We start from the raw sequence: 44,364 nt of genomic DNA, 5'->3' as shown, positions 1-44,364 counted from the left end.
GCCATTACTTGCCATTGATCCACTTGTTGCTGCTGTCTCTGGTAACGCTGTCGCTTCACTAATTTCTACAAAATCTAAATCCTCTATATCTGAAAATAATTCTTCTACTAACTTGTCTTTTTCATTTCCCATCGGTTTCTCTCTCCCTCTTTTTTCTATTCCTTATGATGAACAACATGAACTTGAACCGCACGTTGAGCAGCCATTACTTGCCATTGATCCACTTGTTGCTGCTGTCTCTGGTAACGCTGTCGCTTCACTAATTTCTACAAAATCTAAATCCTCTATATCTGAAAATAATTCTTCTACTAATTTGTCTTTTTCATTTCCCATCAGTTTCTTTCTCCCATTAATTTATTTTTTTAACTTTTTTTGAATAGCCATACCAAGAGTAATTAAAACAATTGAAACTCCAACTAAAATCATAATTTCTTTTGGATAATCTAACACTGAGTCATTTGTTGACCATACCCCTCTCATCATGGTTAAGCCATAAATAATTGGATTAAAAAGGTAAACCAAATTCTTTAAAAAAGTTGGAAACATCTCTGGTGGGAATGTTAATCCACCTAAGAAAATTTGAAAATAGAATATTAATAATGAAACTGATTGATAGGTTACACTTTTATTTATAAAAGCAGTTAAAAAATACGTAATCGCAAATTGATACATATTAATGATTAAAAACACTATGATTACATTTGGTACATTTTCAAACGGAATCGAAATATTTTTTAACACTGAAGCAAATACAACTAATAATAACGATGCAACCAATTGAAAAATAAAAGTCGCGATGTAAAGACTGGCAGAAACTGTTAAACCCGATATCCCTAACAACTTAAATTTCAATAAATTCCCTTGTTCTTTATAAACAATGAAATTTTGTCCAAATATCACCATAACACCATTAACTATAATAATTGGGATGTATGCTGGTACAAGTAGGTTTGTAAGTGCCATCTGTCCATCAACTGTATAGCCAGATAATAAATTACTAAAAATGAAAAACATAGCTATCGGTAAGGTGAATCCTAAAATTACGCTTTTAACATTTCTTAATAGTAGCTTAATTTGATAGCCTGATAGAACTAATAAATTATCCATTTAAGATCTCCCCATTCTTTACTAACTTGTAACCTAATATTTTTAGAAAAGCATCTTCAAAAGTATGATTTTTGATGGCTATATCATATCCACCTAATTGTTTTACTTTTTTATACATTTCCTCCTCTTTATCTCCTCTGTAATCTAAAGACAAAACATTTCCTTCATTTATAATTTTCCCACCAAACGCTGCATAGAACTCTTCTCTATTATCTGCTCTAAATTCAATCTTTTTAGCTGAGTCAAATTCTTCATTTATAATATTAGAAACTGTTCCAATTTTTTCTATTTTCCCCTTATTTAAAATAACTACCTTATCCGCTAAATATTCAACTTCATCTAGAAAATGGCTAGTTAAAATAACAGTCATTCTCTTCTCTTGATTTAGCTTTTTAACATAGTTCCAAATTTGATGTCTTGACATTGCATCAAGACCTGTTGACAGTTCATCAAATATAACAAGTTCTGGATCTCCTATTAACGTTAAAATGATTGACAATTTTTGCCTTTGCCCACCAGATAAATCTTTAATATACATATTTTTAAAATTTGTAAATTCAAAATCCTGTAATAAACTTTCCAAATCAATAGAGCTTTTTAAAATTTTTTTGTATAACTTACACACTTCATATACTTTAGATTCTTGTTCATAACTTGACGATTGCATTTGATATCCTACTTTTTTGTATAAATCTTTCTTATCAAAACTAAACTCAATCCCCCCATCATAATCGATAATATTCATAATCGAATTGATTAAAGTTGTTTTCCCTGCACCATTATGTCCTAAAATTGCAACAATGCTTCCTTTCTCTACAAAAAAGCTAATATCTTTCAGAACTTGTTTTTTTCCATATTTCTTTGATAAATTTTTTAGTTTAACTACATTCATGTTAGCCCCTCCTCTCAAATTTAAAACACCGTTTTCGCAACTAGTTTCATATCTGGTAGCTTAAAATGAAAGAATCGATTAATTGGTAAAGCTGCATCTACATATAATTTTTGGTGTGTGTTATTTATTAAAAAGATTAGGTTATTTATTAATAGAGAATAAATTGTTAACATATTTGCATAAGATGGGATTACTTGCGAATCACTACTCTTACGTACATTAGTTCCAAGTTGCTCTTTAGAAAATTCAGCTAATGAAAAGATACAAGGCCCTAATGTCATTTCGGTTACCGAATAAGGAAGAATACAATCAAATCTATCTAGCATATCTGGATCAGAGTTTAAAAACTCCTTTTCTACAACCCCAATTATCCTTTTATTTACATTCTCAATAGTATCAACAACATGAAATCCATTATTTTCTAATATTGTGGAGAGTAGATTGTTTTTGTCACCTAAGATATAGATACATGTATTTTCAAGTGACTCCCTATAATTCAATAAATCTTCTATTGGTGTTCCTGTTTGTTCACATAATAAAAATACATTTCTAATATTCAATTCCTTACTTAACACCTTTATATCTTTACTTAATAAAAATTTTTCCGGAACTGATTTAAAAATACTAATCAGAACCTTTCCTTCTTCTGAATCCCAATCTTTTAATTTGTTAATTTCAATTCCTTCATACATCATTTTTTGTAGTCTGGCATCATCTATTGATTCATTAACTTTGATCTTCGTTACACTTTTATTAAAAATATTCTCCATATAAATTGTATTATCTATATTTAATAATTTATTTTCTGCTTTTAATATAAGATTCATCTATCCCACCACCATTACATATAATAAATCATACTCTTTTATATACTTTTTAAATTCTTCTTCATAAAATCCACCAATGCAAGTAGTATTCAAACCTAAGTATTCCGCATATAGTGAAATATTTTGAGCCATATGACCAATTTCTTGATTTAGCAACCGATAAGATAATTCACCATATTTATCTTCTAATAATTGGTAGTCACTTGTAAAAAATATTTTTAATGGGAATTTAGCTAATCGGTTATCAATAACCACCTCATCTAAATAATGCCCTGTATTCAAAGAATATTTTTCCAACATATGCTTATATGGGTTATATCTATATATATCATCTTTAAAATCAGGAAGATTAATTGTTAAAAATAAAGTACATGGATACAATGCTCCTGGCGAAGGATACGCAAAGTAATTATTTTCACTATCTGTAATTCCCACAGAAAATAACAACAATTTTGATAAAATTTCTTTAGTAATATTTACCTCCGAACGAACCCTTCTCGTTCTTCTACGCTTTAAAATTTCTTCAATCTGTACTTTTGATGAATACTTTTGTAATGCAATCCCTTCGTATTTATCCCACTTCTTCGAACCTTTAACCTTTTTTATTTGAACTGATGTATAATTTCTTTTCGAAATTGAATGTTTATGAAAGTACTTCCTCAGCGAAGATCTATCAAAATCTGTATCCCACCAAGTCACTTCTTTACTTAATTTCATATGTCAGTTCCCTCATTTCACTGAGACTCTTTGCAATTTCATACTCTAATTCAGGATGTACTCCCAAACGATTGTTTGACATATGAATATGCGATAAAATCACATGCAACGGAAACCCTTTTAATTTTTTTAATGCTTCTAAATACTCACTATATGCTTTTTGAGGAACATTTAATTTTTTTAAATGATCTACCCTTTTTTTAATTAAATAATCTTTTTTTTCTGAATCATCACTATAGTTTGGTTGTTTATACATTTTCCACATTTCTTTATATGTACTATATATGCTATTTGGAAGATCCAATTCTTTAATCGTCCAGAAAAGTAAATCAGTAGCAACTATTAATCTGTATCCAAAAGACAGTGTATTTAACTTTAATACTAGATTGCTACTCTGAGAAAAAATGTTTTCTGATATCTCCATTCCTTCCCTCCCACCATATCTATCGTATTCTGGTTCATAATTATCTTTTTCTACGATTCCATGCTGTTTCCAAAATACTGAACTTATATTTTCCCCTTTCAGCATTGTTTCATTATAAAAATTATCGTAATCGATTAATTTAATACTCTCTTTTGATATAAAATCTTCAATTGATTTTTGGAATTTCTCCCTAAAAAATTCATGATTGAAAGATTGCTTATTATTCACCCTTAATCTAATATGTGGACCACCTAGCCAATATCTTATAAAAAACCAATTATTTTTATCAGGTATATTCTCCTCAATAAATTTTGGAAACTTCTCACTCATATATTTGTCTAACGCGTTATAATCATGAATATAAGCATGATAGGAAAACCACATGTCCATACACCTCTCTCATTTTATAAATACTTCCTAATCTGAGTTACAGGACTATTACATAAAACACCGATATAATTTATTTCCCATGTATTATCTAGCTCTAATATCTCTTTTAAATATTCATCGTTATGATTTTTCATTGGTCGAAAAGCATAACCTTTTTCTGCACTATGAAGGCAAAATGCTTGCATTAATTCCCCTGCAGAAATAATTGTAGGGATTAAACCATCTTTTTTAATTAATTTCTCATTCGAATAACAAACTACAACTTTTGAATATGTTTGCAAATCAAAGAATTCATGATCATTATAAAGAATTTTACTAAAATCAACGTTAATATTTTGATTACTACCATTATCAAAAGTTATTTTCTCTTTCTCTACTATACAAAAATTGATCTCTGGATTTGTAATGCAGTTTTTAACTCTACCAATTGAGAGCACTGCTTCTCTTGTGTTCAATTTCTCAAATTGTTCAGATATATTAAAATTTCCTACCATCGTATGCGCCGAATTTCTTACCTTGTTATATGAAAATCCAATTTCATCATGCATCGGAATAAAGCTACCTATTTCTTTTAGTTTAAAATGCTCAAGCAGTTTACTCACATATGCAGTTGGCTTTAATTCATTAAATGTTTTCAATGTCGCGATTCTTTTTTGTTTAATATCCACTTCAATTTCCAACTCTCCATTAGGCCTATCCATTTCAACTAAGAAAGAAGCATACGAAGAATCTAGTGGTATATCCAATTGTTTTAATACTTCTGTAACATTAAATGAGTTGTAACAACCATATTTATTTCCTAATAAGTTTAATGTATTTTTTACGTTAAACAACACATGTCCAGCATCCAAAATACTGAGATATAAGGCGAACTCACTATAATACCGTGAAATATTCAATAAATCTGAAAAACCGATTATGTATATCTTGTCCATTGAAAAATTATTTCCTATTATGTGATCATTAACTAAGAACAGTTCATCTTCATATAAATCATAGAATAATACCTTACTATTAACCCAAAATAATAGTTGACAAGAATGCATATTCCTTGTTGAAGGAGAATGATTATGTTCCTGATATCTACTTAAAATATCAAATCGGTTTATCTTCAACGTATTTTTTATAATCTGTTTCAGAATTGTATTCAATTCCGTTTCTTTTTCAAGATTGACTCTTGCCCCTCCAGAAAAATATTGTTTTTTTATAAATGGAGTTAGGTGTGTTAAATGAGTCATATTGTATCTATCTTTTGAGTATCGTTTATAATATTGAAATTCTAATGAATTCACTATTTCACCTACTTTATGGAAATGGATGAGGAATATTGGTTAGTACTTTGAAATCTCCCTCTAATTTATTTATCTTCACTGCTTGTTCTAATCGATCCCTATTGATATTTTGGTATTGCATTCCAAATCCAATATTTTGTAATGTTGGTATATGAATTTTAGTACAACTCAACCCCATATCTCTTAAAAATGCATTGCTTAAATCCGAAATAAAAATTTCTTTGTGATTTTGAGTTATCCTATTTAATAATTCCTCTAATAATTCTCCTTGGGTAATTCTCCTCCCATTATCTGCTTGATAGCTTTGAATACTCAATACGATATCAGTATGTTTCGGAGTATTTAAAGCAAATTCGAGGTGTTTCCTCATCTCCTTGGACGAAAATAAATATAGATGATCTTCTAATTTATTAACATTTAAATAGTTTCTTTTTAAGTTTAAAAGTTCACTCTCTGTATACTTTTTATACATATATGCCTTAAACACTTTAATTGAAGTAGCAGCTTCAATTAATGCTGATTTTATTGCAGCTATTGGATTAATATTAGCTCCAGCAGCTGTATAAAAAGCTAAGTTTTCATCATTATCTCCTTTATATTCAAGTAAAACCCAGTAAGCAGGAATTCTTGATTCTAAAGTAATATCAAATAGATGAACTTTGTAATCAATCATTTCTAAATATGCTAGCATTAGCTGAATATCCGTATCTGGATAACTCTCGATGTTATCTAGTTTAATTGGTGGTGATTTTGTATACCAATGTACAAGAAATGAATCTCTTTCAATAACCTCCATCAAAGATACGATTGCCGCTTCTTCCCACGTACTACCTATCGCTGTTCCATTTGAAGTTTCAGCTATATATCTTTCTTCACTACCATCTTTATAAAATTGTTCATTAGAAAAATAGATAATTTGTTCTGGAATCCATACTTCCCTTTTCTTGTTATAATCAAATGTAGATCTCCATCTAATTTTCTTTTTTGAGGAATATTTACCAAATTCAAATGTTTTTAATTCATAATTTTCTTTTCCGTAATGATTAAATTTTTTCATCGGTAAATATTCCATATTTAATTTCTTCAATTCATCTTCACTCATAATAATTGTCTTTGAATCTTGTGGAGCTACTCCATGAAACCTCTCCAAAGCCTCTAAGATACCTGTATAATAAGATTCATTGTAACTAGAAGCTCTGCCATATGCATCATAACTTCGCCTTCCTAATTTTGCATCAACAGCAATTAATGGCATAGAATCAGCAATTCCTCGATAATGTCCTTTAAATATACCAAATATCGGATGAATTAAACTGGAGTGATATACTAAAATCTTTTTCATAATTTCTTCAAATTTTGTTTTCCTGAAATTTTGATAACTAATTTTACTAGAATCACAACTTAAATGTTCCCTAGTATTTACCAAGGAATAGTCTAAAACACGCCTTTCCTCAAATGTTTTTGTAATTAAGCTGAAAGTATAGTATTTTTCATTATTAACCAGACTTTTTAAAACTTTAATTATTTCATAATCAATAAGCGCCATTTTTTCTTCATCAAAATCTTCAATCTCATAATCAGTATTATCTTGAATACGTTCTTTAATATAATGATTCCAAGAATACAATGTTGCTATAACAATCAACTCTCTAACCTTTTTTATAATAATTTTACTATTCATTGTATTCACCTACATCAATTCTCCTAGCGACAAATCCAAATTTTAAAAGCTCGTACTCATAGGTCCATGCCCATTCTTCATACCTAATATTATTTTCTTTAAAAAGCCTTAAGGCTTTTTCAATGAAATGATTTTCATCTTCATTGAATTGAACGAATTCCTCTTGTAGATCTGTTAACTTAATTTTATGCTCTTTAAAATAATATGGTGTTTTTACATTAGCTTCAGCGTTTAATTTATTGAAAATATAATTAATGACAGTCTTTTCGATTTGCTCTTCTAATCTAATTGTCTTTTGATTGTCACCAAATAGCTGCTGATCTTCAGTACCAATATATATTTTATACGCTCCTGAATATTCGAAACGTTCTATATATAAATTCACATCCGTTAAAAAATATTTATATGCCGATAACACTTTTATATTTCTCAATTGACTACTACTCATTTTAAAAATTGAACTAGGCTCTTCTAAGTGTTCTAAAAGCAGACACGCTTTTTTATAATAATAATCTTTAGCTGTTGTTACCAACCACTGATTTCCAGTGTGTTTTGTTAAATATGATTGCAAAGTGAATGTTATTGTCTCAACGCTATTCTTTTCAAAATTCAATCCAGCAATTGAATATTCTTCATTATCTATAACATCTTTCATTCCATATGTTGAAAAACCAATTTGCTTTAATTCACCTAACTTTGTTAAATGATTCGATATTTGCAAATGAATTCTATTATTTAATAAATACTGTTCAAAATTATCGATTTGATTAATCGGTTCTATATCACTAACAATTAATGGGGTTTGTGACGTACTAATAACTACGATTTCACCTTGTCTTGTCTCATTTTCAATGAATTTTCCATTTTCATTTATATAAAAGGTATCTTTCCCAAAACCAATAATTTGTTTTAGAGTAAAAATGAAAATGTAGAATGCTCCCATGTTTTGTACCAAAGTATTGATTTCATTATCCAATAATTCATAATCTAGATAATCTACTACAGTTCCACAAATACCTGTATTAAATTTTTGAATAAATATATATCGTTGATCACCGCTTAAGATATCTTCCTTTTTATCTGTAATGACGAAATCATTATTTTTAATTTCTTTTTCATTTTCATATATAAATACATTTATATTATTTGATTGAAATACTTGCGCAATATTAGGGAGCTTCATTACAAGTGTTTTAGCAATCGCAATATTAGATTTTTCAACTTTGCTGGCTGCTTCTTGCGAATTATATTGACTAGGCAAATACTGCGATAAAATTGGAAACCACTTTTGATTTTTATTTCGATCAATAGGATCATTTTCATAATAACTAAATAGCATACCGTGGTTTATAAGTAATTTCACTATTTTCAAACCACTTTTTCTATTCTCCAACATAATGTTGGAGAACCATTCCCCATTTATTGTCTGAGTTAGTATCATGGTAAGTAATTTATGCTCTTGATCATCAAGCTCAAACTTTAACGTTTTATAGCTTGTCTTTAAAAGAGTAATATTCTTCCTTCTGTATATCATTACATTCTCTCTATTTAATAATTTTATTTCTTTACTCATTGTATCTCCCTCCCTTTTAAAAAATTTCACCTCTTTACTCACTGAACAACCTCTTTTTTAAAAATTTCAATGTCGTATTCTGTTGCAAATGTAGCATCATCGCTTAAACATTCTTCAATATATAAGTTTTCATATTTAGTACCTGCATGTTTTTTCAATATCTCCTTTTCGAAAACTTTCAGTGAAATAGGGTTTAGTACATCTACAAAAAATGGTTTAAAATCAATAAGCTTAAATTCTTTATCAGATAAATCCCGCTTAGCAACGACAAAAAATTGTTTTTGTAATCCGTGCTTTGTAAAATACAAATTCAACCGTTTATGATATTCCATTGAACTTTCTAATTCTTTTTTATTTAAAAACTCTGCAGCACAACTTAAAGTAACTCTTCTTCTACTTAAAATAATATTATTTGCAAAAATCCTTGGAATTTTCTCTCCTCTAATTAAATCTGGAAATTTAAATGTCATCCTTCCAGAAGAAAATAGTTGTAGTAAGGTTGATATATAACCAGGCATCGCGGTAGGAATTAAAGATCCTCTAAATAAAATTTTCACACGCTTTCCACTATTTCCAGTATGGAATCTTATCGCATCCGTTTCTTTTTCAGCATCAATTGATAAACTTTCTACTTCTAAGTAATCTTTTGCAGCTTTTGAGAATCTTTTTCTTCCTGTTCCAACGGTTGTAACTAAATTATTTAACGTATATTCTTTTATATTTCCATTAAAACCAAAGTTTTCTGTGTACTCACTGTAATCTTGTTTTTTATAATAATCTTCTTCGAATTTTTGATAATTCTCATCACTAATCAAATATTCCTTAAAATAATCCATGAATCTTGCTTTGTATTTTTCTTGTCCATCATAAATTGCATTAATAATTATTTTGTCTCCATTTAGTTGCACGAAGAAGCTCGAAGATAGATCCGCTATATTATATATTTGCTCTGGAATTTTTTTATTATATTTTTCAATTAGTGAAATTATATTAACATCTTCTTTTCCATTACAAATTTCATTTAATTCTTCTATAAATTCCAATTTTAATTCATCTAAAAGTTTGATCCATTTAGAACTTGCGTTAAGATATCGATATACTGGTCTTGACCAATATGGAAGAATTTCTTTAGATGTATCAAATAACAATGTAAAAAAATCATTGTTCATTTTTTTACATTATGTTCCTTCAGTTGTTTTCCAAGCTCTAACTGCATTCTAATATTTACATCAAATAGTAAAGACAATCTTTGAAGACTTTTAAGAACAGGTAAATTCTTTTCTAATCGAGAATAATCTAAATGAAACTCGTCTTTTACCACACCATCTTCATAAAACAATCTACTTGGATCCATATAGATATCCCTAGTTTCAGAGTAACTGTTAAGAAGATCCGCCGTATCCTTATATAATTTGTTTCTATGATGAATATTTATGGAACCTTGTAATTGATTCTTGATATTACTTAAAGATTGTAATATCTGTGAGAGCTCTTTATATTTTTCTGGGGATAAGTATTCATTTCCAACTTCTAGAATTTCCGAAATAAATTCAGTCTCATTTTTTTGAGAAAACCCAACAGTTGGTACTAATAACCCTATTTGTACATATTCTTTTATGAGATCTAACACCTGCTTTTCAGAGATTTTTTCTCCTTGAAAGACGTCTAATAAATCTTTCACACTAATAACACTATTTACACTATGTTTCTTAAAAAATTCAGCTAATCTCCTAGGCATTCTTAATTTCTTCACAATTTCACTTGTCTCAAAAATTTTTTCACTTTTCCTATCATCACTGGTAGCCACAAAGCTAATGTAATTTTTTTGATTTTCTTTCTCAATAGATAAGGGAGGAATTTTGTAAGTTACTTTCTTATAAAAATTATCCTCATTGAGCAAAAATTCAAAAATCACTCGATTTAAAAATGCATAGTTTATTTTTATAAATTTTTCATATTTAAAAACAGATCTATCATCCTCATAATCACTCTCAACTAAGTTAACTCTCCCTACCCTTGTTATTTCGGAGAATGGGCTAGTCTTCATAGCTGCTCTTGAAAGTACCTTATAAAGAGTATAATCGAGTTTTCTTTCTTTATTTTTATGTTCTTCTGGTGACAATGCTAAATACTTATTTAGTGTTTGATAAATTTTGGGTTGAATCATTAATAAGTTATTTTTTATTTCATTACTATTCTTTACTTCTTCATACATTTTTCTTCTGGCATTGTTATAGGTATTCTCATACAACATTTCATATTCAGTTTCATGATTCAGATAATTTATCCATAATTCATAAAATATTGTAAGTTCTCTCACTATATCTTCATTTAGCTTAGAAGTAACCTCAAATAATATTTTTTCAAACTTATTAAATCTTTCATTATATATGGCTCTTTTTATATTTAGTAATTTATTATCTTTAGAGACTTCAATGAGTCTTTCTAATAGGTTAATTAATTTTTCTTTCGATGTATCAAATTGTTCCTTTAACTCTAATATTTTCTTTATTTGTTCTTCAAATTCAATTTTATTACTTATATCTACTGACTTTTTCTCAATTGAATTCGTCCTAATCAAAACAAAAGGATTCAGTGTTTCCATTAGAAATACCTCATTTCTAAAACTTAAATTTCCATAAGGAGATTGCTATAATTTTCTTCTACATGTTTAATTGCACAGTATCCATAAAAATGTTTTTTTAACATTCCTTGTTCAAAAAATGGCAATGTAATATAGAATAGATTAATAATATTTCGATAAATTATCATCTCATCTGACATCATTAGTGCTTCCAAATCTCCTTTTTCAAGTAACAAATTGTGAAATGGATTGTCCATCTTTGAAATATGCTTTTTAAACATTTGATATTGAATGTTTAAATCAAGGTTTTTGTCATCAATAAATTTTTCTTTTTTGAAATCAGCCCTCATATCATCACTAATAGTTTTCCATACTTCTTTCCATTCACGTAAAGCTGATTTAGTTTCTGGAGTGTAATTTATAATTTCTTCTTTAAACAATTTGTTATATAAATCATCAAATCGTTCTTTAACATTTTCATCATGTCCTTCAAGTTTTAATCTTGAGAAAAAGCCCATAACATGAGATAGATAAGAAATGTATCCCTGAGTAATATTTCCGTTAAATAAAGTAGCAATATATAGAAACATTTCCGTAAATAATTTTGTACGTTCCTTCTCATTCATATCACTAATCTCTTTTAATAATTTATTATTAACAGGCTGGATCAAAAATCTAAATCTATTAAATAATTGTCTGTGATATTCAGAGTTATAAACACCACTTTTTCCCTCTCCTATTTCCACTACTCCATCATCTTGCATCTCAATATTTTCAGCTGTTCTTAACTCAAGATCAATTAATCTCTTTTGTTCTTTTTCATATTTTCTCTTTATCGTTTCGATAACAACTGGATCTACACTATTTTCATTTTTATAATGTTCAACATATTGTTTTACTTGATCAGCAAGTCTTTCCTCTGATTCCTTTTCTCTTAATGTAATTAAAATGCTCGGCCCTTTTAACCAATCTGTATCTAAAAAATAATTGCCTGATACTTCTTTCTCTAATACATTTTCGACTAAACCTAACATTAATGGGGTTTTACTATTTTGATAATCATATACTCTTACTGGCACAATTAAACACTCCTATTTTTATATTTTGAATTTAAATACTAATATTTTTTATTTCCCACTCGTTACCTTTCTTAGTTCTCCCTGTTTGTTTCCTCTAAATTCCCTAAGTTGTTCTTCAAATTTTTTTGTGTTTTCCTTTGTGACTACAGTATATCTCTAATGCTTCTTATTTTTTTATTTTTATCTCTATTCAATTGATTTCCATCAAAATCGTTTTTTCATAATATAAAAAAGACGATTTTGATATCAAAATCGTCTTTACCCATTTAAAATAGTCTTCATTATAAGATATGAAACAAGAAAAAAGCAACACTTTTAAGACTTCTGTTCCACCTTATGTTCTTCCCCTTTCCAATCCTAATTCTCCATTTACTTTTTTGCACTTTTCTTCTGAAAAAGTGTCCTTCATAAAACACGAGAATAGCTAAGCTACATAGTAAAATCATTGGCACACTTGCCTTATATAAATCTATGAAACTCTTCGCCATTTTCTTTTCTGCGTAATGCCTCACATCATTTGAAAATGGAAGGATTTCTTTTCTATTTCTTCTCTTCCTACTTCTCTATATTCTACTGGAACTTTATTTAATACTTCACTGACTTCACTTAAAATTAGTTTTTCTTTTTGCTCTTTTCTCAAATTTAGAACTTCTACATTTCTTTTTCAGACGATTTGTTTTTAATCCGATGCTGAAACGACAGAGTCGCGAGAAATACAGTTACTCCCCACAAGAACATTCCTCCGTAAGTGACTACATACACCCAAATGGCTAATCCTTCGGTGTATCCTTTTGGAAGCACTCCTAAAAATTGAAGAGCTGTTAAGAAGCTAACTAGAACTGTTAATCCCCCAACTGACCATCCTGATATGATTAATAACCATTTCGGTAGCTTCTCTCCCCAGGAAGTCACGAGCGCTAAAGCAAATAAAGATGCAAGTATTGCTAAGACAGCTGTGAAGTCTATTCCGATAGTATATAAAAAGGAAGATTCTTCCTTTAATGTATTACCAAACTCTGCTACACTTTGTATAGCTTGTTTTGTTGTAAGACCTACCGTTACTCCCCATGCCCAAAGCGATTTTAAAATTGCATACGGCAATAGCGCAAGAGCTGCAACATAGCCCCATCCTTTAGTCAAATAAGGTTTATCAGCTATTTCTGACCTCATACGTTTCTCATGTTTTAAGTTCAAAAGATATTCTCCCTTCTTATTTTCTTTTATTCCTATTCACCTCAAACATCGGTGTGCAAAATAATCAAAATATACATTTATTTTTTCCTTACTCTACAAGTAAGATCACATTCCCTCGGCCTACTCTTCCTCTTTAAATATATAGTATATTATGATAAAAATAGAAAATAATAACAAATAAAGTTATAAAAAGAATAGGGGCTTTGTAAAATGAAACGAAAAATAATTTTCTTACTTACTCTTCTTTGTATAGTATTTCCTATACAAGTAAGTGCCTTTACATTTCAAGAACTTCCTGTTGCCTCAAAGTCTAAACAATGGTATATCGAAATTGATAAATCTTACAACTCAAACAAACAAGCGATACAACCGAAGCAAGGTGTCTATGATACATATAGTTTATTCGTTAAAAATATCGGTAAAGATGTATCAAATGTATCTATAGAAATATTTGGTAATGATCCATCAGCTAAAACTACATTTAAACCTACCGCATCACATACAAATGTCTCAAAAAGTCATACAAGTTTTGATTATATGGTCTTCCCACTATATTTTACTAGCCATACATTTAAAGTTGTCATGACTTGGGAAGAAAAAGAATTTACTTACAACGGGCATCCAGAAAGTAAAAGTAAAAAGATGCAACAAACATTTATATTTACTGAAGAATAACAATCTTTTCAAACGAAAAAGGTGTTTTCTGTGGAGAAAACACCTTTTTCGTTTATTACATTTTTAAATTACTTTTCAATGTCCAATATTTTTCTTGCTTATCTTTCATTGAAAACTCTACCCATCCATTTGGATCTTCACGATGAACTGTTACTTTTAATCCATTCGCTAATGTTCCCATTTCATTTTGTGTAATATTTGGGATACTCTTAATTTTCAAATCGTATGGATATGGCACTTGATAATACTTTCCAGATGCCTGAACAGTAATTTCTTTGTTTCCTAAATCTTTATATGGAATTTCATTTCCTAACGCTTCAACATCTAATGTATGTGGGTTTTTCGGTAATCTGTTGGCATTTTTATAATCATTTCGATCAAACGGCTTAATACGCTCCATTAAACCAGCAATTTTTCCAGCCCATTCTGGATCGGATGCATATTTCACATTCATACCAACTAATGTTGGACCATTATTATAGATTGCACCTTCCTCTAAATAACGCTCTCTCACATAGTTAGCATTATACGAAATACTATCACGATATGTTGGTAAATATTTTGCATGATAGAATGGATCGCGATCATATGCACGTAGTCCAAATAAATTATGTTTACGATACGCAATTTCAGATCTTCCATATCCAGATTCTAAAATTGCATGTGCCGCTAAGTAAAGAGCATTTACACCATGTTCATTTTGCGCTGCAATAAAGTCTTGCCCATGGCCAATTAACGGGCTATCAGAACGCGATTTCTTAAGAAAATTATCAATTTCTTCTGCTGTTACATTAGAAGCTAATGTTAAATCTAAATTTAAATACGATTGTTCCGCATTGAATAAAAATTGTGCGTATTCCTCACGTGTTACAGTTTTTGATGGATAAAATGCACCCGTTCCATCTCCCTCTGCCAGTCCGTTAGACTGCAACGCACTAATTGCATCTTTCGCCCAAGAATTTGGATCCACATCATGAAATGTATGATTTGCCTTTACTTTTAAATGATAAGCTCTTTGTAAAATCATTGCCATTTCAGCGCGAGTTAATGAATCCTTTGGTCTAAAGTTTTTGTTCTCATCCCCTGTAAAGATTCCCATCTCCGTTAAAGCTAAAATTTCATTTGGAAACATTGTTGTACTTGCACTTACATCATGATATGGATTTTTATATTCTGTTTTCGCTTCTGGTTTCAATGTACGATAAATAAGTGCAGCCACTTGTTCACGCGTTACACTGTCTCCCACTCCAAATTTACCGTTGTCATAACCTGCAATTATGTTTCGATTTGCTAAATCATTGATTGCCTCATATGCCCAATGGCTCTTTGGTACATCTGGAAATCCTTTTTCTGCCGCAAATGAGGTTGTTGGAACCATTATAACTTGTAGTGCAGCTGTCATTGCTAGAACATTAGAAATTACTTTTTTCATCTTACTTTTAACACGTTATGTACTTACTCGTCCCGTGTTAACTAGCCTCCTTTTTTCATAAAATACTAGCATTTCATCTATCAAACTAATTCACACTTTCCTCTTCTTACAAGAGGGAGATAAAAAATACCCTGTGCTACGAGATAAATTAGCTAACGATAAAAGTATACGTTATTAAAAACAACTAATCTAGCCCTATATTTTTAAAATTAACATAAAACGATATATCTCTCTATTTTAATGAGAAATTATATTTTAAAAGAAGAATAGTTTATCTGAATGCTAAACTTTAAAATCAAATCGTTATTTGACTAATTGGTACTTGAGCACGTCATACATTTTCCATTTGTAATCCCCTCTTTTTTCACTGCTTGCAAACCTAAAAAATTTTAATTTTCCGAATTTAAATAAACAACTTGATTCCTCGAAAAATTTAAATTATTATAAAACAAATGTTACCAACAACTTCATAACTGAAACACTCTCGCCTAAAACGTGAGATAGAGGTTGCAGCACTTATGATTATTCTAAAGGAGACACAGAGATGTCAATGAGTTTAGAAGAAAGGAAGTGTTGCCGAAATCGATAAATTTCTCTGCATTTATCGATTGGGGCTGTTTTCGAATAGAAACAGAACTGTCATATATACAGACGTGTATATATGAAGAGCTATCTACAAAAAAGAAATATCATGTTTATAATGATATTCCTTTTTTGGCGATTTTTTTATTAGCTCCGTTTTCTGTTTCCCTTTTCCTGTAACAGCACCATCCTCATCTATTTGAGATGGTGTTTTTTCTTTTCTGTCCGGTAACTACAGGAATATTGGGGATTTTCACATTACTCTCCTACATTACATTTCCTGATTTATTGTCAAAAATAAGCTGAAAGAAGGAATGAACTATGGAAACAATTGTGCAAAAATTCGGCGGTACTTCGGTCGGAACTATTCAGCGCATTCAACATGTCGCTCATTTAATTATCGAGGAATACGAGAAAGGACATAACGTCGTCACTGTCGTCTCAGCAATGGGCAAAAGTACTGACGAACTCGTTGCACTTGCTACTTCTATTACAGAAAATCCAAGTAAGCGCGAATTAGACATGCTGCTGACAACTGGTGAACAAGTAACAATTTCTCTCTTAACAATGGCATTGCAAACAAAAGGATATCAAGCTATTTCACTAACAGGTTGGCAAGCTGGTATTACAACTGAACCTGTGCACGGAAAGGCCCGCATTACTGATATCCGCACAGAGCGAATTCAATCTTATTTACAAGAAGGGACAATTGTTATCGTAGCTGGTTTCCAAGGATTAAGTGAAGAAAAAGAAATTACAACCTTAGGTCGAGGTGGTTCTGATACAACTGCTGTTGCATTAGCAGCTGCTCTTAAAGCAAAAAAATGTGATATTTATACGGACGTAACTGGTGTTTACACAACTGATCCACGCGTTGTAAATAGTGCATATAAATTAGATGAAATCTCTTATGATGAAATGTTAGAACTTGCCAACTTAGGGGCTAGTGTCCTACATCCGCGTGCTGTTGAATTTGCGAAAAACCATAATGTCGTATTAGAAGTTCGTTCCAGTATGGAACAAGAAAACGGAACAATTGTAAGGGGAGAATGTAACATGGAACAACAATCAATCGTAAAAGGTATTGCATTTGAAGATAATATTACACGCGTTACAATGAAAGGATTAGAACATGGCTCATTATCAACGATTTTCTCTACATTAGCAGAGGCCCATATTAATGTTGATATTATTATTCAAAGTATTACAAATGAAGGAACTGTGCATCTATCCTTCTCTATTCACTCAAGTGACTTAAGAGAAACATTAGAAGTATTAGAACAAAATCAAGAAACACTTCACTATGAATCTGTAGAATATGAAAATCATCTTGCGAAAGTATCCATTGTAGGCTCTGGCATGGTGTCTAATCCAGGCGTCGCTGCCCATATGTTCTCTACATTAAAAAAAGAAAACATTCATATTAAAATGGTTAGCACCTCTGAAATGAAAATATCTGTTGTTATTGATCGTCTACATTTAGTAGATGGTGTAGAAGCAATTCACCAAGCATTTATGGCAAAAGTGGAACCATTGGTACAAATGAATAAATAGACTTGCTACATAACAGCAAAGAATGTTTCTTTGTTGTTATTTTTTCTCTAGCTCATTATGATTTTGTTACACTATGACACGTGAAATATTTTCCATATCATTTGAAAAGGCAAGAAAACTATGGAAAGGTAGAAAAGATTCATATTACACTTCCAAATCCATAACCTTTCTATAAAGTAGCAATTCTATAGAAAGAAAACAACATGAACATAATAAAAAACAATTTCCTCTTCTATATAGTGGAAATTGTTTTTTATTATTTGCAAATTAACTTCCAAAAAAGATACCTACAAGAGCGTAAATAATAACTGTGGAAAATAAAATCGTCATATGGAAAAGCGAGAAAATAAACAATGATTTTGCCCATTTCTCTGAATCCATTTTTTTATACCCATAAATACTTAAAGCCAACCATAAAATGCTTAACAGAAGCGATACTAGCATAAGGCCAATACTTAATGATCCTAAAAGAATACTTATGATAATTAAAATAACTAAATACACATTTGTTTGTATATATGTTCTTTTAATCCCCTTCACTACTGGAAGCATCGGAACGTTCGCAGCCTCATACTCTTTATGTTTACGAATCGCTATTGCATAGAAATGAGGCATTTGCCAAATAATCATAATAATAAAAAGACCAATAATAGCTGGATGTGTTACATCCGGATATATAGCAGCCCAACCGATAAGCGGCGGCATTGCCCCTGAAACACTTCCGATTTCTGTGTTGTAAATGGTTCTTCTTTTGCTCCACATTGTATATGGTACAACATATAAAAATAAACCTAAAAACCCTAGTATTGCTGCTAAATATGTCGTTAACGCAAGAAATACTAAACCAGAAATCGTCATCAATATTCCAAGCCACAGTACTGTCTTCGAACTTATATCCCCCGTCACAGTCGGCCTATTTTTTGTTCTCTCCATAATAGAGTCAATATCACGATCGTATAAATTATTAAATGCCCCCGCTGCTCCTATTATTAAAATAGAACCTATAAAAGCAAATAAAATCTCTGGTATTTTTTCAAACGGACTTATTTTATATTTATATAAAGCGAGTGTCAATCCAGCAAACATTGGAACTAAATTCGATTTAATAATTCCAGTTTTAATAGTTTGAGCCAAAATTTCCGATCGTTGTCTTTTGGCGTTTGTTACTTCTTTTTTCCTTCCCATAATATCTTTTCTCCCTTCTATTAGATTATCTTACTACAATAGAAAAAATTATTCCTACTTTTTAATCCACTATTTTAGGGCAGTGAAATTTCCATCTAAAAAAAGAAGATGAGAAATCACTGCCCGTTCATATGTGATAAAGAGTATGAAGCTTCTCGGTCACTTTATTTTTTCTTCTATGTATCGTTCGCAAATTATATACCAATTTGAGTTAATATACTACCCGGTATATTAATACCTTATGATATAATTGTCAAGAGAGGGGGGATATGATGAGCCGCCAAAGATTAACTCAAGAACAACGAAAACAGGAAACACGAAAGTTACTTTTAGAATCCGCTTTTGAAACATTTGCCAAATTAGGCTTCCACGGAGCCTCTGTTGATAAAATTGCGGAACATGCTGGATTTAGTAAAGGAGCCGTTTATGCTCATTTTCATACGAAAGAAGAACTATTTCTAGCAATTGTAGATAGACAAATGCACATATATGTACAAGATATTTGTAACATGATAGAAAAAGAGCAATCATTAGCAAGCTTTATCGAGACGATGGATCAATATTCCCATTCTATTAGACAGAAAACAAAAACATGGAATATGCTTACTATGGAATTTCTTCTATATGCCATGCGTGAAGAATCGGTGCGAGATAAATGGGCGAATATGATTGATGATGCGGTAGAACAAATTTCTAAGTCTATTGAAAACTTTATACAAAACGCAGACTATCAAGCTACTTTATCAGCGAAAGAAATAGCGTGGACTATACTGTCATTAGAAAACGGTATCTCTATATTTTATAACATAAGCCAACAGCATATGCCGATGAACCTCTATAAAAAGGCTCTACAAAACATGTTGCTATCCTTCGATGAGAGCTATATTAGAAAAACCCTCTAAATAGAACACAATTCTACTTAGAGGGTTTTCTGTTTTTTAAAACAAATGAATGTTTTCCTTCTTACAAGCTTCACGCATTTCATCAGGCCATACAGAAGATTGAACTTCACCGATATGTGCTTTACGTAAGAAGTACATGCACATTCTTGATTGGCCAATACCACCACCAATTGTTAATGGTAGTACATCTTCTAAAATTCCTTTATGGAAATCGTAATCGCGTTTGAAGTCTTCTCCAGCTTTCGTTAGCTGTTCGTCAAGTGATTGACTATCAACACGAATTCCCATTGAAGATAATTCAAATGAAGATTGAAGTACTGGATGCCAGAATAAAATATCACCGTTTAACTTCCAGTCATCGTAGTCAGCTGCACGTCCATCATGTTTTTCACCAGAGCGAAGTACATCACCAATTCCAACAATAAAGACCGCACCATATTCTTTCGCAATTGCATGTTCACGCTCTTTCGGTGTTAACTCTGGATATTTATCTTCTAATTCTTGCGAAGTAATAAATACAATATCTTCCGGTAAATATTTACCGAGGAATGGATACTTTTCAAATAAATGATCTTCTAAATCTTTAAATATTCCATAAATTGTCCGTACTGTCTTTTGTAAGTATTCCACTGTACGCCATTCTTTTTGAACAATTTTTTCCCAATCCCATTGGTCAACATAAATAGAATGTGTTGCATCAAGCTCTTCATCACGACGAATTGCGTTCATGTTTGTATATAAACCTTCACCAGCTTCATAGCCATATTCATGCAGTGCAAATCGTTTCCACTTCGCTAGTGAATGAACAATTTCTAATTCTTCTCCTGAATGTAACATATCAAATTCAATTGGGCGTTCTACACCGTTTAAGTGATCATTTAAACCTGATTTTTTCGTTACGAATAATGGAGCAGATACACGGAATAGTCCAAGTCGTTTTGCTAATTGATCTTCAAAAAATGTTTTAACTTCCTTAATTGCGATTTGTGTCTCTCTTACTGTCATTAATGATTGATACATGCCTATTTCCTCCTAAAATGTTTGGATGTAGTGGAAAGAAGCCAACAAAAAAAGCCCTTCTTCCCCAAAAACTGGGACGAAAGGCTTTGGTTCCGCGGTACCACCCAAATTAGCAACAGAGGTTGCTCACTTATACAGTACGGAGATTAAAAAATCTCGATACTGCTCTTCTTGTAACGGCGAAGTTTCCGGCTAAGCCTACTTTCCATGATTGGATTTCAGTTAGCGACTCCAGGAGGTTCTTCATAATAGGCTTCGTATCAGGCTTACACCATCCCTGACTCGCTTTGACTACATCCTACTACTACTCGTCCTTTCATAGTCTTTTTGTTGTCACATCTCTGAAACATTTTATTAATGATTATTTTATATAAAAAATAGAGAAAGTCAACAAAAAGTTTTAAAATATTTTTCAATTCTTTATTTTACAGCTTTATTGATTGTTGTTAATATAACATCTTTACTTCTTTTGCCTCGTCAACCCAAAAAACGTTTCACTAACTGAAACTAACATATATACAGCAATTAATATAATCGTTCGAAATATAGAATCCGCAGTATTTCTTATTATTTTCATTTTCTTTGTAATTCCTTTCAGTTTACTTGCAAATTCATGATATACTATAACATTCAAGCAGTTTTTTACTTAAAACAAACATAGTCATTGTTCAAAAGTATTTTCTAAATGATTGACTAGTATCAAATAAGGTTTTTATATAACGGAGTGATGATATGAGTAAAACGAAAGCAAAGCCGAAAAAAGGTGTAGGACAAGGTACAGGAAGCAAAGGATGGAACCGTTGGCAATCAAGTGCAAGGAAAAAGAAAGCTGCAAAACCATATAAAAGTAAAGACACTAACAAATAGATTTTGTTTTATTACTTTACTTTGTTCAAAACAACATATAATTATTACAGCAAAAAAGCTATACTTTCATCTACATGAAAGTATAGCTTTTTTCCGTTTAAATCATAAGTATGTCCCGAATTTCTTCCTCCGTAATAGAAAATAATTTCTCTTCCCCCGGTTCAATCACTTCCGCAATTAAATTTTTCTTACTCTCTTGAAGTTCATGCATCTTTTCTTCAATTGTTCCGTGAGCTACTAACTTGATTACTTGTACTGTATTTTTTTGCCCCATTCGGTACGCTCTATCCGCCGCTTGTTGCTCAACTGCTGGATTCCACCATAAATCGTATAATATTACCGTATCTGCACCAGTTAAATTGAGACCGGTACCACCAGCTTTTAAAGAAATAAGAAATAGATCTCCTTCCCCTTCGTTAAACCGATTGCATAGCTCTACACGTTCTTGTGAAGGCGTATTCCCGTCTAAATAAAAGTATGGAATGGCTTGACGATTTAACTCACGACCAATAATAGAAAGCATCTTCGTAAATTGAGAAAAAATTAAAATGCGCTTCCCTGTACTTCTACATTCCTCTAAAATCTCTAACAATTGTTCAAATTTAGCTGAACTGCCTTTGTAATCATCAACAAATAAAGCGGGATGACAACAAATTTGTCGCAATCTCGTTAAACCAGCTAAAATTCTAATTTTATTTTTACGTAACGTATCTTTATCTAAATGCTTTAATGTTTCTTCTCTTAACTTCGCTAAATACGCTGCATAAAGCCGCTTTTGATCTGGTAATAACTCAGATGATTGTAAGTGCTCTATTTTATCTGGTAGCTCATTTAATACATCTTCTTTTAGCCTTCTTAATACAAATGGTTTCACTCGCTTCGCTATATCTTCACGCCTTAAATCACCGAACTCTTTTCTTCCTGGTAGTAGTTCTGGAAAAACGACATAAAAAATCGACCATAGCTCTTCTAATGAATTTTCTACAGGTGTTCCCGTTAAGGCAAAACGGTGCTCAGCCTGAATTGTTTTCACCGCCCTTGCCGTTTGCGTCGTATGATTTTTAAACGCCTGCGCCTCATCTAAAAATAATGTATGAAATGGTTCTGAATACAGCCTCATATCTCGTCGTAATAAAGGATACGACGTAATAATCACATCGAAATTCATCATATTCCTTAACCTATTTCGGCGCTCTATTTGCTTTCCATCCACAATTATCGCTCGTATATGAGGGGCAAAATTTCGAATTTCATGAAGCCAGTTATACACTAACGAAGACGGTGCCACAACTAAGACAGGCAGCTTTTTTTCGCGAATTTCAGGCAAAACGGAGGCAATATACGCAATACTTTGAAGCGTTTTGCCAAGTCCCATATCATCTGCTAATATACCACCAAAACGATAATATGCTAACGTCTTCATCCATGCAAATCCATATTTTTGATACTCTCTAAGTACTGTCGTTATCCCCTCTGGTACAGGGAATTTGAGATTTCTAGGATTCTGAATATTTTCGACCAAATCTTGAACAGATTGGTCCATATTTAAAATGTTTCCTTCTTGAAGTGAGCTTAGCCATTTTATACTACGCACAAGCGGTACATTCACTTCTTTTCCTTGTAAAAAATCTTTGCGAATACCTGATTCTTTTACAAATTGGTTGACTTCGTTAAATTCTCTACTCTCAAGCGATAGCAAGGATCCATTCGCCAATCGGTAGTATTTCCGCTTCTCTTCCAGCGCTGCTAGCACCCCTTTAATTTCAGCTTCTGGAATTCCTTTTATATCAAACCGGAATGATAACCAATCTATTCGTTCTTTTCGCCTTACTTGTACAAGAGGGCCACTGCCTCCTTTTACAATCCGCAACTGAATAGCTGTCGTCGCATAAACAGTGAGCAACTTTTTTAACTTTGGAACAATATGATATAAAAAATGATATTCCGCTTCCTCATTGTGCATAAAATAGCCGCCCTCAGTTTTTGCAAAGGCACTTTCATCCATAATCTGCAATATTTCCCGCTCTTTCTTCTCATCTCGATTTAAAACAGTCGGTTGCCCCTCTTCTAGCGGATTGATTACAACGTTCCCATATTGAAATTCAAGCCCTGCTAATAAGCGATTTTTCACTCGATCTAAAAATAGTTTTGCTTTTAAAGAAGGCATTTCAAACCTTTCTGATACTACTTCATCCATCCGAACCGTCCCAATCTTCATTAACCCTGGTACAACCTTTTCAATAAACGGCTCTATTTTATCACTTGGAATATGAAATTGATTACTCATGGACTGGTTCATCATCTTTTTTAATGCAATAAGTCTATTACAATCCTCTATCGTTAAAGAATATAGCTTGCCTTCTAAAAGAGCATACCCATACGTACTCATCATGTCCACCTTTTGCAAACCAGCAATTTTCAACACATAACCGCTGTTCTCTCCCCTATGAAATGCAAATGTTAAAGGTAACAATCCCCCGGAAATATGAAGCCCATGGTATACTTGCTCACCTTGTATAAAACTTACAAAAGAAGCTTTAGAAAGCAAAGTAAGCATCTCCTCCCAAGAAGCTGGCGGAATAAAAATCATACTTTCATCTTGTTCAGAATGTATTTGCAACGACTCTACGTACATTTTCTCATTTTGATAAATTTGAATAAGTCGCTGAATAATAGCATCTGTTTCTTGCTCGAAACTATGTTCTTCTGGTATGTAAGTAAAATTATTTGTACATGTAAAAGATTCTCTTCGCTCCATCTTATGTAGAAATTCCCTAATCCTATGTATAAAGTATTGTTTCTTTAACCGTAATTGGATACCTAATATTGCTCCACCGCTTTTCAAAGGTACCGGCACACAAATGAATTCCACATCTAGTACTTCACGTGTATCGAAACGATGCTGCTTACTCTTTGGACGTAGCGGCTTTTGATCAAATAGGTGTAACATACCATTTGCCAATCGCTCATCTTCAGCATATATAGAACTTGATTTTTGATTCCTCTCAAGCAATTGCTCTTGTTGAAAATGATTAATGGCGAACAATACAGCTGCAATATGCTGACAGTATAATGAGATAGACGCAAGCGACGGGCATGTACACGTTCCAACAATATCACCATGATTCGCTTTTTCTATCACAACATAAAAATCTTCCGTTCCTTTCACAGTTGCCTCATAAACATTGCTCTCAACGTGATAATTTGTAATATGTACCCGATTTTCTCGATAATACATTTCACCTTTTTTATATGCAGCTGCTCCACATAACCGTTTAATCATTGTTTTATTTACCATACATGTATTCCTTTCTTTGAAATCAAAATCCTACATCTACTAAAATGATATTAAAAAATATTAAACCATATATCCATTCTTCTATTCCCATTTTATATAGAACATTTACTCTTATACAACATTTTACATGCATATATACGAAAAGGGATTGCAGCTTTCACACCGCATCCCCTTTTTTCTACATGAGTTTTTGAACTCCTTGAACAGCTTCATATCCAAAATACATGCCAAATCCAACTAATATGATTCCTGCTGCAAGAGAAATCCATTTCATAATACGATCATTAACAAATTTTCTGCCGAAATGAATCGTCGTTGCCATAAATAAGTCCCAAATCATAATCCCGACAAATATCATAATGCTGTATAGCAATGCTTTTTCCTTACCTACAGTACTAATCGCACTTGTTAAAACTGCACCGTAGATTCCAATCCAAAATACAATATTAAGCGGATTAGAAATTGCAATGAAAAAACCAGCAGCAAATGATTTCATCGGATGTTCTTTTTCATCGGTTTCTATACTGTCAACCTGCTTAGAAGCATCTCTTATACTTTCATAACCGAGATATAAGAGTGTAAAAAAACCGAATACCCAAATCATTAATTTTGCAATAGGTGTTGTTAAATACGTAGAGACACCAAAATAAATAAGAAACATCATCATAACATCAGCTAACATTGCACCTACCCCAACAAGCCATGCACTTAAAAATCCGTTTTTTATTCCCTTATTTATTTGCGCAATATTGATAGGACCAACTGGTGCTGATAAAGAAACCCCAAGCAATACGTAACTAAAAAGAACGCTAATCACGGTTTCCCTCATCCCCTTTATATGTACTCCTAAACGAAATGTATATTCCATTATACCCTTTTATCACCGAAAATAAATAATTTTCTGAATCTGAAAAGAAAAAGGATACTTATTTGTAAGCATCCTTTTTAATCCGTTGTCATTAACCTCTTCGCTTCAAAATACAATACTTGAATGAACTTCTTCGTATTAATTCTCGTATGTCCATGCGCTGTAAACTCTTCCTTTGTCATTTCTGTCATACGCTTGCGAACAATGGTAAAATCAAAAAACTTCGGTGCATAACTTTCAAACTTTGGATTTGAAAAATCTGTTAAGCCAAGGGAGGCCAAATGGTTTAAAGATTGATATATTGCGCGGCGCACCCTCTGTTCAGAAGCTTTTCTTTCTTTATCAATTTCCACTTCTGAAGCCGATTCTCCTAATTTTTTAACTGTGATATAGTGAAAAATATCTTTCAATGCTGGAAATCCATATTCAAATGTTTTTTCTTTTTCTAGACCTATTAAATACTCCAGCATACTGAGTAAATCTTTACTTCCATTCTCTCCAGCTATTCCAAGTTCTGATAATAAATAACGTCCTGAATCTGCTATTTTCTTCTCTTCTCGCATTGTTTCATTTTGAACTTGTGGTTTCTCCCATTGAAAGACATTATTTAATGATTTTTGAATATCTTGTATCGAGCGTTCTAATCGAATTCGCTCCATTACTTTTCGAACGATCGATATAACCTCAATTTTATTCAAAGGTTTTGTAATATAATATTCAACCCCTAATGAATAGGCTTCTCCAATCAATTGCTTCGATTCTACTTGAGAAATCATAATCACTTTCCCTGTAAAATCTGGTAAAATGTGACGTATCGTTTCAATCCCATCTCGAATTGGCATTAATAAATCAATAAATAAAATATCTATCTTTTTAAAATTCAGCTGATCAGCTTCTATAAATGCGCCATCTTCCGCTTCTCCGATAACTTCTCCAAGATCACTATCTTCAATAATTTGCGAAAGCATAGAGCGGAACACTTCGTCATCATCTACAATATAGTAAAGCACGCTACTCCCCCTTTCTTACTAAACGCTCCTCCGGCACATAAACAAGAAAAATACATCCAGTTCCTTTTTCTTTCTCTTGCAGTTCCACTTTTCCACCTAGCTCTGTAACCATTTCTTTTATATAAGAAAGACCGATCCCTGTCGACGGTGTTCCTGTTTGATCATATTTTGATGTAAATCCCGGTTTAAAGACTAACTCTTTATACTTTGGCGAAATCCCAGGACCATTATCTATCACTGCAAACATAATATTTGTGTCTTTTTTATATACATTTATATGAATGATACCTTCACTCTCAATTGCTTCCACAGCATTGGCAACTAAATTATTCAAAATCGATAATACTGTATAAACATGGTACTCATTCTGCTTGCCTTTTACATTTTTAGAAAAGTTGATTTCTTTCCCTAACAGCTGTGCATATTTTTCATTAATTCTTACAATCATTTCAATTAAATCATGACCTTCCATATACTCAGAAAGATTTTTATCCAGTAAAAGTTTCGATAATCCTGCAAATATTCTTTGATTATCTTTTTTGATTTCATGAACTTCTCCAGCGATTTTTAACGCTTTTTTACTATGTGCTTCCATATTCGCACCGTTATCTGCCTGTAAATTTCGATATAATTGATACGCTTCCTGCGTAATTAATTCCGCATTTTGCAGCGTTTTTTTTAAGTGAACAGACTCCACATATAAATTGGAAAGATGCATCAACATCTTTTCATTTTCTTTACGAATCTGTCGTTCTTTTAATTTTGTTTCATATAAATTCATCATGTTCCAAAATCCTAAAGCGAAGAAACTACGAAAAACTGCGATAATAATTAATTTATTGATTTCAGACAAAGTAATGATTGTACCCAATACGAAAATGTGATGAAAAGCAAGCTCTGCCATGCTTGCAATGATTTCAATTGTGATTCCAAGACACCCAATTACAATTGGCTTTTGATGAAATGTATTCACTCTACATAAAGAAAAAAGACTTCCATAAACAAAATAATAAAAGAAAGCTGGATAACGCAAATAAAAAGACTCCGTTATATGAAAAGAATCTTGCAGCATCCAATCAAAAACAATTCGAAACCCTACTACTGATAATCCAACTAATAGTCCTACTGCACTAGCTGGTATTTTCCGCAAAAATAATAATAAAAAGAAAAAAAGCGGGGTCCCAAAACTGACGCGAAATGTATCATTAAAGGGGTGAAAATTCAGCTCTCCAGCAATCGGGACCACTACCATTAACATGATGAAAAGAGATATATCTTTTTTCCATAATTGATTCCAGTTCAAAGATAACACTTCCTATTTCCGAAGTATATGTACGAAAAAAATCGAACAAGAAAGCCCGCTTATACATAAACGGGCTTTCGTTTTGTTTTATATTTTTACTTTCTCAACTGCTTTTATGTTGCGATATGTAGGCTCCCACATCGCTTTTTTAACAGCTTGCTTTATTTCATTTTCATTCAGTTGTTCACGCGCAACTCCTTCAGCAACAGCGACTTTTGCTACTTCAATTGCAACAATCTCAGAAATATAACGTAATTCTTCAACTTCTGGTAAAATCGGTGCTCCTTGTTTACTTGTATCCACCATACTTGCTACCGCTTCTGCAGCTGCCGCAAACATATCATCTGTCATTACACTTGCACGAACAACAATCGTTCCAAGACCAAGACCTGGGAAAATAAGTGCATTATTAGACTGTCCAATTACATATTTTATACCATTATAGGTAACAGGTTCAAATGGGCTTCCTGTTGCCACTAGCGCTCGCCCTTCTGTCCACTGAATCAAATCCTCTGGTTTTGCTTCAGCAAGTGACGTTGGATTGGACATTGGTAAAATAATTGGTCTTTCTACGTGAGAAGCCATTTCTTTCACGATTTCTTCTGTAAAGGCACCTGCAACCGTTGATGTCCCAATTAAAATTGTTGGTTTCACATGTTTTACAACTTCTGCAAGCTGTATTGTTTCACTTTGTTTCCATCCCTCTACTTCCGCGTATGGACGCGCGTATGGAATTTGGAAATCCAGCAGATTTTCCATTTGATCTGTAATAAGACCGCTATAATCAATGCACCAAAAACGTGAAGTTGCTTCTTTTTCTGATAACCCGGCACGTATCATTGCATCGCGTACTTGATCAGCGATTCCAATTCCAGCAGTACCAGCTCCAAAAACAACAACGCGATGTTCACAAAGTGGTACGCCAGATACCTTCACTGCCGATAATACTGCCGCGAGTGAAACAGCGCCTGTCCCTTGAATATCATCATTAAATGTACATACGTGATGACGATATTTATTTAAAATTTTACGCGCATTATGGGAACTGAAATCTTCCCAATGTAACAGCGCCTTCGGGAATTTGTTACATACTGTTTTTACAAACGTATCAATAAATGCATCATAAGCTTCACCTGTTATACGAGGGTGACGATTTCCAATATAAAATGGATTATTTAATAAATCCTCTCGATTCGTCCCTACGTCTAAAATTACCGGTAATACGCGACTAGGATCGATTCCAACTGCTGCCGTATAAACAGCTAATTTTCCAATTGCAATATTAATACCACCTACGCCCCAGTCACCGATTCCTAATATTCCTTCTCCATCTGTTACAACAATTAAATCAACATTTTCAGCTGTCGCTCCCATATTAGAAAAGGCTTCTTCAATACCAGAAGGATCATCAATTGATAAATATACGCCACGCGGTTTCCGATATTCATGGCTATATCTTTGAATTGCTACTCCAACCGTTGGCGTATAGACGATTGGAAGCATTTCTCGTAAATGGTCTGTTAATAAACGATAAAATAATACTTCATTTCGATCATGAAGCGCCGTTAAATATACATTTTTCAATAAATCATCTGGCTGAGAACAAAATTGTTCATACGCACGACGCGCTTGCTCATCTAATGTTAATACCGCTGGCGGTAATAATCCTTTTAACCCTAATGCTTCTCGTTCTTTTTCTGTAAACGCAACCCCTTTATTTAATAATGGTGTTGCTAATACTTCTACTCCTCTTAATGTTGTTTCTAATGTACCATCAGAGGAAACCGTAAATTTACTCATACCATCCCTACCCTTATTTATATATATCATTTCTATATTGTAAACAAAGAAGAGAGGAATGTCCCCCCTCTTCTTTTAGTTTTTCTTTAGAAGTGCTGCTCCTGCAATCCCCGGATGTGTCATTTCATAGGGATCTAAAATTAAGTCTAGTTCTTCTTGAGATAAAACACCATTTTTTATACATAGATCTCTAACAGACTGTCCAGTAGCAATTGCTTCTTTCGCAACGCGAGCTGCTGCTTCGTAACCAATATGAGGGTTTACCGCTGTAATAATTCCTACACTTTTTTCAACATATTCTTTTAAACGACCTTCGTTTGCTTCAATCCCTTTTAGACAATTATCCGTAAAGGCACGGAAACCATTTTTCATAATACTAATGGATTGAAGTAGGTTAAAGACAAGTACTGGTTCCATAACGTTCAACTCTAATTGACCAGCTTCAGAAGCTAGACAGATTGTATGATCATTACCAATGACTTGGAATGCAATTTGATTAATAACCTCTGGCATGACTGGATTCACTTTACCAGGCATAATAGATGAACCTGGTTGGCGAGCTGGCAACATAATTTCTGCAAGACCAACACGTGGTCCTGATGCCATAAGACGTAAATCATTAGCTATTTTAGACATATTCATCATACATACTTTCAGTGCAGCTGATACTTCTGTATAGGCATCTGTATTTTGCGTTGCATCCACTAAATCCTCTGCACCAACAAGAGGTAATCCGCTAATGGAAGATAAATGTTTTACAACTGCTTCAATGTATTCAGGGTCTGCATTTAGCCCTGTTCCAACTGCTGTTGCTCCCATATTTACTTCATATAAATGTTGACGGGATTGCTCAATTCGTTTTATGTCGCGTTCAATAACACGTGCATACGCTTTAAATTCTTGTCCAAGACGAATTGGCACAGCGTCTTGTAAGTGCGTACGACCCATTTTAATGACATGGTCGAATTGATCTGCTTTCAATTCAAAAATATCATGCATATATCCCATTGTTTGCAATAATTCTTCCAATGCATTTAATGTAGCAATATGAATAGCTGTTGGGAATGCATCATTTGTTGATTGCGCCATATTCACATGGCTATTTGGGCTAATATACTGATAGTCTCCCTTTTCTCTCTCTAATAATTCAAGTGCACGATTGGCAATGACTTCATTTGTATTCATATTCATAGACGTTCCAGCTCCGCCTTGAATCGGATCTACGATAAATTGATCATGCCACTTGCCTTCTAGAATTTCCTGCGCCGCTTCCGCAATAGCACCGCCCTTTTTCAAATCTAATCGTCCAACATCTGTATTGGCAAGTGCAGCTGCTTTTTTCACAATCGCAAACGCCTTAATTAAACCGTCATGAATTTTATAACCTGTAATAGGAAAATTCTCCACAGCACGCATTGTTTGAACGCCGTAATAAGCATGCAGTGGCACTTCTTTTTCACCTAAAAAGTCTTTTTCAATCCGTATATTTTTTGTAGTTTCAGTTAAAGTTGTCATTTTGACTCACTCCTTCTTTATTTCTTATGCTACTTCTGTTTGTTTGACTGTTTCTACATATTGTTTTGCTTTCTCTTGATCAAACTCACCTTCCCATTTTGACATAACAATGGCCGCTAATGCATTTCCTAATACATTGACAGCTGATCGAATCATATCTAAAATACGGTCAATACCAGCAATCAGCGCAATACCTTCAAGCGGTAATCCCATTGAACCTAACGTTGCAAGTACAACAACAAACGATGCCCCTGGTACTCCTGCCATCCCTTTTGATGTTAGCATGAGAACAAATAAGAGCGTAATTTGTTGCGTAAATGACATGTGTACACCGTACATTTGTGCAACGAATAATGCTGCCAACGCTTGATAAATTGCTGAACCGGTTAAATTAAATGTATAGCCTGTCGGAATAACAAAAGAGGCAACTGCCTTCGGACAACCGAATTCTTCCATTTTTCTCATTATATTAGGTAAAACAGCTTCTGAACTTGCTGTTGTAAATGAAAGGATTAACTCTTCTTTTAAAATTTTCATTAATGTAAAAATATTCACTCCAACCATTCGCGCGTTTATACCTAATACAACGATTACGAATAGTATCACAGTAATATATACAGCTAACACTAATTTCCCTAAAGGAAGCAACGTTGCCACTCCAAATTTCGCAACGGTAACTGCAATCAGTGCAAATACACCAAACGGTGCAAATTTCATGACTTGATTTGTCACCCAGAACATCGCTTCAAGTACACCTTCAAAAAAGTGAAATACGGGTCTTCCTTTTTCACCAATTGCTGCAACTCCTAAGCCAAATAAAACAGAAAAGAAAATAATCGGCAATAAATCACCTTGTGCAATCGATTCAAATACATTCTTTGGTACAATGTTAACAATTGTTTCTGCAAAACCTTGTTTTTGCGTTGCATCAGCCGTTTGCTTATATGAAGAAATATCACTTTGTTGCAAGTTGTTCATATCAACACCCGTACCTGGATGGAATACGTTGGCTGCGATTAGTCCCATCAAAATCGCAATTGTTGTGATAATTTCAAAGTAAAGGATTGTTTTACCACCTAATTTCCCTAGCTTCTTCATATCTCCTACTCCAGCGACTGCAACAATTAGCGCTGAAATGACAATCGGCACTACAATCATTTTGATTAAATGAATAAATATATCACCGATTGGTGTAATATACGAAATCGCTGTTTTATTGCCAGAAAAGATTGCCCCTACTACAATCCCTAAAACAAGCGCAACAAATATTTGTGTCGCTAGTCCGAATTTTTTCATATACTTCCTCCCCTTCATGCGAACGCTTTCAATTTGTATTTATAAAAGCTTATTCACATGATATAGGCGAACCTACAAAATCAGACAAAAACCTACAATATCGTCACAAAAAATTCGAATTTTTTCTTTTTCTATTCATTGACAAGTTCTAAAAGAAGCAATATGTTCTTTAAAAAATAAAGTTTCACTTTATATGAAAGCTTTGATCCCTTCTATCACAAGCCCAATTAAAAAGCCACATACAGCGCCATTGACACGAATCCATTGCAAGTCTTTCCCTACATTTTTCTCAATCATTGTAATAAGCGTTTGATCATCTAATTTATCTAAATTTTCTTTTACAAGTTGTCCAATTTTTGAATGATTGTTTTCCACAAGTTTCACAATTTGCTTTTGCAACCAATTCTCCATTTTTTGCACTACTTCTATATCTTCTTTTATTTTATTGAGTTGCTTCATCATAAACGGCAACAAATACTGATCTGTAAATTCTTCTTTTTTAATAAAAGTTAGTGCTCTTTCTTGTACTTGGTCTAATAATTCTTTTATTTTTTCAGCTGCATTCCAGTTCGCAATCCACGTTTCTTGCCATTTTTGTAATTCCTGCAACACTGCTTCATTTTCTTTTACTTGAACGAACTCCTCACGCATTTTCATTATGATTAGCTGTCTTGTACGATTATGAGGATTTTGCAAACTATGAATGTTACTCATGACAAACTTCTGCAAAATATTTCCGATTTTTTCTTCATCGATAATATTCATAAATGATTTTAATGTAAATTGCAAAAAGCCATCTACTTTTATATTTTCCATCGCTTTCATCCCTAAGCTTCCAAGCTGATATCGCGCCTCATCTTGCACAGTCCATTCTTTCGCTTTCGCTAACATATAATCAAGCGCTTTCTCATCATATTCTTGCCTTACGAGTTGATCCATTAAAATTTGCAGTATATTTCCTGTATCCATTGTATGCAAGTATGTTTTCAGTTCTTTTTCTACGATTACAGCAAGTTTTTCTGTATTCATTTGCAGAATCGCTTTTTCAATAATCGTAACAAATCCTTTTTTGACGGCTTCTGATTGCAGTTCTCTTTCTGCAATTTGCAGTACCATTTGTGCGAACTGCAACTCTTTCACTTTGCTTGTAATACTTTCCTTTGTGAGCCAATCATTTTCTAATGTTGTAACAAGTCCTTTTGTAATGCGCTTGCGATTTTTCGGTAAAAGTGCCGTATGCGGAATAGGAATTCCCATCGGATGACGAAATAAAGCGGTAACCGCAAACCAGTCAGCAAGTCCACCCACTAGCCCTGCTTCAAAACCACCTTGCATAATTTCTCCTGCTACTGCATGTTGAAACGGAATAGTAGCAGCAAATCCAATCCCCATCACACCAAGAGAAATTCCTGCTATATATTTTGATTGTAGTGACATTGTACACACATCCTCTTTATGTAAACTGAAAAATTTGTTCCATCGTGATCTGTAAAAGCTCATATATATACTATAAAGAACCTCTTTGAAAATAACAAAGAAAAATCCGTCTCATTTTATATTTATCTCGCTATTTTAGGAGAGGAACAGCCCGGTTGGTGAGGGCTCATAATCAGCAGGGAGATGAAGAAAACCACTACGTATTAAAGTTTCACTTTATTTACAGCAGGATTGCTCCCGTTATATATCGAAGCTTTTACACAACAAAATCATGAGGAGGCTTCATAAATGAGGTTAACAGTAATTGGTGGCGGTGATTTACAAAATGCAAATCATCTTCCTATTAACGAAAGGCTTGTAGAACTAACGTATAAACAGTCTCCAAACGTATTATTCGTTCCAACAGCGAGTCATGACGATGAAAGTTATATTGAATCATTTTTCAATGTCTTTGGAAAACAATTAAACTGTGAGGTTCATGTTTTACGCACATTAAATAGGAAACCTAACAAAGAGGAACAGACCGCTCTCATTCATTCCGCAGATCTCATTTATCTTGGCGGCGGAAATTACATGCGTATGATGGAATATTGGAAAACATATGAAATAGATAAAAGTTTGCAGCATGCATTACAAAAGGAAACGTTGATTGCGGGAATTAGCGCTGGTGCTATGTGTTGGTTTACTTCTAGCATTCGTTCAAATGAGGAACAAAATGATTATGCGGAAGCGCTTGGATGGGGAACCATCAACAAAAGATTTTGTCCGCATTATCATCAACCAGACCGTGCCATCGCCTTTCACTCACTTTTACAAAGTTATGAAGGAAATATAGAAGGCATTGCTTTAGAAGATGATTGTGCAATTTACATTACTGAAAATTCGTTTGAGATTATTGGAAAGCCAGAAAAAGCTTGGGAATTTTATATGAGTAATGGCGAACTGAGTAGACAGCATCTTGACGTTACGTTAAAAAGTTATTTATAAAAATAGCAATACCCCTCCATACAGGGTATTGCTATTTTCTAACTCACAAGTCGTGTAATTCGTTTTTTCTTCCATACAAATTGGTAATAGCCATATTGTAAAAGCAAACTCACAATAAAGGCAGCTGGATAGCCAATCCATATTCCTTCTATGCCAAGGTCAGTATGGTACGATAATACATAGGCAACAGGAACCTCTACAAGCCAAATCGATACGACACCGATAATCGTCGGCCAGAGTACTGTTCCACTTGCACGCATAGTAGCACCAATAATTTGCGCATGCCCAAAAATCAAATAGCTCCACAACGTAATCATCACTAAACTATACGCAATGTCAATTGTACTTGAGCTTGTTAAAAATAGCGATAAAATTTCTCTTGCAAACAAGTAAATGAAAGCAATTAAGACGCCACCAATGACATAGTTCATAATAATACCAGCTCGAACGACTTTTTGTAATCGCCCAAATTGATTCGCACCAATTGATTGCGCAGCGAAAATGGAAACAGTAATTCCAAGGCTAACCGCTGGCATTTGTACATAGCTTGCTACTTGGTTCACAACTCCATATGCCGCAGTTGCATCCGAACCAAAGCGATTGACAAATGCAATAACCGCAATCTCAGATAAAGAAACTAAAATCATATTAATACTTGCTGGAATACCAAGGCGCAGCAATAATTTTAGCAGCTCCCAATCCATGCGAAGATATTTTCGTACCGTCTCATCTAGCTGTAATGGATGGTTTTTCTTCTTTAAATATATAAGCATTACAACAAACGTGATGATTGTTGAAATAACAGATGCATAAGCTGCTCCATACACATCAAGCTTCGGAAGTCCGATCCACCCAAACACTAAAATAGGTAATAAAATCATATTTAAAGCTGTACTAACAATTAAGAAATAAAATGGCGTTTTGGAATCTCCTGTTCCGCGCATAAATGTTGTATAAGCAAAATATAAAAATAAAACTGGCATCGAAATAAATAAAATCCGTGCATAATGCACACTCATATCAATAATATTGGCTGGTGTGCCCATAAAGCGCATAATATCCATTGCAAATATACTTCCAACAATCGCTAAAATAACCCCTATAATAAATGTAAACGTTAATGTTGTCCCAACAATCGCTTTTAAGCGGTCTTCATTTTTAGCCCCATACGCTTGACCAATTAAAATGGAGCTACCAGATCCAATTCCAATTACAAAGGAAACAAGTAAGAAAAAGAGTGGAAAGAACGCTGAAATAGCGGCTAAATCGTGTTCCCCAAGCCAGCGTCCTACGATTACCATACCAAATAATTGTCCGACTGATTGTAAAACATTACTTAATAGTAAAGGAACTAAGAACATAGACATCGATTGCCATATTGGTTTTTCCTTCATTTCTTGATTTTGTGATTCTACACTTTCTTTCATATTCTCTACGGATGACTTCAACATTCATTTCTCCTTTATTTTAGGATCGCTCGGTTATATCCACGCTCTCCAAATGGTTGTAATTGTTCCAACCATTTTTCTTCTAGTTTTTTCAATTCTTCTTTCGGATGAAAAGATTCTGTTTCTTTCTTTTTCAACACTTCTAACACTTCAAACGTAAAGGCTTCCTCACCATATTGTTTCCATTCCTCTTGTAGTGCTCGATTTGTATGTGAACCTACATTTAGCTCAAAGCGTCTTCCATTCATCATCTTTAAATTCATTGCACTTTCCACACACATCTTTTGATTTTTTGTATTGGTAATTAGATAAATGCCTGCTTCCACCTCTATCTCTTTGTATAGTTGTTTTAATTCTGCTCTTCTATTCATTTTCCTCTTTCCTTTCTTATTATAACTTCACCCAATATTTGCTTCCATCATCAGTCCGATCAAGAAAGCCATATTCGATTAAATATCTTCTTAACGTTACAAAATCGGAATATACACCTCTCAAAATTTCATTCACTTCTTTTTCGGTATACTTTTTGTTCCGATTAAATTTTTTGATTAAATGGCGCAATATAATTAATTTTCTTTTTTGTTTTTTTGGAAATTTAGCAAGCGGACCATCTAACCCTTCCGTAAAATACATTTTTAATATTTCATCATTTTCTTCTTCTGTAATATTGTAACGATCGTCCACCATCGTAGCAGTTCTATGAATGGGCACAAATTTAGATTGCACTTTTTCCTTTTCTTCAGACAGTTCCATTAACGCTAAAAACACTCTTGCTTGCTTCATTTTCTCACGCAATGTAAAGCGATGATTACGAATTGTCGATGTACTTCCCCCATCCAACTCTTTCACAATTTCTTTATCGCTACATCCCATATAAAAAAATTGAACCATCTTCTTTTGTAACTCTGTTAAACCTGTATACTTTTTATCAAGATGCAATAAATAATCGAACATAGATATATGCTCATTTTGAATGTGTACTTGTACAAACTTTTCCGCCTCATATAAAATTTGATGATCTTGATAAATGACTCCTTTTATAAAGGACTCTCCACACGCTAAACAAATATACGCTTCTGTTTCTTCCTCAAACACATATCCTTTCTTTAATTCTTCAATCGACGCTTCCCAAAACTTCTCCGAAATATCACTCATACTAAACAATCCTCCATATCGTTTATTTTATATACAAACAAATTATTATTTCGTTTATTATGTATCTATCATCTTAACATAACAAAAACAAACATTTCAATATTTTGTTTACCTATTTTACAAACATTTATAAAATATATCTATACACCTTTAATGCTAATAAAAAGGATTCATTCTTTTAATGAATTCTGTACTTTTGAATTTTTTTTACGAACAAAAAAGATGCTCCCCTTAAAATAGAGAGCATCTTTTCGTTCTTTATGATTACAATTATTATCTTGCGTTTTGCAAAACTGTTTTTTTCTTTGCACTGTTTACTAAAATTTGGCTCATTTTAATAATATCCTTTTTCCGATTTCTCTGACTCCATTCGTCTTGAAATTGATTGGCGCATCCACTGATTATAAGCATACAACTATATATAAAACAGATCTTTATTATTTTTTCACTACTCATTTCTATCATCCTCAATACAGACAACTAACAACTGAATCATAAAAGAAATATATATCGTTTTTCTTACTTTAAATAGTTTACATGAACCTTAAGTTAAGAAATATGCAATTATGCATATTTCTATTATTAATCTACATTTTATGATTCAATACGAAATAGAGGTGATTGATTTGAAATTTAAAGTGAAACAAAATCCGATTCACATCATGTTATTCTCTTCGCTTGCAATTGCTTTCATCGTTCTTTTCTTCCTACAAGATAGTCATTCACTTCTTAATATCTTTATGGTCGGAATGACCTTATATAATATAATTTCTTTCAATCTACCTACACATTTACTCCTTCCTCGCTCATTATTCATTACGGTTTTGTAAGAACAGAAATTTTGTATGAAGACATTCGCCATATAAAATACTATGGTAAACCGCTCCATTCAGAGAAATGGACAAGACAACGACTTGAATTTGCATATGGACTATTTGATACTTTAACAGCTTGTGTACCGCAAAATGAAAACGAATTTCTTTCCGAATTAAAAAGCAAATGTCCAAATGTAAAAATATTAGATAGACACGTAAATTAAAAATAAGAGCACTGTCTCACTTTTATTATAAGTAGGACAGTGCTCTTATTCGCTTCTATGATAGAATGTTTCAATTTAAAATTTTTATTCTTTCGGAGCGATCATTTTCTCCGGATCGACAATTTCGTCAAATTGTTCTTCTGTTAATAATCCTGACTGCAATGCTGCTTCTTTTAAAGTTAATCCCTCTTTATGTGCATGCTTTGCAATTTTTGCTGCATTTTCATATCCAATATGCGGATTTAATGCTGTTACAAGCATTAAGGAACGATTCACATTTTGTTTAATCACTTCTTCGTTCGCTTCAATACCAACTGCACATTTATCATTGAATGAAACTGTTGCATCCGCTAATAAATGAGCGGATTGTAAGAAATTATAGGCAATAACCGGTTTAAATACATTTAATTCAAAGTTCCCTTGGCTGGCCGCAAATCCAATTGTTGCATCATTTCCCATAACTTGCGCTGCTACCATTGTTAAGGCTTCACTTTGTGTTGGATTTACCTTACCTGGCATAATAGAGCTACCTGGTTCATTTGCTGGAATAATAATTTCGCCAAGACCACTGCGCGGACCACTTGCAAGCCAACGCACATCATTTGCAATCTTCATTAAATCAGCAGCTAATGCTTTTAATGCACCATGTGTAAATACAACTTCATCATGACTTGTTAATGCATGAAATTTGTTCGGCGCAGAAACGAACTGTTTCCCTGTAAATTGGCTAATTTCTGCCGCTACCATCTCACCAAATTTAGGATGAGCATTAATTCCCGTTCCAACTGCAGTACCACCAATCGCTAACTCCTTCATATATGTATTGCTCTCAGCAATCATGCGCTCCGTTTTTTCAAGCATACGATGCCAACCACTAATTTCTTGCCCTAATGTAAGAGGCGTAGCATCTTGCAAATGTGTACGACCAATTTTAATAATATGTTGAAAAGCGGTTACCTTTTCTGCTAATGTACCTTTTAACTTCGCAATAGCTGGTAATACGTGCTCTTCCACTGCCATTACACAAGCCACATGAAGGGCTGTTGGAAATGTATCATTTGAACTTTGAGACATATTCACGTCGTCATTTGGATGAATATGTGCATCAATCCCTTTTTCTTTCAAAATTTGACTCCCACGATTCGCAATCACTTCGTTCACATTCATATTTGATTGTGTACCACTACCTGTTTGCCATACAACAAGAGGGAAGTGTTCATTCCATTTCCCTTCAATAATTTCATCAGCTGCTTGTACAATCGCTTCTGTTTTTTCTTCAGCTAATTTTCCTAATTTTTGATTACTAATCGCGGCACTTTTCTTTAAAATAGCAAAAGCCTTTACAATTTCAAGTGGCATGCGCTCAGTGCCAATCGGAAAGTTTTCTTTACTGCGCTGCGTTTGAGCTGCCCATAATTTGTCAGCTGGAACCTTCATTTCTCCTAATGTATCTCTTTCAATTCTATACTCCATTTTTTCATCCCCTTGAAAATAAAATATCTACCTTTCTTATTTTAACAGAATTCCAATCAAATGATAAGAATTCTCACTTCAGTACATAAATAAAATAGAATGATTCCTTAGAACATAAAAGGTCACTTTCTGCTAAAAGCAGAAAGTGACCTTTTATTTATGATACTTGCTTTCCTTTTTCAGCACCATCTACATACCAAATAAATTTACCTGTATATCCATAAATAATTGCTAAAGCTAAAGATACGAAGCTTAGCCACATAAATGGAATGTATGATAATGTTGCTACCCCTAAAATACCAGCCATAAAAATACCATTATCAGACCATGGTACCATACCAGCCGTTAATGTTCCGCCTACTTCTGAGTTACGAGCTAATACGCGGCGATCTAATTTTAATTTATCATAGTTTTCTTGCATAATTTTTGGAGTCAAAATTAACGATACGTACATAGCACAACCAAATACATTTGCTAAGAAAGCTACAATTAATGTAGAAAGCGTTACATTTCCGGCAGAATTTAATTTCTTCTCAAATTTCGATACGATTACCTTTAAAACACCTAGTTTTTCAAGCAAGCCGCCAAATCCTAATCCGAAAATAATAACAGCTACTGAACCAAGCATACCGTTAATACCACCACGGTTTAATAATTTATCAATAAATTCAATACCTGATTGAATTGAGAATCCATTATATGCCGTTCCAATTGCCTCCCCAAAGTGCATACTTTGGAAAAGGGTAGCCCAAATCGCACCAAGAAGTGCTCCCATTGCAATTGTTGGCATAGATGGGCGCTTCATTGCTAATAACATAATAACAATTAACGCTGGAACAAGCATCCATATGTTAATATCAAATTGTTTCAATAAAGCTCCTTTTAAAAACTCTACTTTGTTTAAATCAACATGATCTCCACCATACATCCAGCCAGCAATTGTAAACATAATTCCTGTAATGATATAAGCTGGGACATCTAGTACAAGCATCGCTCGAACGTGTGCGATTACATCTACTTTTGCCATAGAAGCAGCAAGTACTGTACTATCTGAAAGTGGAGATAGTTTATCACCAAAATAAGCACCTGACAGAACTGCCCCAGCAACTAATGGAAGTGGCAATCCAAGCCCTTCTCCAATTGCCATCATCGCGATACCAGCTGTTCCCACTGTGCCCCATGATGTTCCTGTTGCAATCGAAGTAATTGAACAGATGATTAACGTTGCTAATAAGAATATACTCGGGTGAATAAACTCTAATCCGTAATAGATTAACGTTGGCACAACGCCACCAGCAATCCATGTCCCAATGAGTGCCCCAACTGCAACTAAAATAAGAACGGCTTCTAATCCATTAGCAATTCCCTTTATAATTGCATCTTGCAATTCTTGGTAACGAAATCCTAATCTTAGTCCTAGCGCAATCACTAAAAACCATGAAATAAATAGCGCTAATTGAATTGGGAGATTAAAAATCGTTTGAAAAGAAAAGACGACAGCAAGAAACAGTAATAACAAAATGATGATTTCTGGAATCGTCGGTAATCTTACACTTTTCATTTGCTTCTCTCCTTACAAGTCGATAACATGATGTGTGTCGTCTTACGTGTATGCGATATACAGTTAGCAAAGACAAACTAAAATTTTCACATTATTTCGATTTATTTTTTCAGTATAATATATACGACCCTTTCTATTGTAAAAGTAGATTGTCCTTTTCGCAATGAAAATTATAAAAAATCTTATATTTTTATTTATAATTTCCAAAAGCACCTGTGAATTCCTTGCTAAAAAATTTAAAAACCTGTTGATGAATGTTTTTTCTCCAACAGGTTTCCTTCCCTCTTCATGAATTATAAACACTAAAAAACAAATTTTAGTAATCATTCTCTCTTTCATTACGAAACAAGAAGTCTACAGCAAAATACTTTTTAAGACTTTATTTAATGCACAATGTCTTTCTTTTTAAAATCATATAAGCTTAGGACAGCAAAAAGGCCAAAATGTGTCAATAAAACCACAATCCCTAACAACACCCCATCCTGATTCAAAATTTTCTCATGAAATTTTGTATAGCCAAAAATGAAATATGGATTAATAAATAAACCTAAACTTCCAATTATATTTATTGCTAATAATAGCCCAACACCAATCCCAATTGCATTTGCTGTACTATCTATCTTAATTGAGATATACATTACAATCGCCGCTATAGCAAGCAAAAATAGTAATGTTGCCCCATTCATTTGAAGAAGTGCTCCTATTCCTTCAAACACTGATAACTTCACTTCTCCATAACTAGGGTGTTTTAAAATAAATTGTTGGCCAAATCCAAATAAGTAAGAACCACTTATAATTGTAACAATAAAATTAAAGAATAAAAAAAATACTATAACAGTACTTAATGCCATTAATTTACTGCAAATAATGGCAGCTCGCGTCACCCCTTGTAAAAGTGGCATTTTTAAGGTTCCATTTCTATATTCATCTGTTATACTACTTGCTGCCAATACAATGACATATACAATTAATAAAAAGCTAGATACCCCATCTAGTGTAATCGCAGTTGCTGAAAAACCATTCAATACAATTTCTGGAACATCTGGTACATTTAAGTTAGCAGGGATTTGGGCTTTTATCGTGTCTACATTTTCAATCATATGTTTCGTAGAAAAAAGTGTACCAATCACATATAAAAAGGAAATAACTATAAATATGTACATTCTTTTTCCAGAAAACATTTTAAGCAACTCATTTCTAACCATTTTAAGCATAAGCTATCCCCCCTTCTACTGCGTCCAAAAATACATGTTCTAAAGAACCTATTTCTTGATTAAGATTCTCTCGCTTACAATCTAAAACAATTTTCCCCTTATTTAAAATGAGAAATCGTGTACAAATTTGTTCAAGTTCATGCAAAATATGACTTGATATAAGAAGGCCTATTTTTTCTTTTTCTGCTAACTCTTTCATCATCCTTCTCATATCGCGAATTCCTTGTGGATCTAATCCATTTGTTGGTTCATCTAAAATTAATAAATCAGGTTTTTTTAACAGAGACATTGCAATACCAAGACGCTGTTTCATTCCTAGTGAATATTCTTTCACCTTATCTTTCGCCCGTGTTTGTAATTGAACCAGATTAAGAACCTCCCAAATTCTTTTTTCTGATACATCATTTAAATTGGCAATTAACTTTAAATTTTTATATCCTGATAGATTCCTATGAAAACTTGGATTTTCTACAATTGCTCCTACTTTTTTCATCGCCAGACTAAACTCAGAATCAATATCATAACCACTAATCTTTACGCTCCCACCATCGCGATGAATTAAATTTAGAATCATTCGAATGGTTGTTGTTTTACCAGCACCATTTGGCCCAATAAACCCAACAACCTCTCCTTCATAAATTTGAAAACTCATTTCTTCTACAACAGGAATATTTCGAAAAGATTTATGAATTTGAGAAACTTCTAACAGTATACATTTCTGATTCATTGTTCTCCCTCCTATTTCATATATAGAATTTTTTTCCATCTACAACTATATGTTATCATTTAGTATTGTCTATTACAAGGTACTGTTTTTTATTTTATTTAAAATTTCCAAAAAATTTATATCAAAAGAGATGTATATGTAAGAATGAACTGTACCCTATAAAATGGACAGTTTAATAAAAAGACCTTTAAAAATCAAGCACTTAAAAGATGGTTCCGGTATTGTACCGGAGCCATTTTTTTGAGTGTCCATTGAT

At 33.0% G+C, this 44,364-nt stretch carries 42 protein-coding genes, 1 riboswitch and 1 other annotated feature; of the genes, 7 read left to right on the top strand and 35 right to left on the bottom strand.

Translation table 11 applies throughout. The annotated features are described in order from the left end of the window. The 15 genes from MR058_RS23760 to MR058_RS21420 all read right to left on the bottom strand — a co-directional run. On the bottom strand, positions 1-132 hold a 132-nt coding region (locus tag MR058_RS23760; protein WP_396021461.1), incomplete at its 3' end, for a thiopeptide-type bacteriocin. 30 nt (positions 133-162) lie between these two features. Continuing rightward, on the bottom strand, positions 163-333 hold the full coding sequence (locus MR058_RS21480) for a thiazolylpeptide-type bacteriocin (protein WP_210351329.1): 171 nt from the start codon (positions 331-333) through the stop codon (positions 163-165). Between the two features lie 21 nt (positions 334-354). Further along, positions 355-1,107 carry an ABC transporter permease gene (locus MR058_RS21475; RefSeq protein ID WP_242145763.1) on the bottom strand — a complete coding sequence of 251 codons (753 nt, stop codon included), beginning with the start codon at positions 1,105-1,107 and terminating at the stop codon, positions 355-357. Then, the gene (locus MR058_RS21470) at positions 1,100-1,999 is read right to left on the bottom strand and encodes an ABC transporter ATP-binding protein (protein ID WP_242145762.1); all 900 of its coding nucleotides are present in this window, start codon (positions 1,997-1,999) and stop codon (positions 1,100-1,102) included. Before MR058_RS21470 ends, MR058_RS21475 begins: the two co-directional genes overlap by 8 nt. A gap of 20 nt (positions 2,000-2,019) precedes the next feature. Beyond that, complete coding sequence (locus MR058_RS21465; RefSeq protein ID WP_242145761.1) at positions 2,020-2,826, bottom strand: hypothetical protein; 807 nt, start codon at positions 2,824-2,826, stop codon at positions 2,020-2,022. Further along, on the bottom strand, positions 2,827-3,543 hold the full coding sequence (locus MR058_RS21460) for a SagB family peptide dehydrogenase (RefSeq protein WP_242145760.1): 717 nt from the start codon (positions 3,541-3,543) through the stop codon (positions 2,827-2,829). It abuts the gene before it with no gap. After that, a complete protein-coding gene (locus MR058_RS21455) occupies positions 3,530-4,357 on the bottom strand; it encodes a thiopeptide-type bacteriocin biosynthesis protein (protein ID WP_242145759.1) in 828 nt (275 codons plus the stop codon). Before MR058_RS21455 ends, MR058_RS21460 begins: the two co-directional genes overlap by 14 nt. Before the next feature lie 14 nt (positions 4,358-4,371). Beyond that, complete coding sequence (locus MR058_RS21450) at positions 4,372-5,649, bottom strand: hypothetical protein (protein WP_242145758.1); 1,278 nt, start codon at positions 5,647-5,649, stop codon at positions 4,372-4,374. A gap of 13 nt (positions 5,650-5,662) precedes the next feature. Continuing rightward, the gene (locus MR058_RS21445) at positions 5,663-7,330 is read right to left on the bottom strand and encodes a YcaO-like family protein (RefSeq protein WP_242145766.1); all 1,668 of its coding nucleotides are present in this window, start codon (positions 7,328-7,330) and stop codon (positions 5,663-5,665) included. Beyond that, positions 7,323-8,903, bottom strand: a complete 1,581-nt coding sequence (locus MR058_RS21440) for a hypothetical protein (RefSeq protein WP_242145757.1) — start codon at positions 8,901-8,903, stop codon at positions 7,323-7,325. The genes MR058_RS21445 and MR058_RS21440 overlap by 8 nt, the downstream gene beginning before the upstream one ends. Before the next feature lie 38 nt (positions 8,904-8,941). Then, positions 8,942-10,051: a hypothetical protein gene (locus tag MR058_RS21435; RefSeq protein ID WP_242145756.1), complete on the bottom strand. Its 1,110-nt coding sequence runs from the start codon at positions 10,049-10,051 to the stop codon at positions 8,942-8,944. 17 nt (positions 10,052-10,068) lie between these two features. Further along, the gene (locus MR058_RS21430) at positions 10,069-11,508 is read right to left on the bottom strand and encodes a hypothetical protein (protein ID WP_242145755.1); all 1,440 of its coding nucleotides are present in this window, start codon (positions 11,506-11,508) and stop codon (positions 10,069-10,071) included. Positions 11,509-11,531: 23 nt separating this feature from the next. Continuing rightward, positions 11,532-12,566 carry a hypothetical protein gene (locus tag MR058_RS21425; protein ID WP_242145754.1) on the bottom strand — a complete coding sequence of 345 codons (1,035 nt, stop codon included), beginning with the start codon at positions 12,564-12,566 and terminating at the stop codon, positions 11,532-11,534. A gap of 508 nt (positions 12,567-13,074) precedes the next feature. Beyond that, positions 13,075-13,206, bottom strand: coding sequence for a hypothetical protein (locus MR058_RS23365; RefSeq protein ID WP_277926664.1), 132 nt, complete (start codon positions 13,204-13,206; stop codon positions 13,075-13,077). A gap of 11 nt (positions 13,207-13,217) precedes the next feature. Next, positions 13,218-13,760 (bottom strand): hypothetical protein, encoded by a 543-nt coding sequence (locus tag MR058_RS21420; protein ID WP_242145753.1) that lies wholly within the window; start codon positions 13,758-13,760, stop codon positions 13,218-13,220. 210 nt (positions 13,761-13,970) lie between these two features. Between MR058_RS21420 and MR058_RS21415 the strand changes: the two genes are divergently transcribed. Continuing rightward, entirely contained in the window at positions 13,971-14,435 is a 465-nt protein-coding gene (locus MR058_RS21415) for a hypothetical protein (protein WP_242145752.1), read from the top strand. 55 nt (positions 14,436-14,490) lie between these two features. Here the strand turns inward: MR058_RS21415 and MR058_RS21410 are convergent, their stop codons facing one another. Beyond that, positions 14,491-15,867 (bottom strand): S-layer homology domain-containing protein, encoded by a 1,377-nt coding sequence (locus MR058_RS21410; protein ID WP_242145751.1) that lies wholly within the window; start codon positions 15,865-15,867, stop codon positions 14,491-14,493. A gap of 493 nt (positions 15,868-16,360) precedes the next feature. After that, a riboswitch (Lysine riboswitch) is annotated at positions 16,361-16,547 on the top strand. 223 nt (positions 16,548-16,770) lie between these two features. Here MR058_RS21410 and MR058_RS21405 point away from each other — a divergent pair. Next, positions 16,771-18,003 (top strand): aspartate kinase, encoded by a 1,233-nt coding sequence (locus MR058_RS21405; protein ID WP_242145750.1) that lies wholly within the window; start codon positions 16,771-16,773, stop codon positions 18,001-18,003. Between the two features lie 267 nt (positions 18,004-18,270). Here the strand turns inward: MR058_RS21405 and cyoE are convergent, their stop codons facing one another. Continuing rightward, positions 18,271-19,188, bottom strand: a complete 918-nt coding sequence (gene cyoE / locus MR058_RS21400) for a heme o synthase (protein WP_242145749.1) — start codon at positions 19,186-19,188, stop codon at positions 18,271-18,273. A 272-nt stretch (positions 19,189-19,460) separates the two neighbouring features. On the opposite strand from cyoE, the gene MR058_RS21395 reads away from it, so the two are divergent. Continuing rightward, entirely contained in the window at positions 19,461-20,090 is a 630-nt protein-coding gene (locus MR058_RS21395) for a TetR/AcrR family transcriptional regulator (RefSeq protein ID WP_242145748.1), read from the top strand. A gap of 36 nt (positions 20,091-20,126) precedes the next feature. Here MR058_RS21395 and asnA read toward each other — a convergent pair whose 3' ends face one another. Together asnA and MR058_RS21385 are read right to left on the bottom strand one after the other, a co-directional pair. After that, positions 20,127-21,110: an aspartate--ammonia ligase gene (gene asnA / locus MR058_RS21390; protein WP_242145747.1), complete on the bottom strand. Its 984-nt coding sequence runs from the start codon at positions 21,108-21,110 to the stop codon at positions 20,127-20,129. A gap of 69 nt (positions 21,111-21,179) precedes the next feature. Further along, positions 21,180-21,439 (bottom strand) — a binding site (T-box leader). Between the two features lie 131 nt (positions 21,440-21,570). Further along, on the bottom strand, positions 21,571-21,744 hold the full coding sequence (locus MR058_RS21385) for a hypothetical protein (protein ID WP_242145746.1): 174 nt from the start codon (positions 21,742-21,744) through the stop codon (positions 21,571-21,573). A gap of 98 nt (positions 21,745-21,842) precedes the next feature. On the opposite strand from MR058_RS21385, the gene MR058_RS21380 reads away from it, so the two are divergent. Then, the gene (locus MR058_RS21380) at positions 21,843-21,977 is read left to right on the top strand and encodes a DUF3934 domain-containing protein (protein WP_242145745.1); all 135 of its coding nucleotides are present in this window, start codon (positions 21,843-21,845) and stop codon (positions 21,975-21,977) included. A 97-nt stretch (positions 21,978-22,074) separates the two neighbouring features. On the opposite strand, the gene MR058_RS21375 is transcribed toward MR058_RS21380, so the two are convergent. The 8 genes from MR058_RS21375 to MR058_RS21340 form a co-directional block, all read right to left on the bottom strand. Beyond that, entirely contained in the window at positions 22,075-25,275 is a 3,201-nt protein-coding gene (locus tag MR058_RS21375) for a DEAD/DEAH box helicase (RefSeq protein WP_242145744.1), read from the bottom strand. 178 nt (positions 25,276-25,453) lie between these two features. Beyond that, on the bottom strand, positions 25,454-26,092 hold the full coding sequence (locus tag MR058_RS21370; protein ID WP_242145765.1) for a LysE family transporter: 639 nt from the start codon (positions 26,090-26,092) through the stop codon (positions 25,454-25,456). Positions 26,093-26,220: 128 nt separating this feature from the next. After that, positions 26,221-27,153: a response regulator gene (locus MR058_RS21365; protein WP_242145743.1), complete on the bottom strand. Its 933-nt coding sequence runs from the start codon at positions 27,151-27,153 to the stop codon at positions 26,221-26,223. Between the two features lies 1 nt (position 27,154). Beyond that, positions 27,155-28,456, bottom strand: a complete 1,302-nt coding sequence (locus MR058_RS21360; RefSeq protein ID WP_277926662.1) for an ATP-binding protein — start codon at positions 28,454-28,456, stop codon at positions 27,155-27,157. A gap of 87 nt (positions 28,457-28,543) precedes the next feature. Further along, on the bottom strand, positions 28,544-30,277 hold the full coding sequence (malS, locus tag MR058_RS21355; RefSeq protein WP_242145764.1) for an oxaloacetate-decarboxylating malate dehydrogenase: 1,734 nt from the start codon (positions 30,275-30,277) through the stop codon (positions 28,544-28,546). A 54-nt stretch (positions 30,278-30,331) separates the two neighbouring features. Next, positions 30,332-31,771: an aspartate ammonia-lyase gene (gene aspA, locus MR058_RS21350; RefSeq protein WP_242145741.1), complete on the bottom strand. Its 1,440-nt coding sequence runs from the start codon at positions 31,769-31,771 to the stop codon at positions 30,332-30,334. Positions 31,772-31,795: 24 nt separating this feature from the next. Beyond that, positions 31,796-33,067: a cation:dicarboxylate symporter family transporter gene (locus MR058_RS21345; protein ID WP_242145740.1), complete on the bottom strand. Its 1,272-nt coding sequence runs from the start codon at positions 33,065-33,067 to the stop codon at positions 31,796-31,798. A gap of 189 nt (positions 33,068-33,256) precedes the next feature. Continuing rightward, positions 33,257-34,504 (bottom strand): DUF445 domain-containing protein, encoded by a 1,248-nt coding sequence (locus MR058_RS21340; RefSeq protein WP_242145739.1) that lies wholly within the window; start codon positions 34,502-34,504, stop codon positions 33,257-33,259. Positions 34,505-34,792: 288 nt separating this feature from the next. Here MR058_RS21340 and MR058_RS21335 point away from each other — a divergent pair, with 288 nt between their 5' ends. Then, on the top strand, positions 34,793-35,491 hold the full coding sequence (locus MR058_RS21335) for a peptidase E (RefSeq protein ID WP_242145738.1): 699 nt from the start codon (positions 34,793-34,795) through the stop codon (positions 35,489-35,491). A gap of 38 nt (positions 35,492-35,529) precedes the next feature. On the opposite strand, the gene MR058_RS21330 is transcribed toward MR058_RS21335, so the two are convergent. From MR058_RS21330 to MR058_RS21315, 4 genes are all read right to left on the bottom strand, one after another. Further along, on the bottom strand, positions 35,530-36,918 hold the full coding sequence (locus MR058_RS21330; RefSeq protein ID WP_396021460.1) for an MATE family efflux transporter: 1,389 nt from the start codon (positions 36,916-36,918) through the stop codon (positions 35,530-35,532). Positions 36,919-36,953: 35 nt separating this feature from the next. Further along, the gene (locus MR058_RS21325) at positions 36,954-37,310 is read right to left on the bottom strand and encodes a GIY-YIG nuclease family protein (RefSeq protein WP_242145736.1); all 357 of its coding nucleotides are present in this window, start codon (positions 37,308-37,310) and stop codon (positions 36,954-36,956) included. Between the two features lie 19 nt (positions 37,311-37,329). Then, positions 37,330-38,094 carry a DUF2087 domain-containing protein gene (locus MR058_RS21320; protein ID WP_242145735.1) on the bottom strand — a complete coding sequence of 255 codons (765 nt, stop codon included), beginning with the start codon at positions 38,092-38,094 and terminating at the stop codon, positions 37,330-37,332. A 273-nt stretch (positions 38,095-38,367) separates the two neighbouring features. After that, entirely contained in the window at positions 38,368-38,505 is a 138-nt protein-coding gene (locus MR058_RS21315) for a hypothetical protein (protein WP_242145734.1), read from the bottom strand. Positions 38,506-38,690: 185 nt separating this feature from the next. Between MR058_RS21315 and MR058_RS23490 the strand changes: the two genes are divergently transcribed. Together MR058_RS23490 and MR058_RS23485 are read left to right on the top strand one after the other, a co-directional pair. Further along, a complete protein-coding gene (locus MR058_RS23490) occupies positions 38,691-38,924 on the top strand; it encodes a hypothetical protein (protein WP_313949182.1) in 234 nt (77 codons plus the stop codon). 11 nt (positions 38,925-38,935) lie between these two features. Next, positions 38,936-39,133 carry a PH domain-containing protein gene (locus MR058_RS23485; RefSeq protein ID WP_313949181.1) on the top strand — a complete coding sequence of 66 codons (198 nt, stop codon included), beginning with the start codon at positions 38,936-38,938 and terminating at the stop codon, positions 39,131-39,133. Between the two features lie 84 nt (positions 39,134-39,217). Here the strand turns inward: MR058_RS23485 and fumC are convergent, their stop codons facing one another. From fumC to MR058_RS21290, 4 genes are all read right to left on the bottom strand, one after another. Continuing rightward, positions 39,218-40,606: a class II fumarate hydratase gene (fumC, locus tag MR058_RS21305; RefSeq protein WP_242145733.1), complete on the bottom strand. Its 1,389-nt coding sequence runs from the start codon at positions 40,604-40,606 to the stop codon at positions 39,218-39,220. Between the two features lie 157 nt (positions 40,607-40,763). Beyond that, positions 40,764-42,167: a Na+/H+ antiporter NhaC gene (gene nhaC, locus MR058_RS21300; RefSeq protein WP_242145732.1), complete on the bottom strand. Its 1,404-nt coding sequence runs from the start codon at positions 42,165-42,167 to the stop codon at positions 40,764-40,766. A gap of 383 nt (positions 42,168-42,550) precedes the next feature. Continuing rightward, a complete protein-coding gene (locus tag MR058_RS21295; RefSeq protein ID WP_242145731.1) occupies positions 42,551-43,381 on the bottom strand; it encodes an ABC transporter permease subunit in 831 nt (276 codons plus the stop codon). Further along, positions 43,374-44,108: an ABC transporter ATP-binding protein gene (locus MR058_RS21290; protein ID WP_242145730.1), complete on the bottom strand. Its 735-nt coding sequence runs from the start codon at positions 44,106-44,108 to the stop codon at positions 43,374-43,376. Before MR058_RS21290 ends, MR058_RS21295 begins: the two co-directional genes overlap by 8 nt. Positions 44,109-44,364: the final 256 nt, after the last annotated feature.

The sequence above is a fragment of the Bacillus cereus group sp. BfR-BA-01430 genome (assembly GCF_022663115.1).
Taxonomy (GTDB): domain Bacteria; phylum Bacillota; class Bacilli; order Bacillales; family Bacillaceae_G; genus Bacillus_A; species Bacillus_A cereus_BD.
Note: the sequence above shows the minus strand (reverse complement) of the source record. Positions and strands in the feature narration are given on the sequence as shown.

Bases quoted from the DNA above. Each gene is read 5' to 3' on its own strand.
- MR058_RS21345 (WP_242145740.1), bottom strand. From the start codon at position 33,067: ATGAAAAAATTCGGACTAGCGACACAAATATTTGTTGCGCTTGTTTTA.
- nhaC (WP_242145732.1), bottom strand. From the start codon at position 42,167: ATGAAAAGTGTAAGATTACCGACGATTCCAGAAATCATCATTTTGTTA.
- MR058_RS21480 (WP_210351329.1), bottom strand. From the start codon at position 333: ATGGGAAATGAAAAAGACAAATTAGTAGAAGAATTATTTTCAGATATA.
- MR058_RS21460 (WP_242145760.1), bottom strand. From the start codon at position 3,543: ATGAAATTAAGTAAAGAAGTGACTTGGTGGGATACAGATTTTGATAGA.
- MR058_RS21325 (WP_242145736.1), bottom strand. From the start codon at position 37,310: ATGAATAGAAGAGCAGAATTAAAACAACTATACAAAGAGATAGAGGTG.
- MR058_RS21330 (WP_396021460.1), bottom strand. From the start codon at position 36,918: ATGAAAGAAAGTGTAGAATCACAAAATCAAGAAATGAAGGAAAAACCA.
- MR058_RS21380 (WP_242145745.1), top strand. From the start codon at position 21,843: ATGAGTAAAACGAAAGCAAAGCCGAAAAAAGGTGTAGGACAAGGTACA.
- MR058_RS21430 (WP_242145755.1), bottom strand. From the start codon at position 11,508: ATGGAAACACTGAATCCTTTTGTTTTGATTAGGACGAATTCAATTGAG.
- cyoE (WP_242145749.1), bottom strand. From the start codon at position 19,188: ATGGGAAGGAAAAAAGAAGTAACAAACGCCAAAAGACAACGATCGGAA.
- MR058_RS21340 (WP_242145739.1), bottom strand. From the start codon at position 34,504: ATGTCACTACAATCAAAATATATAGCAGGAATTTCTCTTGGTGTGATG.
- MR058_RS21415 (WP_242145752.1), top strand. From the start codon at position 13,971: ATGAAACGAAAAATAATTTTCTTACTTACTCTTCTTTGTATAGTATTT.
- MR058_RS21405 (WP_242145750.1), top strand. From the start codon at position 16,771: ATGGAAACAATTGTGCAAAAATTCGGCGGTACTTCGGTCGGAACTATT.
- MR058_RS21295 (WP_242145731.1), bottom strand. From the start codon at position 43,381: ATGCTTAAAATGGTTAGAAATGAGTTGCTTAAAATGTTTTCTGGAAAA.
- MR058_RS21315 (WP_242145734.1), bottom strand. From the start codon at position 38,505: ATGCTTATAATCAGTGGATGCGCCAATCAATTTCAAGACGAATGGAGT.
- MR058_RS21395 (WP_242145748.1), top strand. From the start codon at position 19,461: ATGAGCCGCCAAAGATTAACTCAAGAACAACGAAAACAGGAAACACGA.
- MR058_RS21320 (WP_242145735.1), bottom strand. From the start codon at position 38,094: ATGAGTGATATTTCGGAGAAGTTTTGGGAAGCGTCGATTGAAGAATTA.
- MR058_RS21335 (WP_242145738.1), top strand. From the start codon at position 34,793: ATGAGGTTAACAGTAATTGGTGGCGGTGATTTACAAAATGCAAATCAT.
- MR058_RS21470 (WP_242145762.1), bottom strand. From the start codon at position 1,999: ATGAATGTAGTTAAACTAAAAAATTTATCAAAGAAATATGGAAAAAAA.
- MR058_RS21440 (WP_242145757.1), bottom strand. From the start codon at position 8,903: ATGAGTAAAGAAATAAAATTATTAAATAGAGAGAATGTAATGATATAC.
- fumC (WP_242145733.1), bottom strand. From the start codon at position 40,606: ATGGAGTATAGAATTGAAAGAGATACATTAGGAGAAATGAAGGTTCCA.
- MR058_RS21465 (WP_242145761.1), bottom strand. From the start codon at position 2,826: ATGAATCTTATATTAAAAGCAGAAAATAAATTATTAAATATAGATAAT.
- MR058_RS21290 (WP_242145730.1), bottom strand. From the start codon at position 44,108: ATGAATCAGAAATGTATACTGTTAGAAGTTTCTCAAATTCATAAATCT.
- MR058_RS21410 (WP_242145751.1), bottom strand. From the start codon at position 15,867: ATGAAAAAAGTAATTTCTAATGTTCTAGCAATGACAGCTGCACTACAA.
- MR058_RS21475 (WP_242145763.1), bottom strand. From the start codon at position 1,107: ATGGATAATTTATTAGTTCTATCAGGCTATCAAATTAAGCTACTATTA.
- MR058_RS21375 (WP_242145744.1), bottom strand. From the start codon at position 25,275: ATGGTAAATAAAACAATGATTAAACGGTTATGTGGAGCAGCTGCATAT.
- aspA (WP_242145741.1), bottom strand. From the start codon at position 31,771: ATGACAACTTTAACTGAAACTACAAAAAATATACGGATTGAAAAAGAC.
- MR058_RS21445 (WP_242145766.1), bottom strand. From the start codon at position 7,330: ATGAATAGTAAAATTATTATAAAAAAGGTTAGAGAGTTGATTGTTATA.
- MR058_RS23490 (WP_313949182.1), top strand. From the start codon at position 38,691: ATGATTCAATACGAAATAGAGGTGATTGATTTGAAATTTAAAGTGAAA.
- asnA (WP_242145747.1), bottom strand. From the start codon at position 21,110: ATGTATCAATCATTAATGACAGTAAGAGAGACACAAATCGCAATTAAG.
- MR058_RS21455 (WP_242145759.1), bottom strand. From the start codon at position 4,357: ATGGACATGTGGTTTTCCTATCATGCTTATATTCATGATTATAACGCG.